Annotated in this window: 50 protein-coding genes and 5 tRNA genes (2 of these 55 running past the window's edge); 23 read left to right on the top strand and 32 right to left on the bottom strand. The window is 39.1% G+C overall.

The features are described from left to right. The 4 genes from ABIS04_RS10505 to ABIS04_RS10490 form a co-directional block, all read left to right on the top strand. A protein-coding gene (locus ABIS04_RS10505; protein WP_350431027.1) for a thiazole synthase crosses the window boundary here: on the top strand, window positions 1-180 show its end. It extends 630 nt beyond the left edge of the window; the window shows 180 of its 810 coding nt (coding positions 631-810); its start codon lies off the left edge, out of view; the stop codon is at window positions 178-180. Between the two features lies 1 nt (window position 181). Then, on the top strand, window positions 182-1,297 hold the full coding sequence (gene thiH / locus ABIS04_RS10500; protein ID WP_350431026.1) for a 2-iminoacetate synthase ThiH: 1,116 nt from the start codon (window positions 182-184) through the stop codon (window positions 1,295-1,297). Window positions 1,298-1,373: 76 nt separating this feature from the next. Further along, window positions 1,374-1,661 (top strand): chemotaxis protein, encoded by a 288-nt coding sequence (locus tag ABIS04_RS10495; protein WP_140234328.1) that lies wholly within the window; start codon window positions 1,374-1,376, stop codon window positions 1,659-1,661. 2 nt (window positions 1,662-1,663) lie between these two features. After that, the gene (locus ABIS04_RS10490; protein WP_140234327.1) at window positions 1,664-2,905 is read left to right on the top strand and encodes a putative metalloprotease CJM1_0395 family protein; all 1,242 of its coding nucleotides are present in this window, start codon (window positions 1,664-1,666) and stop codon (window positions 2,903-2,905) included. Window positions 2,906-3,135: 230 nt separating this feature from the next. Here the strand turns inward: ABIS04_RS10490 and ABIS04_RS10485 are convergent, their stop codons facing one another. The 8 genes from ABIS04_RS10485 to cmoA all read right to left on the bottom strand — a co-directional run bounded on the left by ABIS04_RS10485 (window position 3,136) and on the right by cmoA (window position 12,010). Further along, entirely contained in the window at window positions 3,136-4,035 is a 900-nt protein-coding gene (locus ABIS04_RS10485) for a LysR family transcriptional regulator (RefSeq protein WP_137226963.1), read from the bottom strand. A 103-nt stretch (window positions 4,036-4,138) separates the two neighbouring features. Next, window positions 4,139-5,269: a DUF3541 domain-containing protein gene (locus ABIS04_RS10480; RefSeq protein ID WP_137226964.1), complete on the bottom strand. Its 1,131-nt coding sequence runs from the start codon at window positions 5,267-5,269 to the stop codon at window positions 4,139-4,141. Continuing rightward, window positions 5,247-7,058, bottom strand: coding sequence for a hypothetical protein (locus ABIS04_RS10475; RefSeq protein WP_350431025.1), 1,812 nt, complete (start codon window positions 7,056-7,058; stop codon window positions 5,247-5,249). The genes ABIS04_RS10480 and ABIS04_RS10475 overlap by 23 nt, the downstream gene beginning before the upstream one ends. Then, window positions 7,021-7,977, bottom strand: a complete 957-nt coding sequence (locus ABIS04_RS10470) for an alpha-L-glutamate ligase-like protein (protein WP_137226966.1) — start codon at window positions 7,975-7,977, stop codon at window positions 7,021-7,023. Before ABIS04_RS10470 ends, ABIS04_RS10475 begins: the two co-directional genes overlap by 38 nt. Continuing rightward, window positions 7,977-9,485, bottom strand: a complete 1,509-nt coding sequence (locus ABIS04_RS10465) for a UUP1 family membrane protein (protein WP_137226967.1) — start codon at window positions 9,483-9,485, stop codon at window positions 7,977-7,979. The genes ABIS04_RS10470 and ABIS04_RS10465 overlap by 1 nt, the downstream gene beginning before the upstream one ends. An 8-nt stretch (window positions 9,486-9,493) precedes the next feature. Continuing rightward, entirely contained in the window at window positions 9,494-10,264 is a 771-nt protein-coding gene (locus ABIS04_RS10460) for an ATP-dependent zinc protease (RefSeq protein ID WP_350431024.1), read from the bottom strand. 25 nt (window positions 10,265-10,289) lie between these two features. Then, window positions 10,290-11,282 (bottom strand): tRNA 5-methoxyuridine(34)/uridine 5-oxyacetic acid(34) synthase CmoB, encoded by a 993-nt coding sequence (cmoB, locus tag ABIS04_RS10455; protein ID WP_140234323.1) that lies wholly within the window; start codon window positions 11,280-11,282, stop codon window positions 10,290-10,292. Further along, window positions 11,279-12,010 (bottom strand): carboxy-S-adenosyl-L-methionine synthase CmoA, encoded by a 732-nt coding sequence (gene cmoA / locus ABIS04_RS10450; RefSeq protein WP_140234322.1) that lies wholly within the window; start codon window positions 12,008-12,010, stop codon window positions 11,279-11,281. Before cmoA ends, cmoB begins: the two co-directional genes overlap by 4 nt. 448 nt (window positions 12,011-12,458) lie before the next feature. Here cmoA and ABIS04_RS10445 point away from each other — a divergent pair, with 448 nt between their 5' ends. The 6 genes from ABIS04_RS10445 (at window position 12,459) to ruvB (ending at window position 20,287) form a co-directional block, all read left to right on the top strand. Further along, entirely contained in the window at window positions 12,459-15,284 is a 2,826-nt protein-coding gene (locus tag ABIS04_RS10445; RefSeq protein WP_140234321.1) for a transporter substrate-binding domain-containing protein, read from the top strand. 170 nt (window positions 15,285-15,454) lie between these two features. Continuing rightward, complete coding sequence (gene aspS, locus ABIS04_RS10440; RefSeq protein ID WP_140234320.1) at window positions 15,455-17,230, top strand: aspartate--tRNA ligase; 1,776 nt, start codon at window positions 15,455-15,457, stop codon at window positions 17,228-17,230. Window positions 17,231-17,354: 124 nt separating this feature from the next. Continuing rightward, window positions 17,355-18,107: a YebC/PmpR family DNA-binding transcriptional regulator gene (locus ABIS04_RS10435; protein WP_350431023.1), complete on the top strand. Its 753-nt coding sequence runs from the start codon at window positions 17,355-17,357 to the stop codon at window positions 18,105-18,107. A gap of 7 nt (window positions 18,108-18,114) precedes the next feature. After that, the gene (gene ruvC, locus ABIS04_RS10430; RefSeq protein ID WP_101087026.1) at window positions 18,115-18,636 is read left to right on the top strand and encodes a crossover junction endodeoxyribonuclease RuvC; all 522 of its coding nucleotides are present in this window, start codon (window positions 18,115-18,117) and stop codon (window positions 18,634-18,636) included. Continuing rightward, window positions 18,633-19,250 carry a Holliday junction branch migration protein RuvA gene (gene ruvA / locus ABIS04_RS10425; protein ID WP_137226974.1) on the top strand — a complete coding sequence of 206 codons (618 nt, stop codon included), beginning with the start codon at window positions 18,633-18,635 and terminating at the stop codon, window positions 19,248-19,250. The genes ruvC and ruvA overlap by 4 nt, the downstream gene beginning before the upstream one ends. 32 nt (window positions 19,251-19,282) lie before the next feature. Beyond that, window positions 19,283-20,287, top strand: coding sequence for a Holliday junction branch migration DNA helicase RuvB (gene ruvB, locus ABIS04_RS10420; RefSeq protein ID WP_140234319.1), 1,005 nt, complete (start codon window positions 19,283-19,285; stop codon window positions 20,285-20,287). A 160-nt stretch (window positions 20,288-20,447) separates the two neighbouring features. Here ruvB and gloA read toward each other — a convergent pair whose 3' ends face one another. The 14 genes from gloA to ABIS04_RS10350 form a co-directional block, all read right to left on the bottom strand. Next, window positions 20,448-20,858 carry a lactoylglutathione lyase gene (gene gloA, locus ABIS04_RS10415; protein WP_140234318.1) on the bottom strand — a complete coding sequence of 137 codons (411 nt, stop codon included), beginning with the start codon at window positions 20,856-20,858 and terminating at the stop codon, window positions 20,448-20,450. Between the two features lie 435 nt (window positions 20,859-21,293). Continuing rightward, complete coding sequence (nth, locus tag ABIS04_RS10410; RefSeq protein ID WP_350431022.1) at window positions 21,294-21,935, bottom strand: endonuclease III; 642 nt, start codon at window positions 21,933-21,935, stop codon at window positions 21,294-21,296. Window positions 21,936-21,986: 51 nt separating this feature from the next. After that, window positions 21,987-22,682, bottom strand: coding sequence for an electron transport complex subunit E (locus ABIS04_RS10405; RefSeq protein WP_137226978.1), 696 nt, complete (start codon window positions 22,680-22,682; stop codon window positions 21,987-21,989). Continuing rightward, entirely contained in the window at window positions 22,675-23,298 is a 624-nt protein-coding gene (rsxG, locus tag ABIS04_RS10400; protein ID WP_167496091.1) for an electron transport complex subunit RsxG, read from the bottom strand. Before rsxG ends, ABIS04_RS10405 begins: the two co-directional genes overlap by 8 nt. A gap of 26 nt (window positions 23,299-23,324) precedes the next feature. Then, window positions 23,325-24,377, bottom strand: coding sequence for an electron transport complex subunit RsxD (gene rsxD / locus ABIS04_RS10395; RefSeq protein ID WP_350431021.1), 1,053 nt, complete (start codon window positions 24,375-24,377; stop codon window positions 23,325-23,327). A gap of 2 nt (window positions 24,378-24,379) precedes the next feature. After that, complete coding sequence (gene rsxC / locus ABIS04_RS10390; RefSeq protein ID WP_350431020.1) at window positions 24,380-26,686, bottom strand: electron transport complex subunit RsxC; 2,307 nt, start codon at window positions 26,684-26,686, stop codon at window positions 24,380-24,382. Then, complete coding sequence (gene rsxB, locus ABIS04_RS10385) at window positions 26,680-27,258, bottom strand: electron transport complex subunit RsxB (protein ID WP_140235572.1); 579 nt, start codon at window positions 27,256-27,258, stop codon at window positions 26,680-26,682. Before rsxB ends, rsxC begins: the two co-directional genes overlap by 7 nt. Before the next feature lie 2 nt (window positions 27,259-27,260). Then, window positions 27,261-27,839 (bottom strand): electron transport complex subunit RsxA, encoded by a 579-nt coding sequence (rsxA, locus tag ABIS04_RS10380; RefSeq protein ID WP_137227484.1) that lies wholly within the window; start codon window positions 27,837-27,839, stop codon window positions 27,261-27,263. 140 nt (window positions 27,840-27,979) lie between these two features. Continuing rightward, complete coding sequence (locus ABIS04_RS10375; RefSeq protein ID WP_350431019.1) at window positions 27,980-29,878, bottom strand: GGDEF domain-containing protein; 1,899 nt, start codon at window positions 29,876-29,878, stop codon at window positions 27,980-27,982. A 288-nt stretch (window positions 29,879-30,166) separates the two neighbouring features. Beyond that, window positions 30,167-30,242: transfer RNA gene (locus ABIS04_RS10370), tRNA-Asn, on the bottom strand. 33 nt (window positions 30,243-30,275) lie between these two features. Beyond that, window positions 30,276-30,351: transfer RNA gene (locus tag ABIS04_RS10365), tRNA-Asn, on the bottom strand. Window positions 30,352-30,379: 28 nt separating this feature from the next. After that, window positions 30,380-30,455 (bottom strand) — tRNA-Asn (locus ABIS04_RS10360). Between the two features lie 23 nt (window positions 30,456-30,478). Continuing rightward, window positions 30,479-30,554, bottom strand: a tRNA-Asn gene (locus ABIS04_RS10355). 32 nt (window positions 30,555-30,586) lie between these two features. Continuing rightward, window positions 30,587-30,662, bottom strand: a tRNA-Asn gene (locus ABIS04_RS10350). 1,335 nt (window positions 30,663-31,997) lie between these two features. Here ABIS04_RS10350 and uvrB point away from each other — a divergent pair. Continuing rightward, a complete protein-coding gene (uvrB, locus tag ABIS04_RS10345; protein WP_137226983.1) occupies window positions 31,998-34,019 on the top strand; it encodes an excinuclease ABC subunit UvrB in 2,022 nt (673 codons plus the stop codon). Window positions 34,020-34,299: 280 nt separating this feature from the next. Then, complete coding sequence (locus ABIS04_RS10340; protein WP_350431018.1) at window positions 34,300-35,259, top strand: Gfo/Idh/MocA family oxidoreductase; 960 nt, start codon at window positions 34,300-34,302, stop codon at window positions 35,257-35,259. 145 nt (window positions 35,260-35,404) lie between these two features. Here the strand turns inward: ABIS04_RS10340 and ABIS04_RS10335 are convergent, their stop codons facing one another. After that, a complete protein-coding gene (locus tag ABIS04_RS10335; protein ID WP_350431017.1) occupies window positions 35,405-36,055 on the bottom strand; it encodes a peroxiredoxin-like family protein in 651 nt (216 codons plus the stop codon). A gap of 291 nt (window positions 36,056-36,346) precedes the next feature. Here ABIS04_RS10335 and ABIS04_RS10330 point away from each other — a divergent pair, with 291 nt between their 5' ends. Further along, complete coding sequence (locus tag ABIS04_RS10330) at window positions 36,347-37,309, top strand: LysR substrate-binding domain-containing protein (RefSeq protein ID WP_350431016.1); 963 nt, start codon at window positions 36,347-36,349, stop codon at window positions 37,307-37,309. 76 nt (window positions 37,310-37,385) lie between these two features. Continuing rightward, window positions 37,386-38,516 (top strand): acyltransferase family protein, encoded by a 1,131-nt coding sequence (locus ABIS04_RS10325; RefSeq protein WP_350431015.1) that lies wholly within the window; start codon window positions 37,386-37,388, stop codon window positions 38,514-38,516. A gap of 88 nt (window positions 38,517-38,604) precedes the next feature. Here ABIS04_RS10325 and ABIS04_RS10320 read toward each other — a convergent pair whose 3' ends face one another. Then, entirely contained in the window at window positions 38,605-39,822 is a 1,218-nt protein-coding gene (locus ABIS04_RS10320; RefSeq protein ID WP_350431014.1) for an HD-GYP domain-containing protein, read from the bottom strand. Between the two features lie 341 nt (window positions 39,823-40,163). Next, window positions 40,164-40,316 (bottom strand): hypothetical protein, encoded by a 153-nt coding sequence (locus ABIS04_RS10315; RefSeq protein ID WP_350431013.1) that lies wholly within the window; start codon window positions 40,314-40,316, stop codon window positions 40,164-40,166. A gap of 217 nt (window positions 40,317-40,533) precedes the next feature. Between ABIS04_RS10315 and ABIS04_RS10310 the strand changes: the two genes are divergently transcribed. Further along, on the top strand, window positions 40,534-41,496 hold the full coding sequence (locus ABIS04_RS10310) for a LysR substrate-binding domain-containing protein (protein WP_350431012.1): 963 nt from the start codon (window positions 40,534-40,536) through the stop codon (window positions 41,494-41,496). Window positions 41,497-41,503: 7 nt separating this feature from the next. Here ABIS04_RS10310 and ABIS04_RS10305 read toward each other — a convergent pair whose 3' ends face one another. The 3 genes from ABIS04_RS10305 to ABIS04_RS10295 all read right to left on the bottom strand — a co-directional run bounded on the left by ABIS04_RS10305 (window position 41,504) and on the right by ABIS04_RS10295 (window position 43,595). After that, window positions 41,504-41,809 carry a DUF1330 domain-containing protein gene (locus tag ABIS04_RS10305; protein ID WP_350431011.1) on the bottom strand — a complete coding sequence of 102 codons (306 nt, stop codon included), beginning with the start codon at window positions 41,807-41,809 and terminating at the stop codon, window positions 41,504-41,506. Window positions 41,810-41,822: 13 nt separating this feature from the next. Continuing rightward, entirely contained in the window at window positions 41,823-42,449 is a 627-nt protein-coding gene (locus tag ABIS04_RS10300) for an antibiotic biosynthesis monooxygenase (RefSeq protein ID WP_350431010.1), read from the bottom strand. Between the two features lie 138 nt (window positions 42,450-42,587). Then, window positions 42,588-43,595 (bottom strand): zinc-binding alcohol dehydrogenase family protein, encoded by a 1,008-nt coding sequence (locus ABIS04_RS10295; RefSeq protein ID WP_350431009.1) that lies wholly within the window; start codon window positions 43,593-43,595, stop codon window positions 42,588-42,590. Window positions 43,596-43,927: 332 nt separating this feature from the next. Between ABIS04_RS10295 and ABIS04_RS10290 the strand changes: the two genes are divergently transcribed. Together ABIS04_RS10290 and ABIS04_RS10285 are read left to right on the top strand one after the other, a co-directional pair. Then, window positions 43,928-44,812 carry a helix-turn-helix transcriptional regulator gene (locus ABIS04_RS10290; protein ID WP_350431008.1) on the top strand — a complete coding sequence of 295 codons (885 nt, stop codon included), beginning with the start codon at window positions 43,928-43,930 and terminating at the stop codon, window positions 44,810-44,812. Between the two features lie 81 nt (window positions 44,813-44,893). Beyond that, on the top strand, window positions 44,894-45,802 hold the full coding sequence (locus tag ABIS04_RS10285; RefSeq protein ID WP_350431007.1) for a hypothetical protein: 909 nt from the start codon (window positions 44,894-44,896) through the stop codon (window positions 45,800-45,802). Window positions 45,803-45,879: 77 nt separating this feature from the next. Here the strand turns inward: ABIS04_RS10285 and ABIS04_RS10280 are convergent, their stop codons facing one another. After that, a complete protein-coding gene (locus ABIS04_RS10280) occupies window positions 45,880-46,761 on the bottom strand; it encodes a LysR family transcriptional regulator (RefSeq protein ID WP_350431006.1) in 882 nt (293 codons plus the stop codon). A gap of 85 nt (window positions 46,762-46,846) precedes the next feature. Here ABIS04_RS10280 and ABIS04_RS10275 point away from each other — a divergent pair, with 85 nt between their 5' ends. From ABIS04_RS10275 to ABIS04_RS10260, 4 genes are all read left to right on the top strand, one after another. After that, window positions 46,847-47,299, top strand: a complete 453-nt coding sequence (locus ABIS04_RS10275) for a PACE efflux transporter (RefSeq protein ID WP_350431005.1) — start codon at window positions 46,847-46,849, stop codon at window positions 47,297-47,299. A gap of 247 nt (window positions 47,300-47,546) precedes the next feature. Then, window positions 47,547-47,945, top strand: coding sequence for a hypothetical protein (locus tag ABIS04_RS10270; protein ID WP_350433421.1), 399 nt, complete (start codon window positions 47,547-47,549; stop codon window positions 47,943-47,945). 286 nt (window positions 47,946-48,231) lie between these two features. Continuing rightward, the gene (locus tag ABIS04_RS10265; RefSeq protein ID WP_350431004.1) at window positions 48,232-48,690 is read left to right on the top strand and encodes a DUF2127 domain-containing protein; all 459 of its coding nucleotides are present in this window, start codon (window positions 48,232-48,234) and stop codon (window positions 48,688-48,690) included. Between the two features lie 444 nt (window positions 48,691-49,134). Continuing rightward, on the top strand, window positions 49,135-49,608 hold the full coding sequence (locus ABIS04_RS10260) for a Dps family protein (protein ID WP_137226992.1): 474 nt from the start codon (window positions 49,135-49,137) through the stop codon (window positions 49,606-49,608). 350 nt (window positions 49,609-49,958) lie between these two features. Here ABIS04_RS10260 and ABIS04_RS10255 read toward each other — a convergent pair whose 3' ends face one another. Both ABIS04_RS10255 and ABIS04_RS10250 read right to left on the bottom strand, forming a co-directional pair. Beyond that, window positions 49,959-50,546, bottom strand: coding sequence for a TetR/AcrR family transcriptional regulator (locus ABIS04_RS10255; protein WP_350431003.1), 588 nt, complete (start codon window positions 50,544-50,546; stop codon window positions 49,959-49,961). Window positions 50,547-50,743: 197 nt separating this feature from the next. Further along, window positions 50,744-52,150 (bottom strand): alanine/glycine:cation symporter family protein, encoded by a 1,407-nt coding sequence (locus tag ABIS04_RS10250; protein ID WP_350431002.1) that lies wholly within the window; start codon window positions 52,148-52,150, stop codon window positions 50,744-50,746. 384 nt (window positions 52,151-52,534) lie between these two features. Between ABIS04_RS10250 and ABIS04_RS10245 the strand changes: the two genes are divergently transcribed. Continuing rightward, entirely contained in the window at window positions 52,535-53,863 is a 1,329-nt protein-coding gene (locus ABIS04_RS10245; protein ID WP_350431001.1) for a HAMP domain-containing sensor histidine kinase, read from the top strand. Between the two features lie 38 nt (window positions 53,864-53,901). Further along, the gene (locus tag ABIS04_RS10240; protein ID WP_350431000.1) at window positions 53,902-54,441 is read left to right on the top strand and encodes a response regulator; all 540 of its coding nucleotides are present in this window, start codon (window positions 53,902-53,904) and stop codon (window positions 54,439-54,441) included. 510 nt (window positions 54,442-54,951) lie between these two features. On the opposite strand, the gene ABIS04_RS10235 is transcribed toward ABIS04_RS10240, so the two are convergent. Then, window positions 54,952-57,671 carry the 3' portion of a hypothetical protein gene (locus ABIS04_RS10235; protein ID WP_350430999.1) on the bottom strand. 1,423 nt of this gene lie beyond the right edge of the window, so only the last 2,720 of its 4,143 coding nucleotides appear in the window; the start codon falls outside the window, past its right edge; the stop codon is at window positions 54,952-54,954.

The following is a 57,671-nucleotide window of genomic DNA, read 5'->3' as shown; positions in this document are numbered from 1 at the left end:
GCCAATCCTCAGCAAATGGCTACATGTTTTGCCGATGCGGTTGCCACAGGAAGACAAGCATATCTTGCTGGATTAGGGGCAGTGAACACCCATGCGAATGCCACCAGTCCTTTGACTGGATTCTTGTTAGAACCATCAATCAATTATCTTGCAAAGTCAGTGAATAGTAAGGGGGGCTAGCATGACGTATTCAAGCTTATTTACGCAATTAGCCCCCGATGCATTATCGATGAAGCTGTATTCGACTACCGCCAAAGAGGTTGAGCGGGCTCTACAAAATCCAAGCGGTAATCTTGATAGCTTGTTGGCTTTATTATCTCCTGCCGCAATGGCATATATTGAACTAATGGCGCAACAAGCCGTTCAGCTGACTCGGCAGCGATTTGGTGCCAATATCGGCCTTTTCTTACCCTTATATTTATCAAACTTGTGCGCCAATGAGTGCGATTATTGTGGATTTAGTATGAGCAATAAGGTCAAGCGCAAAACACTTACTCGTGATGAACTAGCAGCGGAAATGGCTATCATTAAACAACGTGGTTTTGATTCGATATTATTGGTGTCTGGCGAACACGAAACTAAAGTTGGAATGGAGTATTTTGAGTCGGTGTTACCGTTAGTTAGTAAGGCTTTTAATTACGTGGCAATGGAAGTTCAACCATTGGAGACTAAGCAGTATCAGCGTCTTGGCAAATTAGGCGTTGATGCGGTTATGGTATACCAAGAAACCTATCGTGCTCATACTTATGCTCAGCATCATACTCGCGGTAAAAAACAAGATTTTATCTATCGTTTAGATACCCCTGACCGAGTGGCAAAAGCGGGTATCGATAAAATTGGCCTTGGGGTATTACTTGGATTAGATGATTGGCGCTTAGATGCATTACTTATGGGCTTTCATCTAGATTACTTGGAAAATACCTACTGGCGCAGTCGCTACAGTATTTCACTACCTCGTTTACGTCCATGTACTGGCGGCATTACACCGAAAGTTGAATTAACCGATGCAGGATTAGTACAAATGATCTGTGCATTTAGGTTGTTTAATCCTCAACTTGAAATTAGTTTATCAACTCGTGAGCTGCCGTCGTTGAGGGATAATTTACTCCCTTTAGGCATTACTCATATGAGTGCTGGAAGCTCTACTCAACCAGGTGGTTATATGGCGCCAGACAGCCAACTTGATCAATTTGAAATCAGTGATAACCGTCCAGTAGAGCAAGTTGTTGAACAAATGAAGCGACGAGGAATTAATCCAGTATGGAAAGATTGGGAGATGGGTTGGGTTAACAGCTAACTTTTGTTTGAAAACTGTACATATTAGTTGATTTAGGCCATAATAAATCGACTTTTTTAAAATCAGGAGCAGTATTATGCAAGTTCAATCAGCCTATGCGTCAGGTATGCAGGGATTGCAGAGTGCTCAACAAGGTTTAGCGCAAGCAACAACATCAGTTGCCACTCCAGAGCAACAAAAACCTGCGGTGCCAAATGCCTCGGTACAAGATACTGTAACCTTAAGTTCTCGTGCCGTTGGGCAAACTGACACCACATCTGCTTTAGTGTCCGCGACTGAATCATCCAACCAAGCTCAAGCATCTGCTAAAGTGATTGAAGTAGCATCTGAGACTGTTGGTAGTTTGATTGATATTGAAGTGTAATCATGAGTGCGGCAATGGTTTCTTCCAATACAGGGTTAGTTAACAGTGCTGCCCAAATAAACCACCGCAATTCATTATCAGCACCACAAGCTCAACCTCATACACAAGCAAAAAATAGTGCTCAAACAACAAATAGTACTCAAGCAAGTAAACCCCAATCTGCTCCGATTATTGCTGTAGACATTCAATCTAATGCAGTTGAAATCAGTTCGCTTAAATCCAGTACAACTCAAACATCGGCCTTCAAAACGCCGATAGATCTAAGCCATGGTTTATCCAGCACTGATTCTCATCACGGATTGCAAACGAATTCGGCATCTACAAATGACATCAAGCCACAACACATTGTTGATTCTAGTTCGGTTAATAGCTACGGCCTAAAAAGTGGTCCACTCAATCTCTCTGGTGTATTGAACCGTACACCTATTCAATTACAGACAACTAACACACCGACTGAAGCGTCAGCCAGTACAGATATAGTAATCAGCTCGGCAATCAGTGATGTTGAAAATACTCAACCGCCAATAGTTAATCAGCCAACCAGCCCTGTAGTAGAAACAAAGACGTCAGCGCAAAACTCATCAGTGGACGATTCAACAGTAACTGCAGACGCTGAAGTTTCAAATCGTCAGGATGACACTGCAGAACAGCAAGTAGAGCAACAAGTAAAAGACAAACAACAGCAAATAATACAAGCTGAAAAAAAGCAGATTGATCAACTAGCACAACGAGATACCGAGGTCAAAACACACGAACAAGCACATGCTGCCGTAGGTGGAAGTTTAGCGCAAAGTCCAAGTTATCAATATGAAAAAGGGCCCGATGGACGTCGTTATGCAGTGGATGGAGAGGTTAATATTGATGTGTCTACTGTTGATGGTGACGCCCAAGCAACATTAAGTAAAATGCAGAAAGTGTATGCAGCAGCCATGGCTCCTATACAACCGTCAATGGCCGATATTCGTGTGGCGGCGCAAGCATTACAGAACATGAATGAAGCAAAGAAAGAGTTAACGACAAATAATTCAGATTCTTTGTCGTCTACAACAACGAACAATGCCATTTCTCCAAATAGCCAGGTATTAACTAATGACGTACTTCATGCTGATGATGTAAACCAGAATGAAGAATTGCATTCATCTAACTATTTATTATCGGAACACCAAAGTAGTGAAAAAAATGTCAACGACATTACAGCGGCACAATCAAATCAACAGCATCAATCTTTGGAAATATACGTATAATATCGACTATAAAATGCTATTAAGACAAATTCATATCTAGGATATAAGATTGTTCTGCAATACCTATCAATACCCGTGATTATTTCTTTACAAATCAAACTGTATATTCCAAATTTACGATAATCATTGCTGAATTAAATTAACTATTAGTTTAATAACAGTAATGAAGCTTAGGATTATCAATTAGTACTAATCAGCGTCATACCGACAAAGCCAACAGCGAATGTGAGCTAAACGTTAAGCGTCACATTATGTCGCGCTAAAATTAAGTTTTCGAGTAACTTACACGCAGGTCCTTGTTGATTACGATTGGGTACCACTAAATTAAGCATTATTTTACGCTGATAGCTGCCCCGTAAATGTATACGAATAAGCTGTTTATTGGCAATTTCTTGTTCGACTAGAAAACTTGGAATCCAGCAAAAACCAATATTGCGCGATAAAATTATTTTAGCCTCGTGAAAGTTTGACACTGTCCAGCGTTGTTCCGCTTTTAACCAACCAATATCATTACTGGCATTTACCCCTGTATCTTTAATCACTATTTGCAGATATTGTGCTAATTGTTTGTCATCTTCAATCAATTCAAGTTGAGCTAATGGGTGTTCAGGATGGCAGACAAGTTCAAAACTCGATTCACATAATGTTTCTGAAATATGGCCTTTAGGTGGTGTTGCACAAATGGCGATATCGACAAGGTTATTTCTAATAAGATCGTGAGTACCTGATATCACTGAATCTATTATGGTTACTCTGGTTCCACGACTTTCGGGTAAAAAGGCCGTTAGCGCTTCAACAAGTTTATCCATCGGATATACTATTTCTCTAGCAATTGTCAGGTTTGGTTCCCAACCTTGGCCTAAATTACTGGCTAATTGTTCGAGCTCTTCAACCGATTGAGTTAGATGGCGGGAGCGACGCAGTAACACTTCACCTTGTTCAGTTAAATAAGCTTTTCGACCTTTTACTTCGAGTAGATTGATACCAAGCTGTTGTTGTAACTTAGATACAGCATGATTGAGTGACGACTGACTTCTATTGAGTTTTTCTGCAGCCTGCGCATAACCTCCAAAATCGACTACAGCTTGGACAATTCGCCATTGTTCTAGAGTTGATTTAGCTCGGCTCATTAAGTGCTCTCTTTATGCGTGACAGACGTTGAGGAAACAAACCTATCTTGAAACAAAAAAGGCAAATGCAGTGCATTTGCCTCAGTTTGTACATCTTTATATTTTAGTGCAATTTTACATTACTCATAGAAGTCTTAGGGTTAACTGATTTAGGTAAATTTCTTTTAGTTGACGCTATATCATTTAAATATGGGCCTTTATGTAATGTTTCTGGCCAATCTAATAACATCATCGCTAAGACGTTTCTGTGCTCACCGCTAGATAACTCTGCTTTACCATGAGGCGATGGGATCATCATAGTGTTGGGATCGTAAGCCGCAATCACGTATTTCTTCACTTTATCAACGACAGGATTATCACCATTACCCGTGATCAAGAAACTAATGCCGACTTCAGTAATAATATCTTCAGTAGTATCAGTTAAAATGCGATCAATGTTTTTTTCAAAATAATCTAGAATCCATTGGTATTCTTTTGGGTCCACTGGGTGTTGATAATACTCACTGGCTGAAAAAATAAAGTGAGTCATGCCATAAATTTTATTTTTATATTGACCTTTTTTGAGCTTATCATCCTTGCTATTAGGGTAGGTTTTAATAAAGGCTTTTTTATAAGCTTCATAATAGTCCCCAACACCAATTTGTTTAGCCCAGTAAACATAGTTAATTAACTGTGCAGCCCAAGCTTTGATCATTTTTTTATCGGTTAAAGCAGGTTCTAGATTGGCATTTTTTAAGGTTTTTATCATTAAATCATGACAAGGTCCTGTAAAGCCAAATTCATCGACACGACTGGAATAACGTAATAAAACATCAGTGTACAGCATAAAATTAGGGTAGGGTGCGATGGCTATTTTACGAGCTTTACCACGAGGACCATTCCCTATCTTATCAGCTTCAATTTTTGATTCACTTTTAATAAAACCAGGCTTGTCCAGATTACAGGAATAATAAAGTTGACGTTCCGCAATGGTAATGAGATCGATTAATGAACCGTTAGCATATTTGTTTTCACCTGTCATACGGAACTGGCGAATAGCATAATGTGCTTGTACACGTGGTGGTAATGAATAAAGGTTGGTTTCTAAATTAGTTTTAATACCTTGATAAACTTGTTCTGCTGTTAAGTTATGAGGTACTTTTTCGACGGTCTCTTTTGCGAAAGCCACACTACTAAACAACGTAGCTGACAATAGTAAGTACGAGAGTGTTTTACTCTTGCGTAGTTCCAGCATGTTTAAATCTCCTGATGAGTGAATGTGTGTCAATCGGTGGGCCAATAAGCCGTTCAAGTCGATCGTTTAAGGGTAAATATGTTTCGTTTATAACCAGTAAATCAAATATGTCTCTCGGTGATATTTTGGCTGGTACCTCAGCTATGATTAATTGTGTCAATGCTGTTTGCCATAAAGGAAGATAATGATTAATGCCTTCATTAGCAATAGCTTGATAACTATAAATTGCATCTGTAGCGTTTGGCCATTGTTGGCCAAAGCTCTGTTCAAATGCGGCTGACAATGGTTGATTGTTATTTAGCCAATCATCTTTATCAGTACCTTTAAAGTTACCTTTATATTGATAAAACGTCAGTGCAACTTTTGCTCTGAATACCCATAATTGTTGCTGATATTGTGCAACTAATTGATGGCGTGCAGACAACAAAGGCAAGTCAAGTTGTTGGTTAATGTAGTGCACTAACCACTTCGTTGATATCGCATGGGTATCTAGGTTTTGTACTCTATTGCTGAGAAAATAAAACTGGCCGCTTTGCGCTAAGGATACTATTGCTTGGCTCAAAGCGTAAATTAATTTTTGTTGTTGTTGCAGCCGGGTTAATTGTCGAGGAAAACTTAGCGCATATTGTCCAAATTGATGACCAATGACAGCTTGTTTTATGAGTTGACCATCTACATTTAATCTTGATTTTAGCTTATCTTGTGGATAGGTAAAAATGTCACCAAGTAATCGTTGCTGATGCCACACGCGAATAGCTTGCATGTCAGTTAATGGATTATGTTGTTCAGCATCGGACGATGATTGTTTGTTTGTAGTCGAACTTGCCAGTGTAATTAATTCAAACTTGAGTCCTAATGGCTTAAGACTTGCGAATATTTGCTGTAAAAATTCGTTCGAAGTAATCATTTTCATCTTCGATGATTTACTTATACCACTTAATACATGGGCAATATTCCATGGCGCAATATCTAAATTAGTTGTTTGGTTGGTTAAAAATTGTTGTAATAATTGGGGATTTAATCTATAACGAGACAACTCCGATTGTGCAGTATTGTCGTATGCTTGCTGTGTTGCATATTGTTGATGTAATTGATGAACCAACTCAAGAGCGGGTGCCTGTTGGTCTCTTGAGCGAGTTTGATAAGCAAGCCACGCTTGTTTTCTGCAGTGTTCATTGGGTTGTTTAATTAAATATTTGGCAATGCTTATATCAATATTTGCATTGTTGTTAATGTCGTTATCATTTGTTTTAGATTCGCTTTTTGGGCCATTATTGAGCACACAATCCTGCTGATTAAATTGCATTGTGAAATCTTGTTGCGACAATGCTAAATGAATACTTGCTTGAGCACTGTGAAGTTTTGTTTTTTCGATTAACGACCATTGCATCTGTTTTATCGATGCCAAATGCTCCCCTAACTGGTTATAAGGAAGGGCGGCATGTTGTAATTTATTGATAAGGGATTGAGTGGATGGTGCTGCAGTTAATGCATACAGTTCATCAGCAAGATGAAGTTGGCACCACAATAAACCTTGTTTACTTTGGTTGTCGATGACGAAAGGACGATAATATTGAATTCTGTCGTTAAGATTATTTAACGCAAGTGTTTGCTTTTCAAATTCAACAGCTTGCTGTTCAACTGACTGAAAAGTAACAAGGTCATCTTGCACTAGGTTTGGTTGATATTGTAAGCACTGTTCGATGAACAGTGCTAAAGGATTTGCCACAGCATTTGCTGTGACAACAAGATTAAAAAATAGGGTTGCTACAAAAATGCTTTTTAGCATAAGCCACGCGTTCCTCAACTGACATTGCTGAGCTTTTCATCGCTTCAACATGCTTAAGTCGAGGTAGAAGCCCTCTACCATTCGCAATTTGAATTGTTAAGCCTGGACGGGCATTCAATTCTAGCAACAATGGACCTTTATTTTTATCTAACACCATATCGGTACCTAAATACCCTAATTCACACATTTCATAAGCACTAGATGCTGTGTGAAGTAATGTCTCCCAATGAGGCACTTTAATGTCCGATAATGGGAAGTGAGTATCTGGATGCTTATGCGAGGGTAAGTCAAATTGCACTGCATGCAAACTGTTTCCGGTCGCGATATCTAAACCAACACCGACAGCGCCTTGGTGCAAGTTAGCTTTACCGTCAGATGCCGCCGTCGATAAACGTAACATACCCATTACAGGGAAGCCTTTAAACACGATTAAGCGGATATCAGGGACGCCTTCATAACTTAAGCCTTCAAAGACAGGATCAAATTCAATTAATCCTTCAACGATTGCGACATCTGGCTTACCACCTAGAGAAAATAAACCACTTAAAATATTGGATACATGGCGATAAATTTCATTATGAGACACTTCATGACCATTGGCTTTGTAATAACAACCATTGCTCACTTTGGTGATCACCATAATCCCTTTACCACCAGAACCCTTTGCTGGTTTAATCACAAAACCACTACGGTCCAAGACCATTGCTGGAATGTCTTGGATTTTATGTTGTTCATGAACAACACCAATTAAATCGGGAACCGCAATGCCATTAGCAAGCGCAAGTTGCTTAGTGATTAGCTTGTCATCAACGCGTTTATAAAATTTACGCTGATTATAACGACCAATATAGCTAATATTGCGCCTATTCATGTTGAGTACACCACTACGGCTCAATTCCCAGGGCCAGGCGTACTTCATTATTGTTCTCCAACTAATGGTTTGAAGCGTTTTAGTTCGGTTAAACGGTAACCGGTATATTGTCCCATTACTAATACCAAAGCTAAAATCACTAAATGGATACCTAAAAAGTTGAATACCCAATATTGAACCAATTCATTGTCCATTGCTAAATACGCTAATGTTGCGACAAATAAACTACCACCACCGGATACAAATACTTTTTTAGGGCCTTCTTCTTCCCATAAAATTGACATACGTTCAATAGTCCACGCCAAGATGATCATTGGGAAGAACGTAATAGTCAGGCCTTCGCTTAAGCCTAATTTGAATGAAATTAAGGTAAATAAACCAATAATGAAGATCACCACTATTATCACCGCCGATATTCGGGATATTAAGAGTAAGTTGAGTGTCGACAGATATGAGCGGATCATTAATCCAAAAGCAACGATTAACAAGAAGCCGATTAAGCCAGTCAATAGCGTGGTTTGAATGAAGGCGAGGGCAATCAATACAGGCATAAAAGTACCCGATGTTTTGATCCCGACGATGACACGTAAAAACACGACAACCAATACTCCGATAGGAATTAACAGAATACCTTTAAATGTGCTTTGTTCTTCAAGCGGTAATTGATACAAGGAAAAATCGAACGCATCATCATTCATCATCATATCAATAGATGTTGCCAATGCAGAGCGAGTGTCTTGTAACATAGAGAAATTAACTAATGAATTAGTTCCCCCCATCACATCAAGTACAGAGTGACCAGAATATTCCCATAACACTAAGGTGTTATCACGGCCTTGTTTATTGTTAGCAACATCGAAAAGTACCCATTCGCCATCGTTATAAACTTGAACGTAGGTTGTGAGTTGTTGGCGACGACGTTGATCTTCAAGTTGTAAGCCATTAACCACACGTGCAGGTACACCTTTTGAATGCAGCATATGCAAAAAAAGATTGGTTGAGGTATTGGCCGATAACAACAATGCCATGTTTTGACTTTGATTATTATCATTAATCAAATTCATTAGTTGTTGAGCAAAGGATAAGTTAGTTGCACTGCGAGTCCATACTTCTTCAATAACTTGCTCCGCAGCTGATTTTTCTGTCGCGGGCCATAAATAAGGTTCTGGTGTAACGGGTTCTATATCCGTTTCAATATTGAGTTTGCCTGTCGGCACCAATGTGACTCGATAATATAATGCTTGAGGGCCTGAAGCGTCACGAATTGACCAAACTGCACGACGATCCTTAGCATCAGCCGATATACTTAAGCCATAACCTGGAGAGGATGCATTTTCGACGAGTATGTCAAATGCAGGGTCGCTAGGTAATGAAAAATTGACCTCAGCAGGTTGGTTTGTGCCAGTAAAACTGACTTTGGCATCGATTGCCCAACTTTGTACCTGTTCACCGGGTAAAAAAGGCACATTGTGGACTAATCCACGATAGATACTGGTACTGATCCCAACTATAAATAGCAGTGCAACGAATATATAAAACGGTTTACGAGAATGCATTACGGATCCTACTTAACTAAAGTGGTAATTTGGTTTTTGGCTTTACCATAAATGTAGCTTTGGCCTACATCAACAATGGCAATATCTTTCATAAACTTGCGACCTAGTAATAAAGGATACTCTAGGTGACTTCGATCCGTTAAGTTTAAATCGGTTTCGGCGGCATATTTACCTATTTTTAAATGGGCATGAATGACTGGACGACGGTCATCTCCCGTATCTGCATCCTGTTTAATACGTACAAAACGTTCAACTTTAGATTCAAAGGTATTGCCTGGTTGATCAATACCATTAGTCATTACGTCAAAGCGAACCCATTGTATGCCTTCTCGTTCAAATAATACGATATTACGAGCATCCAAAGAGGATGATTCAGCACCGGTATCGATACGTGTTGCAAACTTGGCTTTTACTTCATCAATATAGACACTTTCGACTTCACCTAGGAGAAATTTTTCTCCAATAATGGCTTCAGCACACTGTTCCGGAACCGCAATAGTTTTAGGCATAGGTGGTTGAACAATAAATGTTTTAGGTTTCTCATTAATTGCTGCGCTGACTTGTGTTTTCAGTTTGCGGATTTCATCAGAAAGAGCACCAATATCACTTAGTTGTTGAGCGTTTTGTGAACTCATAGCGTCAATGATCACCGTTTGCGACATTTGCAAACCGCTATTCAGATCAGCATTAGTTAGCGGAGGTGTTGTGGGTTTTTGAGTTGTTGTACAACCCGAAATAAGGGCTGCTACAATGGATAGAGCAATTACCTGCTTTAACATATCAATTCCTGTTGAATAGTATTATTTACACTAAGTCGTGATTCGGTTGGTTCTTGGTTGCAATGATAATGGCTCTTTTGGGTGCAGGATAACCTTCAATGGTTAAACTTACATCATTTGGGTCGAGGTAATCGACTAGAGATTCATTTTTCATCCAAGCAGTGCTGCGTTGTTCTGCTAACGAGGTGATATCGATGTCAACGCAACGAACATTAATAAACTCACATTTCTTTAACCATAACATTAAGGCTGCTACAGAGGGTATAAACCAAACGTTGTTCATTTTGCCATATCTATCTTGTGGCACAAGTACTGCATTCTCATCGCCATCAATCACCAATGTTTCTAATACCAATTCTCCACCAACGCGGAGTTGATCTCGTAATTGTAGTAAATGATCAATAGGAGACCGACGGTGGTATAGGACCCCCATTGAGAATACCGTATCAAAGGCATCTAAAGCGGGTAACTCTTCAATCCCTAGAGGCAGTAAATGTATTGGATGTTGATTTCCAGCGACTCGTTTAATGGCTTCAAACTGACATAAGAATAAAGGCGACGGATCTATTCCGACAACTCGAGTCGCTCCTGCACCCAGCATTCGCCACATATGATAGCCACTACCACAACCGACATCCAATACGGTACGATTTGTTAACGGTGTGATGTAATCTTTAACTCGATCCCATTTCCAATCACTTCGCCATTCAGTATCAATTTGAATGCCATGAACTATAAATGGTCCTTTACGCCATGGTTGGAAAACAGCAAGCAAATTAGAAAGTTTTTCTACTTGTCCAGGGCTGAGTTGTTCACCGGTTCCAATGGTGACAGTACTACTAAAATCAACTTTATCAGGTTGCGGATAATGCAATTTATTGAGGACTTTTTCCCATTTAGGTAAACTCCCGTGATTATTATCTCGTTGCCATTTCCCTAAAATCGCTGGTAGCGTTTCAAGCCAATGCTGCAGATTTGAATCGGCAATGTCTTTATAAAAAGAACTGAAATTGATCATTTAATGGCTACCATAGATGCAAAGTTAAAACATTGAAACCAAATTGAAAAGTGACTAAAGCCGCTTTCGGTTATACGCTGTTGATGAACATTCAAGCTGTCTGGACGCATAACGTTCTCTAACGCGCTGCGTTTTTGACTTATTTCGAGCTCACTATACCCATTTGCACGCTTAAAATCTAAATGCTGTTCATCTAATAACTGCTGAATTTGATTATCTTCAAAAAACAACTTTTCAGAAATGATTAAAATGCCGCCGGGTAGCATACCGTCATATACACGTTTAATCAGCGCATTTCGATCCTGGATAGGCAAAAATTGTAATGTAAAATTTAGCACAACCATCGACGCATTTTGAATTTCGACTTCTCTTATATCGGCACACAGTAAATTCACTTTGATGTCGCTGACATAAGCAGCAAGATTTTCAGTACAACGGTCAATCATTGACTGGCTATTATCAATCGCATAAATATGGCACTCTCGACCTTCAATTTGTCGACGGATACTCAAGGTGGCAGAGCCTAACGAACTGCCAAGGTCATAAATATTACTTTGAGGTGTGACAAAGCGATTAGCAAAATCACCAATGGTATTGATAATTTGTGCGTAACCAGGAACTGAGCGACGGATCATGTCATTAAATACACCAGCAACACGTTGATCAAATTGAAAATCCGTTATGTTATTGGCTACATTAGCGTATATCGTATCTTGTTGAGATTTCATCAGCTGTAATATGGAAAAATTAGGATTGTATTTTAGCTAATCAAGGTGAACCGCAGCAAGCATACTATTGCAGATTTGTGAGTTTTTTTTCAAATAGTGGCTACTGTTGTTAATAAGAGCGGTTTTGAATGAGGTTGAATACTGGTATTATCAATAAAAATTCAAAAATTACGCTGTATTTATCCACTCGACACGAAACAATATAGAAAAATGATATTATTTATTTTTGTTACTACGATGTAATGTGGATGTTGGTTAATCGATTAGTAACTAATTTGTAGTGATATCAACAGACCCTAGTGTCAACCCAATTTAATATCAACATAAGTTAATGCCAACATAAAGGTGAGGTTGCTCAACATTTTATCAATGAATTATCTGCACATTTAATATAAATCAGCTTATTTAGATGAGTAAGTATAAAAAAACAAAGTATTAGGGAAAAAACTTGAAATTTATACCTTGGATATTAGCAATTTTATTTACATGGACATCATTACCAGTACAAGCAACTGATTTTGATAAAAATGACTTAGTAGATCAACAATCTCCATTAATTATTGTAATGGGAGAAGATACTTATCCGTTTCAATATTTAGATGACAAAGGTACTCCTGCTGGTATCTTGGTTGATTTGTGGCGTGAATGGTCAGTTTTTTCAGGTACTAAAGTGCAATTTGTATCTCGACATTGGCAGCAGTCACTTGAACAACTTGAACAGAATAAAGCCGATGTTCATATTGGGATGTCGCAAAATGAGGCCCGGCTTGAAAAATTTGATTTTGCCAATTCATTTACCTCAGTAAATACCTATCTTTATGTGCATAAGTCGCTCAACAGTAAAAAACAAATAAGTGATTTAGTTCCTTATCAAATAGGTATCGTGACAGGCTCATCACATGAAGCAACATTATCTGCATTAGAACCCAAGCTTAGCTTTAAACGCTATCAAAATCGTGAACAATTATTACAAGCGGCTGTTAATGAAGATTTGTTTGTTTTTGCCAGTACAGAAGGATACCAACGCAATTTAGCACTAGAACAAGATATTGCGGCAAACTTCTACAGTTCCTCACGTATTCTCATCAAAAAAATAAATCTTTCACCGGCTGTTTCGAAAGGGAACACGGAGCTTATCAACAAAATTAACCGTGGTTTTGAATTGATACCCGCTAAAATAACCAAGCAAATCGAGCGACGTTGGTTAGGTTATCATCGACAAACCTCAGGCGTTGTTATTGCGATGCAAAATAATGTAGAACCTTATATTGATATTGGAACTGATGGTTTGCCACACGGTATGTTGGTTGACTTATGGACATTATGGTCAGAAAAAACCGGTATTAATATTGATTTTGTTGCTGGCGATATGAATAGCACTATTGAAGACGTTAAACGTGGTGTTGCTGATGTTCATATTGGTTACCCAGAAAGCCAAGAAATGCGCACAGGATTAAAGCAAACATGGCATATCATTTCTGTTAAAAGTCGTTTTTTTAGTACTAACCTTAACTTAAAAAATATTAAAAATAGTGATATGCGAATAGGTGTATTCCCTACAGCTCCTTATATTAGTGATATTAAAAAAGCGTTTCCTAAGGCACAGATTCGTTTCTATGATTCATTAGACAGTATGGTAAAAGCATCCCGTAATGACGAGATTACTGGTTTTGTGTCTTCAGCTGCAATGACATCGCATTATTTATTGGCTAATAAATTATGGGCAGAGTTTCGTCAATATGATGATATAGAATTTTCGACAGATATGTATGTGTTAACTCGGATTGATGACAATGGATTAGCGGACCGTATTCAAGCTGGTTTTAATTTGATCTCTGTTGAAGAATTGATACAAATTGAACGTAAATGGTTAATTAATCCAGATGACCGTTTTTTCGCTGGTTCAGCAAATAAAATTAAACTGACTATTCAACAAAAACAATATATTAGTAGTTTAGGCGCAATTAAAATGGGTTACCTAAAGAATTGGGCCCCTATGGAGTTTCAGGGGGAAAATGGTGAGTTTTTAGGGATTAATGCAGATATTAAAAATTTATTAGTCAAGCAACTAAATTTACCCATTATTCCTGTGGCTTATGATGATTTTGGTAATATGATGAATGATCTGATTAAAGGAGAGATTCATCTTGTCGGGAGTATGGCAAAAACGACAGAACGTGAAAATTCTATTGCGTTTTCATTAGCATATTGGCCGTCGTCTTGGGCAATAGTATCTTCTTTAACACAACCTCCAATTTTTAATATTTCACAAGTTGGCGGTAAACGATTGGCAGTGGTTGAAGGCTACCACATCATGGATCAACTCCGTCAACAATACCCGAGTTTACATTTGGTGATAGTGTCAGATACCAAAGAGGGGATGAACTCGGTAATTAATGGCAGAGCAGATATGTTTGTTGAACAAGTTGCCACATTGGCTACCACCTTAAAAGGTGGTCAATACCCGAGTTTAAAGATGTCGTTATTAGCCGAACTTACTGAACATAATAGTCATATTGGTTTATTTCCAGGGGTAAAGACCTTAGTCCCATTAATCGATCGAGTGATAGCAACCATCGATGAAACCGAACAACAAAACATGTACCAAAAATGGGTATCTTTAGATCTCAATAGTGACACCTCACAATATCAACGTTGGTTGAAATTATCGGTTATTGGTTTTTTAGTTATTTTCTTCATTTCCATTATCATTTTGATGTCAAATCGACGTTTGAATGTTGAAATTCAAAAACGTCTCATAGTAGAAGATAACCTTAGATTTATTGCCAATCATGACAATGTTACCTCACTGCCTAATCGCAGTTTACTTGATGATAGATTAGTACAAGCCACACTCATTCATCAAAGGGACGATTTAAAATTTGCGTTATTATTTATTGATTTGGATGGATTTAAAGCTGTAAATGATCAACATGGTCACCATGTAGGGGATAAATTATTGCAACATATAGCCTTGTTATTAACCCAACTAGTGAGGGAGTCTGATACTGTTTCTCGCTTTGGTGGCGATGAATTTGTGGTGTTATTAAATAATATTGAAGCCAAAGAAAGTGCCCGTCAAGTGGCTGATAATATATTAGCGACATTACAAAAACCATTACTCATTGATGATCTTAACATTACTATTTCGGCCAGTATCGGTATTGCTATTTTTCCTGATGATGCCGATAACGCGACATCGTTATTGAATATATCAGATCAATTAATGTATCAGGCAAAAAAAGTAGGTGGACATCAATATAAAATGAGCTAGTTTGGTTGCTGGTTTTTCAGTCAATCAACCGGGTTTATTCGCTATAGGTCTGGTTAATTGCTGCGATCTGACTGATACTTCAATGCATAAGTTTGAGTCACGGTATATAATGCCGTTTTTATGGTTTTCGATTTCTAAAATACCGTTTTGTGAATAAAGGATAGAGTTCAATGCGCAGTCATTATTGTGGAGACATCAATAAGTCTCATCTAGGTCAAGAAGTTACTTTAGTCGGTTGGGTTAATCGTAGTCGAGATTTAGGCGGAGTGGTTTTTTTAGACTTACGCGATAGAGAAGGGCTAGTACAAGTTGTTTATGATCCAGATCTAAAAGATGTTTTTGATATAGCATGCACATTGCGCAGTGAGTTTTGTGTTCAAGTTAAAGGCATTGTTCACGCGCGTCCAGATAGCCAAGTTAATTCACAAATGAAAACCGGCGAAATTGAAATCTTAGGTAAGCAACTGACGGTTATTAATGCTTCAGCACCTTTGCCATTAAGCATGGATAATTATCAGAATAATAGTGAAGAACAACGCTTAAAATACCGCTATTTAGATTTACGTCGTCCTGAAATGGCTGAGCGTATTATGTTTCGTGCAAAAGTGACCAGTTCAGTTCGTCGCTTTTTAGACAGCAATGGCTTTTTAGACATCGAAACACCTATTTTGACTAAAGCGACCCCAGAAGGTGCGCGTGATTATTTAGTTCCAAGCCGTACTTATAAAGGTCAGTTCTTTGCGTTGCCACAATCGCCACAGTTATTTAAGCAATTATTGATGATGTCGGGTTTTGACCGTTATTACCAAATTGTTAAGTGTTTCCGTGACGAAGACTTACGTGCTGATCGCCAACCTGAATTTACTCAAATTGATATTGAAACCTCTTTTATGTCTTCTGAACAAGTTATGGAAAAAACTGAGCAGATGATGCGCGGTTTGTTTCAAGACTTATTGAATGTTGATTTAGGTGAGTTTCCTCGCATGTCATACGCCGAAGCAATGAAGCGTTATGGTTCCGATAAACCGGACTTACGTAATCCGCTTGAATTAGTTGATATTGCCGATTTAGTTAAAGATGTTGAGTTTGCGGTATTTAATGGCCCAGCAAATGATGTCGAAGGCCGAGTCGCGGCATTACGCATTCCAACGGGTGCATCTTTGTCTCGTAAGCAAATAGATGATTACACTAAGTATGCTGGTATTTATGGCGCTAAAGGCCTAGCGTGGATGAAGATAAATGATTTAGCAGCAGGTATGGACGGTATTCAATCGCCAGTGCTTAAATTTTTAAATGAACCTATTGTTAACGATATCATCAGTCGTACTGGTGCTCAGACAGGCGATATCATTCTATTTGGTGCTGATAAGGCTAACGTTGTGGCTGAAGCCATGGGTGCATTGCGCTTAAAAGCAGGTGAAGACTTCAAACTTCTTGAAGGGCAGTGGCGTCCAATGTGGGTTGTCGACTTCCCGATGTTTGAGAAAATTAATGGTGGTTTCCACGCCGTTCATCATCCATTTACCGCGCCTCGTGGCATTAGTGCGGAACAATTAGCTGCCGATCCTGGTGTCGCGATTTCTGATGCTTACGATATGGTCTTAAACGGTTGTGAGTTAGGTGGTGGTTCAGTCCGTATCCATAACGCAGAAATGCAAAGCACAGTATTTGATATTTTAGGTATTGAAGCTGAAGAAGCGAATGAAAAATTCGGCTTCTTACTCGAAGCATTACGTTATGGCACACCACCACATGCTGGTTTAGCATTCGGTTTAGACCGTATTATTATGCTAATGACGGGTGCTAGCTCAATTCGTGACGTGATGGCTTTCCCTAAAACCACCACAGCAGCATGTCCGTTGACCAATGCGCCAGGATTTGCAAACCCAGTTCAACTTGCTGAGTTAGGCATTGCAGTGGTTGAAAAAGTTAAAACAGAAGAGTAAATCGCTAACGTTAGCCATTTGCTCGCTCTTAACAGGGCACTAGATACCGAGGCTTTTGCCTCGGTATGTTTTTACAAGTAGACCGTTTTACTTGGAATATCCTAGTGGATAATAAGGAGCCATAATGGCAGGACACAGCAAATGGGACAATATTAAGCATCGTAAAGCAGCACAAGATGCTAAACGCGGTAAATTGTTCACTAAATTTATTCGAGAACTGACAGTAGCTGCTCGCGAAGGCGGTTCTGATGCTGATTCCAATCCCCGATTACGCGCTGCAATTGATAAATCCTTATCAAATAATATGACCCGCGACACCATAGAACGAGCCATTAAACGTGGGGTTGGTGAAATGGATGGGCAGCAATTAGAAACCATTATTTATGAAGGCTATGGCCCAGGTGGTACAGCTGTCATGGTTGAAACCATGACTGATAATCGTAATCGTACTGTTTCTGGTGTTCGCAATGCCTTTAATAAGTCGGGTGGCAATTTAGGCACCGATGGTTCGGTGGCATATTTGTTTACTAAATCTGGCATTATTTCCTACGACACCGGCACTGATGAAGATAGCTTAATCGACAGTGCGTTAGAAGCTGGTGCAGAAGATGTTATCACCCACGAAGATGGTTCAACTGATGTTTTTACCACTCCAGATGCATTTGGCAAAGTGAAAGATGCACTTGATAGCGCTTGTTTTGAATCTGTTAATGCTGAAGTGACTATGATTGCCTCATTAAAAGCTGAGCTCGACGCTAAAACTGCTGAGAAATTTTTACGTTTAATCGATACCTTAGAAGACCATGATGATGTACAAGAGGTATATCATAATGCTGAGATTTCTGATGATGTTATGCAAGCGTTAGATAACGAATGAGGCATCAATGGCGATCATTTTAGGGGTTGATCCTGGTTCCCGTATTACTGGCTATGGTGTTATTCAATGCCAAGGCCGTCAACAGATTTACCTTGGTAGTGGTTGCATCCGAACATCAGCCGATGAGTTACCACAACGTTTACAACAAATTTATGCAGGCTTATGCGAAATTATTACACAATATCAGCCAGATGAGTTTGCCATTGAACGGGTATTTATGGCAAAAAATGCCGACTCAGCCCTTAAATTGGGCCAAGCTCGCGGCGCAGCCATTGTCGCGGCAACATGTGCGGGGTTGCCTGTTGCTGAATATAGCGCAACCCAGATAAAAAGTGCTGTAGTTGGCACAGGTCGAGCTCAAAAAACGCAAGTGCAACACATGATTAAGCAATTGTTAAAGCTACCTGCATCACCACAAGCGGATGCCGCAGATGCATTAGGGGTAGCAATTTGCCATTTTCATACTTATCAAAGTCTTATTGCCATGGGCGGTAAAGCTAGCAGCAGAACATATGGAAGATACAAATGATAGGTCGTCTAAGCGGAATATTAGTTGAAAAACAAGCGCCTGAAGTTGTCATTGATGTCAATGGTGTCGGTTATGAGTTGCAAGTACCTATGACTAGCTTCTATGAATTACCTGGGTTAAATCAAACTACGATGTTATTTACCCATTTTGTGGTACGTGAAGACGCTCAGTTGCTTTATGGTTTTATCACTAAACAAGAGCGTGCATTATTTCGCTTATTAATTAAAACGAATGGTGTTGGGCCCAAGTTAGCATTAACGATTCTATCTGGTATGACAGCATCAGAATTTATGTCATGTGTCGAACGCGATGACATTGCCACCTTAGTTAAGCTACCTGGTGTGGGTAAGAAAACCGCTGAACGTTTAGTGATAGAAATGCGTGATAAACTTAAAAGCTTGCTTGAAGCCTCTGCTGGTACAGAACGCGAATTTATGCTGCAGAGTAATTATACTCCGGCTATTGTTGAAGACAGTGCTGAAGAAGATGCTATTTCAGCTTTATTATCATTAGGTTATAAACCTGCGCAAGCCAGTAAATCAGTGGCAGCAGCTTTCAAAGAAGGTATGAGTTCTGAAACCTTAATTAAAGCTGCCTTAAAATCAATGTTATAAATAAATGATATTCATAAACAGGGTCCATAATAATGATTGAAGCTGATCGTTTAATTCAGCCGCAGGAACAAGGTCAAGATGAACTTATAGATCGTGCTATGCGTCCTAAAATGTTGGATGAATATACCGGTCAAGATGATACTCGAGCTCAGCTTAAGATTTTTATTCAAGCTGCGATAAATCGTCGTGAAGCCCTTGACCATATGTTGATTTTTGGCCCTCCAGGTTTAGGTAAAACCACCTTAGCGATGATTGTAGCCAATGAAATGGGCGTCAATATTAAATCTACTTCTGGACCCGTGCTTGAAAAGGCCGGCGATTTAGCTGCCTTGTTGACTAACCTTGAAGAGGGCGATGTACTCTTTATCGATGAAATTCATCGTTTAAGCCCTGTAGTAGAAGAGATCCTTTATCCGGCGATGGAAGATTACCAACTTGATATTATGATTGGTGAAGGTCCAGCTGCACGTTCGATTAAATTAGATTTACCGCCATTTACACTTATTGGTGCCACAACTCGTGCTGGGGCGCTAACGTCGCCATTGCGTGCGCGTTTTGGTATCCCATTACGGTTAGAATTTTACAATGTGAAAGATCTCACTACAATTGTGACACGTTCAGCTAAGGTGATGGAGCTTGAGGTTGATGAACAAGGGGCTATTGAGATCGCTAAACGCTCACGGGGAACCCCTCGTATTGCTAATCGTTTATTACGTCGGGTACGTGACTACGCGGAAGTAAAACATGATGGTAAAGTGACCCAAAAAGTCGCTGAATATGCGCTTGATTTGCTCGATGTTGATGAACAAGGTTTTGATTACTTAGATAGAAAATTGTTATTGGCTATTATAGATAAATTTATGGGTGGCCCAGTAGGATTAGACAACCTCGCTGCAGCTATTGGTGAAGATAGAGATACGATTGAGGATGTATTGGAACCTTTTTTAATTCAACAAGGGTTTATCCAACGCACGCCAAGAGGTCGTATTGCCTCCCAAAGGGCATATGAGCATTTTAGTTTGGTTAAGCCTGAATAGGCATATTGCCTTGTTTTACTCATTTTAGTTTGATGACAATGTCTTATTGATTTGAACTAGGGACTAATGTCGAGCTACCCAGTAAAATAAAACCAGCTTTCGCTGGTTTTATTGTTTATTGCTAGTTTAAAAATAGGCTTAAGCTTACCGCTTAAATGAATTAACCTAACGCTTCAGTTGCTGAACTCTTTTGAATTAACTCAATTTTGTATCCATCTGGATCTTCAACGAAGGCAATTTCAGTTTTACCACCCGCCACAGGGCCTGGAGCGCGAGTAATTTTGCCGCCAGCGGCTGCAATGGCATCGCAACGAGCATAAATGTCTTCTTCGCCAATGGCTAAATGTCCAAAGCCATTGCCTAAATCATAGGTATCGACACCCCAATTATAAGTTAACTCGATAACGGCTTGGCCAGTTGTTTCCTCACCAAAACCAACAAAGGCAAGGGTGTACTTGTATTCAGCGTTTTCAGATTGACGAAGTAGCTTCATTCCCATCACTTGAGTATAAAATTGAATGCTACGTTCTAGGTTGCCTACACGGATCATCGTATGAAGTAATTGCGACATGATTTGCTCTCTTATAAAAATTTATCTGACTTTAACAAGCTCAGATGACAATGAAAAGTTTTGCTGTACTGATTGGTAAAAACTTAAGCCCTCAAAGATCAACTGCCATCGATTAATCTTGAATAGATATTGATTATATTTTGCTATGGCTCACATTTATTAGGTTAATTTTTGGGTAAATTAGCTTAAAGCGTTATTATTACGTTATACCCATTTGGAGGCAAGAAAATGAATACAGAATTAAAAATGGCATTAGGTACTACTGTTGTTATTGCGATTTGTTTTAGTGCATTTTTTGTGTCGATGTTTTAAGCACCAGCAAAAAATAGATAGTTTAATGAGATTTACGATATGATAAATGTATTGGATATTAATTGATGAGTTATCATCCAATACATTGATATAAAACCCCAAAGTGCCTTCGGTGCTTTGGGGTTAATCTTCTGGGTATACTTTATCTTTAAATTCACATAAATCTTCAATTATACAGCTACCACATCGTGGCTTTCTGGCTAAACAAGTATATCGTCCTTGTAAAATAAACCAGTGATGTACATCTACTTTAAATTCACTCGGCACCACTTTTAACATCTTCTGCTCGACTTGATCGACATTCTTTCCTGGGGCAAACTTAGTCCGATTAGCAACTCTAAATATATGAGTATCAATTGCAATGGTAGGCCAGCCAAATGCTGTGTTGAGTACTACGTTTGCTGTTTTGCGACCTACGCCTGGTAAAGCCTCTAATGCTTCACGATTTTCTGGTACTTCACCTGCATGTAAATCAATCAACATTTTACAAGCGTTAATGACATTAACGGCTTTGTTATTGTATAAACCAATGGTTTTTATGTATTGTTTCAGACCGTCAACCCCTAAGTCGAATATGGCTTGAGGTGTATTAGCGACTGGAAATAGTTTGGCGGTCGCCTTATTGACACTGACATCAGTCGCTTGTGCTGATAACGTGACAGCTACGAGTAACTCAAACGGACTTGAAAAGTTCAATTCGGTTTCAGGCTTTGGATTATTGTCTCTTAATCTTTTAAGGATTTGAATTCGTTTATCTTTATTCATAATAATCGGTCAATGTAGGGTTAATTAACAATGAGTAACAACGGATTATCGTTAGCTTACTTTGGTGATCCGTGCGCGCGTAACACCAACACTTTCAGCTTTAGGCTGTCTGGCTTTTACGCGACTATCGATGACATTTTTAAGGGCAATGAGTAATCCCATGCCAATAAATGCCCCAGGCGGTAACATCGCTAATAAGAAGGGCGTATCTACATGCCATACATGTATGGTTAGCACGCTGGCCCAATCACCTAATAATAAATCCGCCCCACCAAATAGAGTACCTTGACCGAGCAATTCACGACTGGCGCCTAACACCACCAAAACCGCGGTAAAGCCTAATCCCATCATTAATCCATCGAATGCCGAATGAGCTAAAGAATTACGAGAAGCAAATGCTTCAGCACGGCCGATGATGACGCAGTTAGTCACAATCAGAGGTAAGAAAATACCCAATGATAAGTACAAGTTATAGGCATAAGCGTTGATCAGTAATTGCACACAAGTAACGAGTGCCGCAATGATCATCACAAAAACGGGGATCCGAATTTCTTTAGGAACAAAATCACGTACCAATGACACTAAAATATTAGAGCCTATCAATACCAACAGTGTTGCAACCCCCAAACCTAATGCATTGGTGATGGTTGCGGTAACAGCAAGCAAGGGACATAAGCCAAGCAGTTGAACTAATCCTGGGTTATTTTTCCACAAGCCTTGTGCAGCGATTTCACGATAGTTACTCATGGTTGGCCTCACAGGTATAATGACTTTGGTAAAGTGTTAGACGATGTTGCTCAACATATGTCAGCGCATTAGCAACCGCTTTTACATAGGCTCGCGGTGTAATAGTTGCTCCGGTAAATTGATCAAACTGGCCACCATCTTTTTTCACTTTCCAGATGTTGAGATTGTCTTTAAATAATTTACCCGTGAAATGGGTTACCCAATCAGATTTTCGTAGATCAATTTTATCACCTAACCCCGGGGTTTCTTGATGCGAAAGCGTACGTACACCCAAAACGACTCCTTGATTATCTACACCGATAATCAGTTTTATCGCGCCGTTATACCCATCAGGAGCTATGGCTTCAATAGCGATTGCAACAGGAGATTTGTCTTTATAGGCTATATAGGCGGGTAGGTCGCTTTTAGTGCCTAATAATTCAGGTGAATTAACGAAAATACACTGTTCACTGAGCACATTATCGTGTAATTCAGTTGGAATAATTTGATTTAAAATTAAGGTTAGTTGTTTTTGTTGTTGTAATAATATGGTGTCACTGGTTAACGCATTCACCCATGCAACAAGCCCAGTACAGCATAAGGCAAATAGCCCGAGTAACAGACCATTTTTAACCATAGGGTTAGTTGTTAAAATAGACATAGTTAATTTCCTGCTCGATGGCCATAACTGCGTGGACGAACATAATAATCAATAAATGGCGCGCACATATTGGCGAGTAATACTGCAAATGCAACGGCATCAGGATAACCACCAAAGGTACGGATTAGGTATATGAGTAAACCAATCATTGCACCAAAAATAAGCCTGCCGCGAGTACTAGTAGCAGCTGTAACCGGATCGGTAGCAATGAAAAAAGCGGCAAGCATTGTCCCACCTGAAAATAAATGCATCATTGGGCTAACGAAGGTGTCCGGACTCATTAAAAAGCCAATACTGGCGCAAATAAACAAACTAACCAAAATTGATCCACTGATTTGCCAGCGGATAACCTTAAGCTTTAGCATTATTAGTCCACCTATCAGGTAGGCTAAATTAACCCAAAACCAACCTTCGCCAACACTGCCAGAGAAGATTGTCTTAGTCATACTTTCTGTTGTGGTTAGCCCCATAGATAGGTCTGTTTTTAATGTGTCTAGCGGCGTTGCCATGGTGGTGCCATCAGTCGCCAAATGGAAAAAATCTGCAGCATAGCCACTATTTAGTTGAAAGATGCTGTTGAACGTATGCAATATATCCGCACTATGTAAGCTTAATGTTTGTGGTGCAACCCATGAGGTCATTTGCACCGGAAATGAAATCAACAACAAAACGTATGCGGCCATTGCTGGATTAAAGACATTATTTCCCAATCCACCATATAGTTGTTTAACGATAACGATGGCGAATAATGTTCCGATGACAATCATCCACCAAGGTGCTAAAGGTGGAATCGCTATCGCGAGTAAGCTTGCGGTAACTAATGCACTATTATCGGATAACGTGGCAATAATATTTTTATTGCGTAATTTCATCACTGTCGCTTCTGCTAAATAAGCCACAGTAATGGCAAGTAATAACTGTACTAAGGTCCCATAACCAAAATAATAGCTTTGTATAGCAATACCAGGAAGAAGGCATAGCGCAACGCGCTTCATCACCGTATTGGTGTGCAATGTTGTGCCGACATGTGGAGATGAGGCAATTTTAAATGCCATAGTTATTGTTCCTCTTGCTTAGCACTGTTCGCCAGTTTTTTAGCTTTTGCTTTGGCAATTGCGGCGGCAATCTTGGCCTTTTTGTCATCGATAGGGTTGCTTGTATCGATCACTTCAACTTCAACTTCAGTTGATGTCTGGATAGTAGCATCGTTGTTTAGAACTGGTGATACCGAGGCAGACTCATTAGCTAAAACTGCTTTTTTGGCTTTTGCTTTGGCTACTGCGGCAGCAATCCTCGCTTTTTTGTCATCGATAGGGTTGTTTGTATCGAACACTTCAACTTCAGTTGATGTCTGAATAGTCGCATCGTTGTTTAGAACTGTTGATACCGAGGCAGACTCATTAGCCAAAGCCGCTTTTTTGGCTTTCGCTTTAGCTACCGCAGCCGCAATTTTTGCTTTTTTGTCATCGACAGGTGCTACTGACTCAGTGGTATAAGTGTCATTTAACGGTGTATTCACATCAACCGCGACCGTGTCAGCTGGTTGAATATGCTCATTAGCTAAGGTAGCTTTCTTCGCTTTAGCTCGTGCAACAGCCGACGCAATTTGCGCTTTCTTGTCATTAATGGGTTCAATATGTTTATCTGCATCATTTGTAACAGTATCTTGGTCAATCTGTTGAGATTGTGCAGCCAATGCCGCTTTTTTTGCTTTAGCGCGCTCAATTGCGGCGCTAACAGCAGCTTTCTTCTTGGTTGAACTGTCGATTGCTACTTTTTCTGTGTCTGGTGTTGCTACCGAGTCTGATCCTGTTGTTGCGTCTTGCGTTTGTGCTTTCTTAGCAGCGATCCGTGCCATCGCTGCTGCGACAGCATCTTTATCACCCGAATTCATATTCGCTTGGCGTTTAGCTGCAGCTTGCTTAGATTTTTCTTCACGAGCATTTTTTTCATCTTCAAGCCTTTGTAAGCGAGTTTCAAAACGAAGTTTGGCTTGTTCAGCTTGAAGCTTTTCTTCAGCGGCATTTTTAAGCGCTGATTTTGCGACTCGATAGTATTCAACCAATGGAATGTCACTAGGGCATACGTAGCTACAACAACCACATTCAATGCAGTCTTTTAAGTTAAAGCTTGCGGCTTTATCGTATTCCTCAGCTTTTGCATGCCAGAATAATTGTTGTGGTAACAACAATGCAGGGCAGGCAATAGCGCACTCTCCACAACGAATACAGGCCTTTTCATCTTGATCAGGGGCTATTTCAGCTTTGCTTGGTGCCAGTAAACAATTGGTGCCTTTTAATATAGGCACATCAAGATCGGCTAATGCGTATCCCATCATAGGGCCGCCCACGATGACTTTTTGTGAGCGTTCTGGCTTGAAGCTGACTTGACCGAGGGCGTCAGCTACCGTTGTGCCTATTCTAAGCCAGTAGTTCCCTGGTTTATCGACGCGCTCACCCGTTAACGTTACTACGCGCTCAATCAGTGGTTTACCGTGTAATACCGCATCCTGGATGGCATAGGCGGTCCCAACGTTATGCATAACAATACCAAGTTGGGAAGGAATGGCACTACTTGGGACTTCTTTGCCGGTAATAATTTGAATCAGTTGCTTCTCGCCACCAGATGGGTATTTGGTCGGAATAACCGTGACCCGAACCATGTCATTAGGCAATGAACTACGCGTGATAGCTGATTGCATTGCCTGTGCGGCTTCTGGTTTATTGTCTTCAATGGCAATGACGATGCGCTGTGGATTAAGCAAATGCTCAATAATACTCACACCCGCTAAAATTTCATCGCTGTGCTCACGCATTAATCTGTCGTCAGCGCTGATGTAGGGTTCGCACTCAACACCATTAATAATAACTAAGTCGATTTCACTGGCAGGGTTTAGTTTTACATGGCTAGGAAACGCTGCGCCGCCCATACCTGCAATACCGGCTTGTTTTATTTTCTCTAAAATAGCCGTCTTTGACAGTTGCTCTAATTGATTTGCTTCGAGTTCACACCAAGTATCTTGACCATCAGCTTCAATAATACAGCTCAACACGGGCAATGAAGACGGATGATTACTGGTATGTTGTTCAATTGCAACCACGGTTCCTGAGCTAGGGGAATGGACGGGCAAATAAGTAAATCCAACTCCATCAGTGAGTCTTTGGCCTTTTAATACTTTGTCCCCCACCTTGACACTGAGTGTTGCTTGTTGGCCCACAAGCGGAACCGGCACAATAAACCGAGACAATAAGGGAAGAGATGAAATTGCTGTTTGATTAGATAATGTTTTAAGCTCAGGCGGGTGGATCCCACCTGGAGAATGCCACAATGTGCCTTTATCTAATTGCTCTAAAAATGTTAGCACCGTTTATCCTCCTGTTCAGGATGGATCACGTTTACAGGGATCGCGCGTAACTTCCAGTCCCAATTTTGTATTGTTGTTTCTACCGGGATCATATCAATACAATCGACGGGGCATGGTTCAACGCATAAATCACAACCAGTACAATCTTTGGCTATGACGGTATGCATTAATTTACCTGCACCTAAAATGGCATCGACTGGGCAGGCTTGAATGCATTTGGTGCAACCAATACATTCATCCTCGCGTATGTAGGCTACTTTTTTTATGCTACTTTGGGCGGCTTCCCCCAAAGGCTCAGGCTCTACACCCATGAGCTCAGCGATTTTTTCCATAGTGGCAGTTCCACCTGGAGGGCATTTATTAATCTTATCGCCATTAGCAATTGCTTCGGCATAAGGCCGACAACCAGGATAACCACATTGACCGCATTGGGTTTGTGGCAGCAAGGCTTCAACTTGATCGATGATTGGGTTTCCTTCGACTTTAAATTTTTTCGAAGCAAAACCTAAAATGACGCCGAATACCAGCGCCAAAATACTCAGCACGGCTACGGCAATTAATATACTCGTTATCATTAGTTAACTAGCCCCGCAAACCCCATAAAGGCTAATGACATTAAACCGGCAGTGATCATAGCAATTGCGCCACCTTGGAAAGGTAATGGCACATCTGCAGCGGCTAATCGCTCACGCATCGCTGAAAATAAAATCAACACTAATGAAAATCCCACCGCAGCGCCAAAACCGTATATTGCAGATTGAATAAAGTTATGATCTTCATTGACGTTAAGCAATGCAACGCCTAATACCGCGCAGTTAGTGGTAATTAGCGGTAAATAAATGCCTAAGGCTCGGTGTAAGGAAGCACTGGTTTTTTGGACAACCATTTCAGTAAATTGAACTACGACTGCAATCACTAAGATAAAGCTCATGGTACGTAAATAACTGAGATCGAATGGCTGTAACAGAAATTCATTCGTTAGATAACTTAGGATGGACGCTAAAGTGAGTACAAATGTGGTTGCCATGGACATGCCAATGGCCGAGGCAAGTTTGCTCGACACACCCATAAAAGGGCATAAGCCCAAGAATTTTACCAGAACGAAATTATTTACCAGCACTGTGCCGATCAAGAGGAGAAGGTACTCTGTCATTGCTACAATTTTTTTGACCAATAGATCCTATTATTATCTTAGGTTTGGCGCAGATAAACAACGGATAAAAAATAAGGTTAAACAATTAATGTTCAACCTTAGAAGAAAATCGCATTTTTTAAGCTTTATTAATACTTTTTTTACTGTTTATTTAACAATAACTCAGGTTTAGCAATATAATATCCTTGCAAACCATCTACTAAGAGTTTTTCTAAGATAAGTTTTTCATCTTGTTTTTCGACACCAGTAGCAATAACACGAATGCTAACGCGTTTAGCGATGTCGACGATCATCCGAATGAAAAACTTATTGTTGTTATCTTGTTCAATATTTTGGCTATAACTGCTGTCTAATTTTATAAAATCAGGTTTAACTTCACGGAAAAACTTAAATGATGTAAACCCTAAACCGAAGCGTTCAATGGCAATTTTTGCGCCCACTTTATGCATTGCGGTGACAAATTGGTGGCTAGCATCTAAATTAGTCTGCATTCCAGATTCATTCAGTTCAAACACTAATCGAGCCGCTATGTTTCTATGTTTAGACAATATGTCTTTTAACCACATGGTAAAATTTTCTTGAAGCGCCGAAGAAGCACTAATATTGACTCCCAATGCCCCTGAGATACTTGGGTTATCACGCAGAAGTTTAATGCTCTGAATAACAATCATTTTATCTAAATCAACACTCATCTCATAACGTTCAGCCATTGCGATAACAGTGGTGGTGGGCAAATTTTTACCTTCGGCATTGTAAAATCGTGCTAATAATTCGCGGTAAACGGCAGTAGCATTATTACAGGGCTGAATAGGTTGTTGATAGAATTTGATACTTCGACGATTAATTAAATCGTCAATAGTGACTTTCCAATGATCATTACCGAATTGTTCATTACCCGTTAACTTTTCTAATTGATAGTAATGATTTGGTCCAAGAGTCTGTGCCACGCTAACAGCACTATCAGCCAAAGCCATTAATGCTAATGGTTTATTTCCTTGTTCATAAGGCACCATTCCGGCATGAGCGATAGTGTCACTTTTGGTATTTTGAGCATATTCATCGAGATAACATTTAAGTTGCTCTAAAAATCGTTCACCTTCATTAAGCGTCATGCGGTCAATAAAAATTGCAAAATCACCACTTGATACTCGAAAACAAAAACTTAGTCCAAGAATAGATACAGCTTTACGGATACAGGTAGCAAGTTTTGCTAAATAATCATCTCCCGCAGCATGGCCATATAATTGATTAATGGTTGCTAATTCTGTCGCCCTAACAAGCACCAGAACACCATATTGTTGTTTATTGGATTTGCTTATCGCATCAATATGTTGTGTAAAACGCTGCCGAGTTGAAAACCCAGTGACCGGATCTTGATAAGCTGCTTTAGTTAATTCGTCGTTCTCTTTACGTACACGTTCTAAACTGAGTTTTAATTGGCTGCGGCATATTTCTAATGCACTTCCTATGGGACTAAGTACCCCAGGGAAGCGAGATTTTTCAAGTGCGAGAAATGATAAGTCTGGGATGTGAGTAATGTATTCTGTTGCATAGTTAATTCTTCGACGATGCAATTGCATTAATAGTGCGAATAACAACATCAAAGACGCGTAAGCGACAATGAGTAACGTTGTGGTTTGTTCAAAATCATTAACACTAGGCGACAAAATGTTTGTGGTATCTAGTCTAATTTGTAAACGTCCGTCAGGGAAGTTGTGCACTTGGCCGAGTTCAATATTAAAGATTTGACTCGTAATATCGTCAGAAGAGCTTATTAAACTGCCATGGGTAAAATTGTTATTATTATCGATATCATGAATATATTGAAAAAATTGCAAAGGAAAGTCTTTCGATATCTGTTGGTATAATACATCTCCACTACCATTCCAATTATCAATGGTTTGTACATATTGTTGATAATTAGCGAGTGCTATTTCACCTTGAGCTTGTATTTCACGATTTTCTACCGTGTAGATTCGGAAAATTAATAAACCGAAAACGATAAAAAGCACAAGTTGAAAGGATCTCGATAAGCCCATAAAACATTTATTCCCATGAGTCCGTTTGGCTTAATCCGCTCGATTTGGCACGACTCTAGTGCAATCAGTATTCGAACAACATCTTTAACCAAAAAGTTAATAGTCAACAATAGTGCATATAATAACCAAGATTATAGCAGATTAATTATTAATCTAAGGCATTATTTATAATAGAGAATGGGGATTAAAAAAGGATATATTATGTGATCAATAAATTGCTGGTTATTCAATGTGAAAGGGGGGGCTTTAGAAGCAGAAGTCTGTATCGATAGGTGTAATAATTATTAATGGCTCCCCAAACTGGACTCGAACCAGTGACATACGGATTAACAGTCCGCCGTTCTACCAACTGAACTATTGGGGAAGCGTGTTATTACTAATAATGTAGATTTTGAAATGGCTCCCCAAACTGGACTCGAACCAGTGACATACGGATTAACAGTCCGCCGTTCTACCAACTGAACTATTGGGGAAGCGTAATATTTCAAATTTTTGTATCGATGGCTCCCCAAACTGGACTTGAACCAGTGACATACGGATTAACAGTCCGCCGTTCTACCAACTGAACTATTGGGGAATTATTTTCGATACAGTAAACGTTGGCTCCCCAAACTGGACTCGAACCAGTGACATACGGATTAACAGTCCGCCGTTCTACCAACTGAACTATTGGGGAATTACGCTTACATCTCAACTTATATTACTAATTGGCTCCCCAGACTGGACTCGAACCAGTGACATACGGATTAACAGTCCGCCGTTCTACCAACTGAACTACTGGGGAAACGTTTTTAGCAATGTATTGCTGAGAACGGAGCGCATAGTAAAACGCTCTGGTAACTGAGTCAACTCGAGTTATAAAAAAAAACGTATTTATGTGACTAATTGGTTATCAAATACACATCGTGCACGACTTTTGGGCATTTATGTCAATATTTAACAATGAATTTAAAATTAATCACTTATCTTAAATTTCACACGCTATGCCGTTACGAGGATATTTTTGTGAATGTTCAAATATGGGATAAAGATAAATAGCTGTCTATTACAACTTTTTTGAGCCCTAAATTTGAAGCATAAGGAGCATCTTAAACGATATAAATTAATTACAGTATTGAGACATTCTGTCATCATAATCTTGATGGGTAGACTGAATGGCAATACCTTAGTGAAAACTACATTAGTTGTTATATCTTAATGGAGTGTTTCAATGAAATAGAATCGATAAATGAAATAATTAGAAACCTCAATAATGAACATAGGGCGTGAGTTTTGCTAGGTTAAGCAATCCTCTGATGGATATTCTTTGAATATTGACTACCTAAACTTAATGAATTACGCGTTAAGTTGTGACGCTTCTCGTTAAAAAAGCTGGTAGTTGCTGATCAGAAACTTCAACTTTATAGCGGTGATCGTAATGAGGATCGTCCATGAAGTATTTTTAAGGTAATGCTTAATAACTTAATTCGCATTATTCATAACCAATTGTCGTGATCATTCGTATTAATAGTCAAATGTAATTAAATTTCATCATAACTTTCTTACACTTTTTTGAATTAGACTAGGGCGCTACCCCGCAGCAGTATTGAGCTTTAGTGAGTTATCCACTAAATCTGTGGATAAACTTGTGGACTTCTACTGTAAATAAGCTGCAATCCCTTATGGCGCTTGGGTCGGACTTAAAATGGTACAATTAATTGGCGGTTAATTAAGTTGATTTTAATCAATGACATATAGAAATCAATAAGTTTTTTTGTTCACTGTTCTGTCAGTTGCAAAATTGTAATATCTTTAAATTAAAGATTGTGTATTAAATTATGCTTTAGTCATGTTTATCTGTGGATTATAGGTGTTTTTAGGCGATCTAAAGGTGTTGTTTGTAACTTTCATATAATGATCATTATTTTGTCATATTGATGGGTTAGGTAATCAATAATGAGCTTAATTAAACATCTTAAAGTAAATCTCAAATATCTCAAAGTGAATCACTATGATGAGTTTTTATCATCAAAATAACGACTGTTTTAGAGTTAGTAGTAACAGTGCAATACTATTACCTATCGCCATTTACCCGTGTTTTGGTATATGATTATGAGTCAATAAAATAGGAAATCGTGTAGTGTCAGAGTCAGTATTTTCTCTAGAGTCCAAATTCGAACCCGCCGGTGATCAACCTACAGCGATAAAAAAATTAGTCGATGGCTTAGAAGCGGGTGTTGCCAGTCAAACACTATTAGGCGTAACGGGTTCAGGTAAAACTTACACTATAGCTAATGTGATTAAGCAAATGGGTAGGCCAACCATTATTATGGCCCCCAACAAAACCCTCGCTGCGCAGCTTTATGGTGAAATGAAAGAGTTTTTCCCACATAACGCGGTTGAATATTTTGTTTCTTACTATGATTACTATCAACCAGAAGCTTATGTACCTGCTTCTAACACCTTTATAGAAAAAGATGCATCTGTGAATGCTCACATTGAGCAAATGCGTCTATCGGCTACTAAAGCACTATTAGAGCGCAAAGACGTGGTACTTATTGCCTCAGTTTCAGCCATATATGGTTTAGGCGATCCTGATTCATACATGAAGATGTTATTGCATTTGCGCCAAGGTGATTTTATGGGCCAACGAGACATCCTCATTCGGCTCAGTGAATTACAATACAAACGCAATGATATTGAATTACAACGCGGGACTTATCGAGTCCGCGGTGAAGTGATTGACATTTTTCCGGCAGAATCTGAACGCGAAGCCATTCGAATTGAATTATTTGACGATGAAATTGAGCGCTTAAGTGAATTTGACCCATTGACAGGACAGATTAACAAGCGGATAGCGCGCACTACTATTTATCCTAAAACCCATTATGTGACACCTCGAGAAAAAATCATTGCAGCGACAGAAGATATTAAACAAGAACTTCGGGAACGTCGTCAATATCTACTCGACAACAATAAATTGATTGAAGCTCAACGCATTACCGAGCGTGTACAATACGATATTGAAATGATGGTTGAGTTAGGTTATTGCTCTGGGATTGAAAACTATTCGCGGTATTTATCTGGCCGTGCACCTGGTGATGGTCCACCAACTTTATTAGATTATTTGCCGGCAGACGGTTTATTAATTATTGATGAATCCCATGTAACAGTGCCGCAAATTGGCGCTATGTACAAAGGAGATAGAAGTCGAAAAATGAACTTAGTGGAATATGGATTCCGATTACCGTCAGCTTTGGACAATCGCCCGTTGATGTTTGAAGAATTTGAGCGGTTAATGCCGCAAACCATTTTTGTTTCAGCGACCCCTAGTTTATATGAACTTGAAAAAAGTACTGGCGAGATTGCAGAACAAGTTGTCAGACCAACAGGATTACTTGATCCTGTGCTTGAAGTTCGCCCAGTTGGCATTCAAGTTGATGATCTCTTGTCTGAAATCCACAAACGCGTAGCGGTAAATGAAAGGGTGCTGGTCACCACATTAACCAAACGGATGTCAGAAGATCTTAGTGAATATCTTGACGAACATGGCGTGAAGGTTCGTTATTTGCATTCGGACATTGATACTGTTGAACGAGTTGAAATTATTCGAGATCTTCGTCTAGGTCGTTTTGACGTACTGATAGGTATTAACTTGTTGCGTGAAGGTTTGGATTTACCAGAAGTGTCATTGGTGTGCATTTTAGATGCAGACAAAGAAGGTTTTTTACGTTCGGAACGTTCATTGATCCAAACCATAGGTCGTGCCGCCCGTAACGTTAACGGTAAGGTCATTTTATATGCCGATAGAATTACCAACTCTATGGCTAAGGCCATGGGAGAAACTGAACGCCGTCGTGAAAAGCAACACCAGCATAACCTTAAACTCGGTATTGTGCCTCGTGGCGTAGTGAAGAGTATTACCGATGTGATGGATGTAGGTGATACTAACTTCAGTAAAGGGACCCGTAAAAACCATTCTAAATATGCTGAAGTGGCTGAAGAACGGGCAAAATACAGCAGCATTGCCGATTTAAGTCATCAAATAGATAAACTTGAAAAACAAATGCACGAACATGCTAAGAACTTAGAGTTTGAGCAAGCTGCAGCCGTACGTGATGATGTTAAACATTTACGCGAGTTAATCATTGTAAATAGTTAATAGCCACTAAAAATAAACCTAATCATGTGTATCATTATCGTCCCCTTGCCAGAAATGGCTGGGGATTTTTTTAACAAAAAATCTAATGACTTAATTAAAATACCAGCGGTTGTCACCGGAGGTAATGATTATCGGCCTAGATATTATTATAGCGTTAATGTCATTTTGTATTACTTTGTATCAATCGACTTGTGGTTTTTGTTAACTTAAACAGCCAATAGCGTTTGTTCGATTACTTATCTGATGATGGATTTATAGCACACTTAAATAAGGATCATTTATGGCAAAATTAAATTGGGGTATTGTCAGTGCCGGTCGAATAGCAGCGTTATTTTGTCAGGATTTAACCTTTTCGGCTAACAGTCATTTATATGCTGTTGCAGCGCGGCAACAAACGGATGCCAATGCATTTGCGAAGCAATACGGCATCGAAAAGGCCTATCAAGGATATCAAGCATTATTTGGTGATCCAGAAGTTGATATCGTGTATATCGCCACACCACATAATTTTCATTTTCAGCAAGCTTTTGATGCCTTAATGGCTGGTAAGCATGTGTTGTGCGAAAAGCCGATGACGGTGTCGATTGAAGAATGTCATATTTTGGTTAAGCTCGCTAAAGACAAAGGCTTGCTGTTGATGGAAGCATTATGGACTTATTTTTTACCGGCAATGCAACAAGCCAAAAAATGGCTAGATGAAGGCCGAATTGGTCAGCTTAAACACGTTAAAGTCGATTTTGGTTATCCGATCCCATTTACGCCAGATGGACGTGAATACAACCCGCATTTAGCCGGTGGTTGTTTATTGGATATGGGAATTTACCCATTGGCGATTGCCGATTATTTTGTTAAAGCAGATATCGATATTCTGTATGTTCAAGCACATGTATGTGAAACAGGTGTTGAAGATGATGTGATTATTATTGGTAAAAGTGGTGATGTCACAGTGAGTTTAGCCGCGACGTTTCTGTGCCGATTAAGTAATAACGCTTATCTTATTGGTGACAAGGGGTACATTGTTATTCCGGACGCATTTAGGGCATATGAATGCAGTTTGTATCATCTAGATGAGTTGGTTGACTCATTTACTGATAACAGACAATCATTGGGATATCATTTTGAAGCCGATGAAGCATGTCGACTTATCGAACAAGGTGAGCAAGAAAGTATGGTGGTAACACATCAACATAGCTTATTGTTTCAGTCGCAAATAGCCAGAGTTAGCGCATTAATAAAATGATGGTTCATCTCTTAGTACTTGTACTAAGAGATGACTACAAATTGTGACGCTATGGTGGTGTTAGCATAGTAAACACCATTAGCCAGCACATTGGTTAGCTAAACTATTTTTTACAGATAAGGGCAATTGATTAGGCCAGAAGTCATTACGTTAACTTTTTTAATGCCTCGATAATATCATCAGGTTCTGAACGTGTTCTGTAGTCAACGTCGACATAGCGCCAGGTGACAACTCCGTCACGGTCGATGACAAATGTAGCGGGAATCGGTAATACACTGCCATTGCCATTATTGATTGCCTCAAGATCAAGTTTGCGATCTACTCGCATATGCTGAGAGAGAAACGCCGGTACTTCCCAAGCAACACCATATTGTGAGGCCACTTTTGCGTCTTGATCAGACAATACAAAAAAGTCTAAATTATTCATTTCATCTTTTGTCATAGAGCCATCTGGTACTTGCGGACTGATGGCAACTAATTGAGATCCAAGGGCTTGAATATCTGCTAAACGTGCTTGTAATGCTCTAAGCTGTAGGTTGCAGTACGGACACCAACTGCCTCGATAAAATGTCACTACAACAGGGCCTTGTTGCAGTAAATCAATTAAGGATATTGATTGTCCATTTGAATTAGGTAATGAAAAATCAGGCGCTTTTTGGCCAAGGTCAATCGCACTATTACCTTGTTGAAATACTTTTGCTTGCTCAATAATATCGTCGACGATTTTCATGAAATCAGGGTTCTTTTGTCGTCCCTCGTTAATTTTTGCTTCTGTTTGCTGTTGTAAACTTTTCATATATTCCCTCGATGGCAACTAATTTATCTGCCTTTGGCTGACTAAACAGTGATTGGGGCTTTGTAAATAACCTCAGTTCGGGATAATAAACGGTTATCAAAAAGTCCTTTGTCTCGCTAACTGTGTGCATTGACTAGCTATTGACGCACCGATGCGCCTTGTTAGCAAAACAAACGACAAGTTTGATATGAAATAGGCCGAATATTGTCATTTTGCCTTACATATCCCACCTCTTAACCCGAGTTGAGGTTAAATATAATTTGGCTATAGAGTAAAGTGTTAGCATCTATAATGAAAATGTTATTATTTTATGGAATCTATAGCGAAAACGTATTTGAGGTGATTGTGGATATAAAAACACTGAAAAGTTTTATCAGCGTAGCGTCACATCAAAGTTTTTCTGGTGCGGCTCGTGAGCTCAACACCGTGCAACCGGCTATTAGCCGTCATATTGCCATGCTGGAACAAGAGTTAGGAGTACTGTTGTTTACTCGCAACTCTCGTGAAGTGATGATCACTACAGCAGGTGAGCAATTACTTAGTGATGCTAAGCAAATACTAGCACTGACCAGTAAAGCTAAAAGCCAAGTAAAACGCGCCCATGATGGTCAAGTCGGCGAGCTTAATATTGCTTATTTAAGTTCAGCATGTTTGACCTTTATGGCGGATTTAGTTCGCAGCTATTCGCAGCAGTATCCTGATGTGCATATCACTTTATTTGAAATGACTGCTACAGAACAAATTGAAGCATTTAACGCTAACCTTATAGATGTTGGTTTTTCGCGGCCACTACCTAGCGGGATCATGGATGAATTTAATAGCAGTGATATTTACATCGATAAGTTGGTGGCCGTTGTGGGTCAACACCATCCACTGGCTGAATATAGTCAAATAGAACTGGGTCAATTGCAGCAACAAAAATTGATCATCTTTAATCGTGATGAAGCAGTCGGCTTGTTTGACGATACCATTTTGCTGTGTAAACAAGCGGGATTTTCGGCTAATATTATTAGCCAACCTACACATATGCAGACCTTGTTAACTGAAGTGGCTGCCGGTTTAGGTGTTGCTATTGCGCCGCATTGTATTCGTAAATTATACAGTCAAGGTTGTCGATTTTTACAGTTAACGGATGCACATAAAGCCATCCCCACTCAGCTGCATGTAAAGCGTACTAATCATCGTGCTACTGTAGATTCTTTTGTCGCTTTGGCATTACATAACAAAGCGAAAATTGCCAAAAGTATGGCTTAAGAATTACCGCTGAGAATTGTCAAGTTAACGACGATATTTAATATTTTAAATAAATAACCAGTGGAAGGAATTTATTATGAGTGAGATTTTGCTGCAAAATAAGCGTTATTCAGAACTTGATTGGTTGCGAGTAGTACTGATTTTTGCTGTGTTCTTACACCATGTGTTTATGCCGTTTAATGGTGATGACTGGCATGTGATGAACAATGAGTCGAGCAAAGTGCTTGACGATATCATGGTGTATTTTGAACAACTCAGGTTGCAAACATTGTTCTTTATTGCAGGTGCGGCCAGTTTTTTGTTACTGCAAAAAATGCCCACTCGCAAATTTCTATCGAGTAAGTTTCATCGGCTTTTTATCCCTTTGCTGGTGGGAATGATATTGATTGTGCCGCCACAACATTATTATGAGAACATCACTGAATATGACTCTTTAGCATCTGCCTATGGCCAGTTGATGTTGTCGTTTGATAGTAATCATTTATGGTTTATTGAGTTTTTAGTCATTTTCATGTTACTTGCTGTGCCATTTAGGTATTTGTTAACATCTCAAACCGGCAATAAGTTACAACAATGGCTAGAACGAATAAGTCATCATCGTTTTGGCTTGCTCTTTTTAGTTTTGCTGTTAATCGTATTACGTGGTGCGCTTAAATATGTCGCGCCATCAGATAGTCACCATATCGAAAACTTATCATTGAGTGTGTTCTATTTGTTTTTCTTTTTCGCAGGCATGTGTTTTGTCAAAAGTGAGCTTATTTGGCGCGCGTTAGCAAAACATCGATACATCTATTTAGCCAGTTTGCTTGTGAGTTCAATACTGTTTTATGGCTACTATTACTCACCTGATTTAAGCCCTTATTTATCGTTAACTGCCCGTTGGCAATTATGGTGGTTAGTTTGTACGCTAGTGTCTTGGTCTGGATTATTAACCATGGCAGGTTTTGCGATTGCCCATATTAATAAAACACCAACATGGCTTTATCAAACCAATGAGTTGATCTATCCGTTTTATATTTTGCATCAAACGGTAATAGTGATGTTGGCATTTTATATAGTGCAGTGGCAGGCTTCAATCGCACTTAAATCAGTGAGTTTGTTATTGAGTGCTTTTGTGGTGTGTGCCTTGCTATGTAATTACTTGATTAGGCCGTTCAAGGTGACACGATACTTATTTGGACTAAAAGTATTGCATGTATCTGAATAGCGAATGAATCAGTTTGTACTGTAATGTTTAGATAAATAGTCAATAATAAAAGATTTTCATGCCATTAAACTTGTTTAATGGCATTTCTCTATCCTTCGTGAGCTAAATACTCAAAAATTTGTTCCATGTTCAGATTAAAGTCATCAGCTCGCACACACTTAACAATTAAGTCATCGGTCACTGTTGCTAAGTCAATTTTGTTTCCTGCTTCAAAATGATCCGGTTTTAAATGATAGAAGGGTCTGACTAGCGGGCGGATAGGGTCTTTCCGATTATGGTCTTCGACAATAGCGAGTCTATTTGATTCAAGTTGAACCACCGAACCAACAGGATAAACTCCCATACAGCGAATAAATTGATCGACTAAGTCTTTATCCAATTCATTTTTTTCAGCTAACGCACGTAAAATACTGAATGCTTTAACTTGGGCATAACCTTGTTTGTAACAGCGATGCGAAGTCAGAGCATCAAAAATATCGCATATGCTGATCATGCGCCCATAAAGGGTGATTTTTTCAGCGGGTACACCAAATGGATAACCTAATCCATTGAGTTTTTCATGGTGTAAGCTGGTTACTTCCAAGCTCAGTGGACTGATACCTGGAGTGTTTTTCATGATATCAATCGAATAACTGGCATGAGTTTTCATTATATGAAACTCTTCATCAGTCAGCTTTCCGGGCTTGTTTAAAATTCGATCTGGGATCATGATTTTGCCAACATCATGTAGAAATGCACCAATAGCCAGTTGATTAACAATGTCCTTGTCGATTTTTTTGTAAACGGCAAACATGGTCATTAATACCGATACCGACACAGAGTGCTCTAATAAGTATTCATCTTTATTACGGATATTGATCACGCACGACAAGGCATTTGGATTATTAAAAATCAAATCTGTTGATTCAGCGGTTATTTTTTGCACCGGATCCATGTCCAGTGGCAAACCATGCTGTGCATTATGAAACAGTTTCTTCTGAATGTCTTTTGACTCATTAAACACTTGACGTGCTCTGACGATTTCTTGATTAAAAAAGTTTGCTTTGACATCGAAGCGGGCAGGTGTGACTTTACGAGGCGGTTGAGTCATAGACCTACTGACTTTTTGCTCAACTTTTTCTATATTAACTTCAGTTTTACTGGTATCAATGAGTAGCTTAGTAACCGATTTACGTTTTAATGCTTCAATAACTCGCTCGCTTTTAAGCACCCCTGGTTTAGTAAGTGAAAAGGTATCTTTGGGTTCGGTTATTTCGACCACATACATTCCAACACAAACGTCAGCAATGTTATGTTCAATCAGCATAAATCGGCTCCTTGCGGCTATTGATCAACGTCTAGTTATTTTACGCTTGATACTGTTGTTATAGTATATCGTCCTGAATAATATAACTTATTTGATGCTGTAATATAAGCAAATAACATAATGAAGAACAATAAGTTATAAAAAATTACTCAGCGTATATTTATGATATTTTCGAAAATAAAATAAAAACATAATCGCACTTTATGACGAATTACCAATTACGTCCAATGGTTTTGAATAATACACTTGAGAGAGTGTTTTTTTATAGTATCTAGAATTTATAGCACTAAAACATAAGCTTAATGATTAATCATCTATCCTAATCACCGAACTCGCTGTGTTTAACTAAACGAATAAGCATCTAGCGTCAATAATTCAAATTCTACACCTTGATGGATCTTTTTAGCCGCACTGGTTTCACTTGCACCTAAAACAGCAATAAGCGGTAAAAAGTGTTCTTGATTCGGATGATTAAATTGAGCAAATGGTGCCAAATCGACAGTTTTTGGCGGCGAAAGTTAGGTGTTTTGTTGATTTTGTGAGTCAATATTACGGTAAAATACCTTATTGGGATGAGGCGTTATAAAATGTAAAATAATTTTGATTGCGATACATTTTATTTATATACCGCTCTTTTATGCTCAACATTACTTATGTTTATTGTTTCATATTCATCACTACTCGTTTTATAACTTAATCGTTGGGAATTCTATGTCTGTCACCACTCAATTGGGATTATTTTTAGATGTTGTTCAGCAAGGTTCTTTTGCTAAAGCTGCAGCACTACACGACATGGATAATTCATCATTGTCGAAACAAATTAAAAAGTTAGAGTTGACGTTGGGCGTGCAATTACTTAACCGTTCAACCCGTTCATTTGCGTTAACGTCAGCGGGTGAAGAGATCCTTGAACAAGCGCATATTTTAATGAACACATTAGACGATATTCAAAATATTGCCGACTCTTACCAGTCTGAACCTAAAGGGATAATTCGTATAACTTCATCAATTTTTTTTGGCCAACAATATTTACAACCAGTCATTAATCAATTTATGAAGCGTTATCCTAATGTCAAAGTCACCGTGTCTTTAGATGATCGTAAAGCGGATATTATTTCAGATCATTTTGATGTAGCGTTTAGAGTGGGACGTTTAGCTGAGTCGAATTTGATTGCTAAAAAAATAGCAAAAACTCATTTTGCGTTAGTGGCTTCAGCAGGCTTTATTGAACAATATGGTATGCCAACCACACCCGAAGAATTAATCAGGTTACCCGCGGTAATTTACAGCAATGGAGACACCTCTTTAGATATTATGTGTTTAAGCCAGGAGCCACATGGCGACCAGTACAAAAACTATAAAATGCAGGGTAATCTTAAAGTGAGCGACGTCAGCTCAATGATATCAGCGGTTAAAGATGACATGGGGTACACCATGATAGATTTATTTAATTTAGAAAAACCCATTACAGAACTTAATTTAGTGCCGTTATTAACCAACTATTGTCTGTCGACAATGGATACCGGGATTTATGCCGTGTATCCACATCGTAAACAAACGTTATTGGTCAGTGAGTTTATTAAGGCGGTGCAAAACTATATTGGCACTCCACCTTTTTGGTTATCGCACATACCTGATTATCAGAAGCTTTACAAAGGTTCAAGTAATGGATAAATTACTATTACTGCGCTAAACCGTCGACAATATATTGATTAATATTATCCGTAGCGGCTAAACGAATAGCCTTAGCGGGGGCGTATTCAGGGTCGTCTAACCATGCCTTTGCAGCTTGAGAATTTGGAAATTGGATGATCACTTTTATTTGGCCTTGTTGACCGATAATATCAATTCCAGAGTCGCTTGCAGCAAGAATAGTACCACCATGTTTAGCAACAGTACCTGCTGTAATTGCATTAGAACCTGGATTGTATGTTGCGTACAAGTTCTGATCTACAACATCATAATTAATGATAAAAAATGCACTCATTAAAAATCTCCTATTATTCGGTTATTTCACTGACAAAATTCATATATTGTTGCATATCACCTACAACGGCTTGTTCCATTATTGCCCCAGTAATTTTGGCGTAAGGTTGATTGAAATGAATATCCCATACGTCAGATTCTTTACGCCAATGCTCATAAACCACTAAGGTGTTGTCATCATCTTGAACGGTGTAAAGGTCAAATAATAAATTACCATTTTCTTGACGAGTGTGTTGAATATGGTCTTCAAACTGTGTCATAAGAGGTTGGCGAAATTCAGAATGAATTGGGAAAATAAAGAAAATTGAAAATATATCATCTTCAGGATTAGCTGGTGTCATCGCAACCGGGTAAGGCTTGGTGTCGTTTACTTTATACACTTGTGGGGCAGTGGCTAATGTGTCACCTAATAACGTAATAAAATCTTGGGTATAAGGTTGGTTTTTATGAAACTCAAAAGCAGTCGCATCTTGCCAACGTTCATAAGCAAAGAAAATATTCGGGTTGGTGTTATCAACAAAAATAGCCATATCTGTATTACCCTGTTCTTTACGGGTGCCATTCTTGTTGGTGATTAATGCATCTTTAAAGCTCTGTTGATATTGTGGCTTTACGGTAAATTTAATTATTTGCGTGAACATGCCATGCTCCAAATTTATTATATAGTTGCTGAATCAAGTGTTGATATTGAGAAGCACTTTATAGATCGTAACGATGATAAAGAGTGCTTCAAAGGAGTCTGGCTCCAATTATTTTTCAGATAAACTCGTTCGTCATCATTAAAAACCCGCTAAGACAATTTTTCCTTTAGCTTGTTGAGTTTCTAAGCGCTCATGAGCTCTGCGTAAGTTAGTCGCATTAATCACCCCATAATGTTCACCCACAGTGGTTTTAATCTGGCCGTTATCTATTAGTTTAGCGACATCGTTAAGCAGTTGATGTTGGGCTTGCATGTCGTCGGTTTTAAATAAAGAGCGAGTGAACATCAGCTCCCAGTGAATTGAAATGCTCTTCATTTTAAACGGCATAATGTCTAAGGTTTGTGGATCGTCAATCAACGCAAATTGACCTTGTGGTTTAATCACCTTTTCTATTTCAATTAAGTGTTCGGAGGTATTATTTAAACTCACAACATAGTCAACTAATGGCAGCTGTTTTTCGGCAAACTGCTCACTCAATTTATAACGATGATTAATAATGTGGTCTGCACCTAAATCTTCTAACCACGACACGGTTTCAGGTCGTGATGCAGTGGCAATGATTTCAAGCTTGGTGAGCTGTTTTAGTAATTGCACCATAATTGAACCTACACCACCGGCAGCGCCGATAACCAAAATACGTTTGTTGGCATTGTCTTTATCAACTTTCAAACGATCGAACAGTAATTCCCATGCCGTAATGGCGGTCAATGGCAAAGCTGCTGCTTCGTCAAAAGATAAATTTTTTGGCATATTACCAACAATATGTTCGTCAACCAGTTGTAACTCTGCATTACTACCTGAACGGCTCACATCACCGGCATACCAAACTTTGTCGCCAGGCTTAAATAAGCTGACGTTTTCACCCACAGATTTAACGATGCCAGTAGCATCAAAGCCTAATATTTTCCATTCGCCTTGAGGTGCTGGCATGTCTTGACGAATTTTAAAATCGGCAGGATTAACTGATATGGCTTTAACCTCAACCAGAATATCGTGGCCAGTTGCTATTGGGGTATCTAAATGAATATCTTGCAATGATAATGGATCATGAACCGGCAAGTTTTGTTGGTATGCGATGGCTTTCAAAATGATGTTCCCTAAATAATAAGACAATGAATGGCTTGCTTTAGAGGCATTTTGCGGGTTTTATTGTGTTAGAAAAAGAGTTAAAACATCCAATTATTATGGAACTAAATATCCATAATGGTAGCGATGAGTAACAAGTTAATCATCGAATGATGTTGCTATTACTCTATATTCATTTTATTTGTCTTAATTATTATGAGATAAACAGCCGTTAACAGTACAATGAATCGATACCAGTTAGTGCATGCGATAGGAGTCAGTTTAAAGCAAGCACATTTGAGTCAGTACATGCGACTAAGCACATTTCATTTTATCTATAAATAGAGCCGTAAATGACTATCCCTAATATTGCTTTCAACCACGATAAAACCAATCAAGCAGAATTTGAAATTATCGAATTGTCTGATCTATATATGCGACCGGTGATGGAGCACGATCCACAAGCGCCGCACAGAGTGTCGTTTTTTATGTTGATTTATTTTGAACAAGGCGAGGGTAAGCACACTGTCGACTTTAATCAATTCAACTTTGAACCAGGCTCATTGATTTTTGTGCAACGAGAACAAGTGCATAGTTTTGATTTTTCATCTCAGCCACAAGGTAAACTGTTATTATTTACCCAAGCCTTTCTCGATAAGGTGCATGCCAACATGCGCTTACCTAATTACACGCCAACCCATTTAAATCAGCAACATAATCCTTTATTAAAACTCGATAGTATTAACCACACGCGTACTCATTCCTTAATTGAACAACTGCAGCTCGAATTGCAAACTCCAACGTCTGAGCCTCTGATTGTGATGTACCTATTTTCTGCGTTAGCTTTGTTATTACACCGGTTGCGCCCGGTATCAAGCCATAACAACTTATCGGCAGAGCACAGTATCAAACTCGCACGTTTTTTCAGCTTAATGCAGCAATATGCGCAACAGATCCGCGATGCCAATTGGTATGCAAGCAAAATGCACACAACCTATAAAACTTTAAACCAAATTTGTAAGCTCGCGACAGGCTTAACCGCCAAGCAGATGATTGACGCTTACACTATTATCGAAATTAAACGCCGTTTAGTGGTCAGTAATATAACAACACAACAACTGGCTAATGATTTTAGTTTTGACGATACCAGCAACTTTGTAAAATACTTTAAAAAACAAACTGAACTAACACCAAGTCAATTTGTGAAACACAATGCTCTGCAAGCGGTTCGACTTTAACCATTTATAGGCTTATTTACACTCTACTGGCTAATGGTTTAGCTTTATATACTGTCCTCATTGAAACTAGAGGACTTAATCATGAACACATTTATTCAGCAAACCGTTACTAATAAAAGCATAGCTAAAAAATCAATCGTCAGTGCTTTTGTAAGCAGTGCCCTTATAAGCAGCGTATTGCTTTCAGGCTGCAGCGTGGCAACAACAGAACCCGCTAAGGCAAATTACAAGCAACAGGTTGTTGAGTTAGTGAGTAGTATCGAAACGGGCGACTCAGCGCCGATTGGTTACATCAATCCTCACAAATACATTCAACATAACTTAGCAGTTGCCGATGGTTTAGCAGGTTTCGGAGCGGTAATGCAGCTGTTACCGAAAGGCAGTGCAAAAGCGCAAGTGAAACGTGCATTTCAAGACGGCAACTATGTTGTTACCCACACTGAATATAACTTCTTTGGCCCCAAAGCTGGCTTTGATGTATTTCGTTTTGAAGATGGTAAAATTGTTGAACATTGGGATAATTTTCAGCAGATTTCAGCTGTTAACTTAAGTGGGCATACACAGTTTGATGGTACAACCATAGTGACCGACTTAGATAAAACTAAGAAAAATAAAGCCTTGGTGGCCAACTTTGTAAACACGATTTTGATCAAAGGTGACATGGCTAACATTGGCCAATTCATTGGCAGTGAAGACAAAGATTACATACAACATAACCCCAATATTGGTGATGGTTTAAGTGGTTTAGGTAAAGCCTTGGGTGAGTTAGCTAAAATGGACATGCCAATGGTGGTTAAAACCAACCATAAAATACTGGGCCAAGGTAATTTTGTGTTATCAATCAGTGAAGGGACATTTATGCAGCAGCATGTGGCATTTTATGACTTATTCCGCGTTGAAAACAACATGATTGTTGAGCACTGGGACACTGTTGAAACCATTCCTGCCAAAGCAGATTGGAAAAACAGTAATGGTAAATTTGGTTTTTAATGCCTAATGTGTAGCGTATTCAAATTTTATAAAATCTAGGCCGCTTTTAGCGGCCTTGATTTTTTGTCCACACGGCTTTATGGCGTCAGCAATTGCCTTAACGAATGCCTAAATTGCTTAAACATCGGCTCCAGGCTATAGCGATGATGTTGAATGACATCAACATTAGCATGCCAACCCATATCTTTAAATTCACTGGGTAACAACACCAATTTGCCACTGCTAACGTACTCATTGGCGATATGATTGGGCAATAAACACCAGCCATTCCCCTGTAATGTCAGTTCAAGCAACACATAATAGTTATCCGCGTACCAAATATCAGGGCTTAGGGCGAGTTGGAAATTACTCGATTTGTTATTACGCGAACGCATCAACAATTGTCTATGTAGCTTTAAGCTGGCCAAGTTGTTCGATTCTTTCTGGGCTAATGGATGAGTGCTTGCAACGTAGATATCAAACTTAATTGCACCAATGGATTCACAGTCAATGTGAGAGGGGATCGACAGTTCACTAAAAATAATTCCTGTAACGGCTCTATCAGTGTCAATCAAGTCGACAATATCGATGCTCGATGCGGTAAAAAATTCTAAGGAGGTATTGGGGAAGTCAATTTCTAACTGATTAACCATACTAGACAGTTTTTGAAATGGTATGCCTTCATCTAAGCCGATGGTGAGCTCTGAAATAAAAGGCTTATCGAGATGTTGGGCGCAATAGCGTAACCGTTGATGTTGCTCTAATAACACTTGCGCGTGAGATAAAAGCTTTTCACCTGCCTGTGTTAATTGAGGATAACGCCCGCTACGGTCAAACAATATTGCATTGCAGTCTATCTCAAGGTTTATCACATGCTGGCTTATCACGGATTGTGCTTTGTTGAGTGAACGGGCCGCCGCGGAAAACGAGCCAGTTTTTGCTGTCGCTTCAAATGCCTCAAGTTGATCAATACTGTACATATCGCTTTTCCAGATACTACCTAACTGTTAAGTATCCTTATAATGGATGAGAATAACGCAAACGTCACTAATAATTGAGTTCATTATGCAAACAAAAGAAAGAATATTTCATGCTGTGTCTTTTGAAATATTGGCGGCAGCAATCATTGTACCTGTGAGCGCAATGCTCATGGATAAGAGCGCCACCGATATGCTGGTGGTGAGTATCGGCATATCGTTATGTGCTGTTACATGGAACTATATTTATAATATTTGGTTCGACAAGTTATTGGGTAGTGACAGAGTGACGCGTAAATTACCTACTCGTATTGTCCATGCTATGTGTTTTGAAGGGGGCTTGTTAGTGGTAACCCTCCCAATGGTATCGTGGTATTTAAGTTTAAATCTTATCGATACCTTAATGTTAGAAGGGGGGGTATTAGTGTTTTTCTTGATTTACACTGGCGTATTCAATTGGCTATACGACGTATATCAACCTTACCAGCGCTGGTTTGGTAAAACAGTTTTGAGTCATAACTTGCCCCGGACTGACCGTTAATAAAGTCATTATTCACTTAATATTTCAACATCATTATTTAACTTAAATCATCAGATTTATTTTACTAAAATGGCCGGTTTATTTTATATTACTGTCATGGTTACTGTGGCATCATAGTTTTGAAGCCTTAGTTTCAAAATCTTAGTTTCAAAACCTTAGTTTCAAAACCTTAGTTTCAAAACCTTAGTTTCAAACGATTATCAGCTGGATACACAGAGTGAAATATTATTGTCTTAATTGTGTCACTATTGTCATAGCCAGTATACTGCTCATTAACCCTGTATTGGCCGATACACTTACCCCTTTTACTAGTGATGGTTGCAGTGCCTTTCCTGATGGTACTTTTGAGCAAGGTGAATTATGGTTGGCGTGCTGCCAAAAGCATGATTACGCTTATTGGAAAGGGGGGACGTTCGAAGAGCGTCTCGCATCAGATAAGGCTTTACGTACTTGTGTCACAAAAGTTGGACAGCCGGAGATTGCATTACTGATGTTGGCTGGGGTCAGAGTGGGTGGCACACCGTATCTACCGACGACATTTCGTTGGGGTTATGGCTGGCCGTATCCAAGAGATTATGGTCCATTGACTAAAGAAGAGCAAAAACAAGTTGAACAATTATCTGAACCATTTTTAGCAAAGCCTTAGCATAAATTTAATACGTTCAAAGTGCATCATTACCATAACCCTAGAACGACAACATCTTTTACAACCTAACATTCTATTTTTGTTGCCAATTAGTCGTACTACAGTCTTTGTTAGCCAATCTATTTTTAACCTTTATAATTTAGATTAATGACTAAAAAATCACTGATGATTTATGTGTGAGAGTGCTATATAGGCTGTCTTTCAAAGTGATTCTTTAGATCAATAATAAAAGGCATAATTATTCCGAACCGTTAGAATCAACCCTTTTTTATGGAAACGCGAAATAATGAAGCATTTGGATAAAGGCGTACGTGCGGTTGCATTACTTGAAGCAAGTAAGGGAGTGTTGGCGTTAGTGGTTGCGATAGGACTACACGTATATGCAGGTCAAAATTTGGCTTTGTTGGCAGAGCAGTTAGTGACTCATTTACACCTTAATCCTGCTAACCGTTATCCAAGTATTTTTATTTCTGCTATTGGGTCATTACCGCAATCGAGCTTAACCTTAATGTCATTAGGGGTAGCTGTGTATACTTTAATGCGCTTTGTCGAGGCTTATGGATTATGGCATAACATGCGCTGGACACAGTGGTTTGCTTTGTTAAGTGGCGCAATATATTTGCCTTTTGAACTTTATGAAATGGTGAGTCACTTTAACTTACTCAGTGTGATCGTTCTGACGATTAACCTTGTCATTGTTGTGTATATGTATTTAGTGTTGTTTCCTCGAAGAACATCATTATAAGATCTAGATCAATGTTTTAATGAACAAATAAGATAAAAATATTAACAGAGTTTAATGACAGACGGTTGATCTGTTATGCAGTAATGATAATATAAATATAGATAAGATTTACGAAGGATTAACGAAAGTATTAATTTTTAAGTTACTTATTACGTTAATTTTTTTCTAAATGCCTAATAGTTAAAATATATTGTAAATTTATTTTTTAAGTTGCTGTAATGTATTTAAACTAAGATTATAGATATAAGTGGTGCTATGTTTAATGTTTGTTTTAAAAGAGTAATTATGGTTTGTATAATAAAACCTAAAGTGCTCAATAAATATTAAATGTAAGCGATGTGTTAACAGAAAATGTATGTTTGATAATTGTAGCTCGATTGCATCTACCCTTTATACAAATGCAATAATGTTATGAATTATTAATTCTACTTTGAGAGGAATAAAATGACTGACATCGATATTGGTATAAAAAAAGACGACCGACTAAAAATTGCTGAAGGCTTAAAAAGCTTATTAGCCGATTCCTATACACTTTATTTACAAACCCATAATTTTCATTGGAACGTCACAGGTATCCATTTTCGCGAATTGCACTTAATGTTTGAAGAGCATTACACTGAGCTTGCAACTGCTGTAGATGATATTGCAGAACGAATTCGTACCTTAGATGTAGCAGCACCGGGAACGTATAAAGAATTTGCCCGTTTAAGTTCTATTAAAGAAGTTGAAGGCGTACCAAGCTCAGCTGATATGGTCGAATTACTGACTAAAGGCCATGAGCAAGTGATAAAAACTGCTCGACAAGTTCTCAAAACAGCGCAAGATGCTGATGATGAATCTACCGTCGCTTTAGTATCCGATCGTATGCGTGTTCATGAAAAAACCGCTTGGATGTTAAGAGCAACCAGCAAGAAGTAACCTTAGACATTATATTTAGGTATAAAAATCTAAATCTATTGATGTAAATAAAACCGCTGGCTAGAACCAGCGGTTTTTTTAATATACAGTGACTAAATCTATCGATTCAAATAGTGAACTATAACAAGGTAGTGGTTAGTGAATATCAGAATACTGAATCGGTACAACTGTTTACTGGGGTGTATCCGTGCTTGTTGGCTCAAGATATTGTTTATTAGATGATGAACGCAAGAGTTATCAAGCTCAATGTTGGGCAAGCGATAATTACGGACTCCAATTTAACAATTCAATTTTTATGATTATTCAATAAAAATGATGTAGATATAAAAAAAGCGCCTTAGGCGCTTTTTTTATTGATTTTGTAATTGAGCAAAAAACTCTTCTAGTTGCTGGCTTACTGTTTCAGTATCACCAGTGGCTTTTAAGTAAGATCGTAAGCCAATAATGTGTACTTGGATTTTTTTAGCCACTTGATATTTATCCAATTTAGCCGATAAATCGCCCTGGGTTTGAGCTTGCTCAATGATATTGGCAAAACGATGTTCAACTTTAGTCAGTAAATCACGAGCAATGTTAAGGGTTTCTTGATGTGATTCGTCAAGTTCTGCCAGCGTGCGCATCACCATGCATAATTCACTGGGTACCGTTGCACAACAAGGCACTATTAAGCCGCGTAAATATTGCTTCAGTCCATCCCATACGTGTTCATTCTGCTCTATTTTATCATTTAATTCGTTAGCTGAAGTTTGTGCATAATGAATTAATGTCTGATGAAATAAATCAGCTTTACTACCAAATGCAGCGTAAATACTACCTGGTCGCATGTCCATGGTAGTCTGAATCTCTCGCGTCGAAGTGGCTAGAAACCCTTTTTGCCAAAATAGGTTTTTTGCTTTTTCGAGTACGTCTTCGCGATCAAATTTAGAAATATTAGCCATTTGTCCCTCTTTAGTTAACAACCATTTTACGTTAAGGGAGTAACGTAAGGCCAGTCTATTATATAAATTTTTAATCATAAAAAGTTATAGGCAGTTCTTTTAAGCATTAACTGCGTTATTAACAAAAATGCAGAATTGAATATAGGTTCAATTCCGCATCAACGAGTTTGTACTCATTTAAGCCTAAAGTATTGTGTTTACGACCACACGCCAGTTTCGGTTTTACCTTGAATTTTGACATCGGCCAGTTTGAATTCAGGCTGGTTAGTGGTTTTAAGCTTACCTTGGTAATCGCGGGTTAAATTCACTATGGTCGGGGTTAACAGCATAATTGCACTGATGTTAACCACTGTCATTAATCCCAGCGCCATATCTGCCATGTTCCACACTTCTTTTAATGAGGCGTTAGCTCCCCAATACACCATGCCTAAATACAGTAGGGTGTATATGGTGCGACCATAAATGTTGTCGAGCTTAAATAAATGCAAGTTACTTTCGGCGTAGGCATAGTTGGCCACCACAGACGTAAAAGAAAATAGGGTAATAATGATGGCCACAAACATATCACCGCTCATTCCCATATGGTAAGTCATGGCGTTTTGAGTGATCCGAATGCCTTCCATTTCACTGTCAATATTGCCTTGGGCCAATAAAATCACAATGGCGGTACAGCTACACAACACCATAGTGTCGATAAACACCCCAAGCATTTGTACGTAACCTTGTGCAACAGGGTGGTTTGGCACCGGAGTGGCACCCGCTGCCGCATGGGGTACACTACCTGCACCAGCCTCGTTAGAATATAAACCGCGTTGAATCCCATTTTTAATCGCTGCACCGAGTGCACCAGCTGCCGCTTCGTTTAACCCAAAAGCTGAGTTAATAATATCCATCAATACCCCAGGTACTAGCTGAATGTTAATAATGGTGACGGTGACTGCGGCTAAAATAAAGGCCAGACCCATAAACGGCACCACGAACTCAGCAAAACGCGCAATACTGCGAAGACCTCCCATAACGATGATTCCAGCAATAAAGGTAATAACCGCACCGGAATATACAGGTGATAACTCGAAAGTGTGGTTGAGTGCGTCAGTAATCGTGTTGGCTTGCATGGCACTGAAACTAATGCCGTAACCGAGGAATAAACACAGCGCGAATAATACCGCTAACCAAGGTTTATTCAGCCCAGCGCGGATATAATAAGCGGGTCCACCGCGGTATTCTTTATGGTCGTCGCGCACTTTATACAGCTGACCTAAAATGCTTTCGGCAAATCCGGTCGCCATACCCAATAGCGCGATAACCCACATCCAAAATACTGCACCGCTGCCACCCAGTGAAATCGCCATTGCGACGCCCGCTAAGTTACCTGTTCCCACTCGCGCAGACAGGCCAGTACATAATGCTTGATACGAGCTAATGCCCGATTTGTCACCTTGAGTACTGCCTTTCATCACTTTAAACATGTAACCGAAATGGCGAAGCTGAATAAATCTTAATTTCAATGAAAACCATATGCCGGCAAATACCAATATATAAATGAGTACTTGGTAATCGCCCCACAGTACATTGTTGGTGAGCAATATAATGTCATTAATCATTGAACATCTTCCTTGGTTTTATCATTAGGAATTTAACAGGCTATATTTCGACGAACTGACCTATAAAAGCAAACACTGCAAAAAGTCTTAACCAGTTAATAACCGTCAAAAGGGTAGTTAAATTGAAATTGTTATATTTGGCCGAGTGAATTGCTATGCATTATATCTACATATTTAACGGTAGGCGAGGCGTTTTTGTGGCTGATTAACTATTTTACTGACTCGCAAGTTAGCCCGCCTAGCTGAATTAATATCGTTAAAATAGGCACTGCGAGAGTAAATTTTTGATAAAGTGACCTATAATCGCCGTGTTGTAAGGCCCTCAATATTTCAACGCTGTATCTTTGGCTTAATACATCACAAAAAATTAGGATAAACAATAGTATGGCAAATGTGAATGTTTCGTTTAACGCAAGCCAGCAACAATTAGCCTTACTGCGATTAGTGAATTGGGGCCTTAAAATTGGCCTTATTTTGTTTGCGACAGACTTATTTGGCTTAACAACACCTCCAGTAACCTTGTCTTACGTGTTAATTTTTGAAGCCTGTTATGTCGGCTTTAGCTATCGCTTTCATCGACTCAGCATGAACAACAATGGTTTGTTGTTTTTAACCTTATTATTAGACACTTTGTTTTGGGCTACGTGGTTATATTTTACCGGCGGAGCAACCAATGCCTTTGTATCATTACTACTATTACCGATTGCTATTTCAGCCATTACATTACCCCTATGGGCTCCTTGGTGCTTAACCATAGTGTCGACAGTATTTTATAGCTTGATGATTGTTGATATCACCGAACAAAATAGTGGTTCAGTAATGGACCATGACATGAGCCAGATGAATCATGTTATGCAAGCAAATCAGGCTATGCCAGCAAGCCACAGTATGGACATGGGGTCGCACTATTTAGGCATGTGGTTTAATTTTGTTATTTCGGCATTAGTCTTAACCATCACAGTAGGCTTTATTGCCAAACGTATTAGACAAAAAAATGCCGAGCTGCACTATTTACGAGAAGCGCAGTTACGCCAAGAAAAGATATTGGCGTTAGGCACCGCATCAGCGCAAATGGCACATCAACTGGCAACGCCTTTAGCCACATTACGCTTACTAGTTGATGAACTATCCGATTCGATCAATGATGTTGAACAAACTGAATTGATCAGCGAAATGCAGCAAGCGCTAAATCGCTGTGAAGTCACCTTAGCTGATTTACGTTTAGCGACTGAATCGATTAGAGAACAAAAACTGACAGAGCAGCGCGTCGATAAATTAGTGATAATGTTAACCGAGCAAATAAGTTTATTGATGCCAGAAGCGCAATTGAATATATCCATAGCACCACAGGTTGAGTCACATATAGTGTTGACAGACATGGGGTTATTGCCAGCATTAATGGCTCTTATTCAAAATGGCGTCCAAGCCAGTGAAGATAATCAACATTCGTCTCAGGTCGATGTAAATATTAGTCTTTCTCAACCAAGAGAGTTGAGTATCATCATTCGTGACTACGGTGTCGGTATTGCAACCCATTTACTTCATACATTAGGCAGTAACATGGTAAAAAGCCCCAAAGGGATGGGCATTGCTGTTTTATTAAGCCACACCAGCTTCGAGCGTTTAGGCGGTAAGTTATACCTTAAACCCCATTCTGAATGCGGCACCGAAGCCATTGTGACCTTACCGCTGAGCGAACAAAAAACAAGTTGAAGCGAATTGAAGCCAATATAAGCTGAATAGAGAACAACATGAACAAGCTGTTGATTATTGAAGATGATTTAGCCCTTGCAGCCATTTTAGCCCGCCGACTCGGCAAACACGGTTTTGAGTGCAAAACCTGCCATCACGCCAGCGACAGTTTATTAATGGCAAGGCAATTTGTTCCAACCCATATCTTGTTGGACATGAAACTAGCTGAACATAATGGCTTATCGTTAATTAAACCATTAAGACAACTTATTCCTCATGTGCAAATGGTATTACTCACTGGCTTTGCCAGCATTGCCACCGCAGTAGAAGCCATCCGCCTTGGCGCAGACAATTACCTCGCCAAACCTGTCGACACCCAAACCTTATTAAATGCATTATCAGTCTCGGGTCAAACCACAACGGTTTATGATGATATTGAAGAGCTGCCACTTAATCCTAAACGCGTCGAATGGGAACACATTCAACAAGTCCTCGCCAACAACAATGGCAACGTATCAGAAACCGCCCGCCAGCTGGGCATGCATCGGAGAACCTTGCAGCGCAAATTGCTGAAAAAGCCAACGGCAGATAATCGGTAGAATAGGGGAGTTTGGTGTTTGTCCGGTTTTGGACAAAGGGTGTTTTTAGATATTGCTTCATGGCCTGCGGCCACTAACGTCGTGGCGCTTTACCCACACCAGACTAACATCGCAAGGTTCCACCCTGCACGGGCCAAAAGGGGATCAACAGCAATCCCCTCTTGGATCACCCCTGCCGTTCCGGCAACATTTTCGCTTTTTAACCAAACAACAGTAGCGAAAAAATTGCGACGGAAATTATCGAGCTTCTGACAGCGAATGTAACCATCTTCAGCCTTATTCGAAAATGCTAACGCTTTCGATGGTACATCCTGTACCGCGAAAGCTAGCCTGACGTCCTGTCAGGCTCACGCTATTTTCTTCAACGGCCTCAAGTTCAGAGTTGAATTTAACTATTCCCAATCATGGCTTCTGACTAATTTATGGACAAAAGCAAGTTAGAGCAAAGACTATCGTTAAAGAGTGACTGATTAGAAAAAGTATCTCAGTTAATTCAAAAGCCCTAATACGCTACGACCCCTTTATCTTCATTTTTAATATTTGCAACTTTTCTAATGCTTCAATAAGTAATTCTGCCCACGCTCTACAATCCCCTCCAAAAATATTTACCTGATTACTTTCTGATTCTTCGTAGGGTTGAATTGCATGTTCACACAGTTCTAAAATAGAACATATTTTCAGACTGTCCTTACTAATATCCTCTCTTGCCTTTTCTATTAAGTTACCAGCAGAATGAATATGACATGTCAATGACTCTGTTAAAGGCTTTAAATAGCTTTCTAGTATCTCAATTCCAGTTTCATTTACATTTGAATCAAGAGTTCCGAAACAATGTATATGGTTTATTATTCCGAAAATACTACCTACTTCGTTCTCTAATTTTTCTAAGCTCTCTCTGGTGGCTGTCTCCGTATTTTTGATCTCAAGGTAAGTTAACGCTTCAGGGGCAATTGGATGAGGTAAATAGGTGTAGAGTTTTTCTCCATTGATTACTGGCTCACTCCCGATAAAACAACTAGTCGAAACTACCCAAGCGCTATTAGATACGGCATGTCCTTTGTTAGTTGGTACAATTACGAAATTGTCCCACAAATCCGCCAATACAAAATATTTAAGGTCAGAAAAATTTACAGGTCTAACGGCTTCAGTTAACGCATCTACAGTATTTATTAAAACGTTTTCCATGCAAGCTAAGTCATGAAGCTCTACTTTAATCCAAAGGGCATTTTTTCCTTGGTATTCATAATTTTCACTTAAAATTGATGAGCTCATGCAATAGTCAGACATATTGCTAAGTGATGTCTTGACAGAGCTTATCAAGTCATTGTTTAAATTAGTTATAATTGATGAAGTTCTTATGTCTGGTGAATCTTTCCAGTACTTTTCAGGATGGTGAGCAAATTGATACCAAAGTGCCCAAGCTTTACTAAATTTTTCTGTTTCTGTTTTTTCCAACTGGTGAAGTTTTTGATGAGGAAAAAGGTCACTAAAAAGTGACCTGAACTCATGTTGAAATCGCTTTAAGTTTTTGGAAGCGTCATTAAAATTAACACAAGAAAGGTGAGTATTATGTTCATTAAATATGTGACCTAAAGATTCATTACGTTTGTATAGCTCATCGTGCTGTTCTTTAGGTAATCTGCCTATAAGGCCATTAAAGACAAGGATAACATTAGATTGACTAAAGAAATTGGTTAAAGGAAAGATGTAATCCCCAAGTGATTTTCTGAAATTTGTTGAATCGTTTTGGATTGTTCTAAATATAGCTATATTTTTACTCTGCTCTTTATCGTAGCGCAGTGTTCCTTCACTGGTAATCCCCCAAGGATCAACCGCAAGCTTAGGTAACTTAGTTAACTGCCAATTGATTTTCGCTAGACTTTCCCAATATTCGCTATCGATTTTTCCAGTACCTATAAGCGCTCGGGGTATCCGTTTTCTGAAGTATGCAACTAGCGTTTTATTTAATGTAGTCAATCCTTTTACAATTTGTTCCCTAACTGATAAGACATTGTTTGCGTACTCTAGCCAATCATTTGGTCTAAAGATGTAATCAGCATAATTAGCCCATGTCGAGTTAACACTCACAAATTGTGGTAGAGGGATTGCCGACTTCACAATGTTTTTATGGCTTTCATCTAATGGTAACTCCATCAATATATTTTGGTGTCCGTAACCTTGAGTTCCGTATTTTTCTTTATCCGGAAACAGCTTTCTTAATATAGTTGCCCTAGTTCCTGACATTTTATTTATATAAGTTCCAGTATATTTATCTGAGTCAGTGCCTACAGCGGGTATAATATAGTGAATAGTTGGGTTATTTTGTTGCTCAAGCCAAATAGTCTGAGTAGACGTTTGAAAAATAGAGATGATTTTTTGATTGTTATTGTTTATAAATGATTGATATAAATCATAGGAAAAGGAAAATAGACCTATAGTTAAATCTGCTAGTGGTACAATATCTTCAAATGTAGACTCAATATCTATCTTAAGTAACCAAGACAGATCTAACTCATTAGCAATATCTAACCTATCTATCCATAATAAGACTTCCCCCATACCTGACCAGTCACTGTTGCTATAAGGAGCCAATAGATTATTAGGCATATGTGTTAGCCAAACCTCCAGGTAGCGATACACTGTATTCGGTGCACTGATCTGCTGCCTTAGCACCTTGATACGTTCAGTGGCAGTTGGATTGTTTTTTCCAAAAATATTTATCAAGTCTTCTACAGGATCACTTTCTATTGCTCTTCCAATATCTTGTTGCAAAATCAGTGACCATCCATCACCTCCAGCAAGTAATCGAGAGGAGTTAATAACGTCTCTATTCTCAATTACATGATTACGAATACCAAACCATAATAATGCTCGCCCTATGCCAGCAACGGCCCCCCAAGTTTCAATCTTAAGCTTCATTAGATTGCTGAATAACATTTCAAATTCGTTTGGTTTTTCAACAAACGAATATAGCAGGAAGGTTTCAATATCAGCTTCAGGAATACTTGGTAAAACAGATAGAGCAGATTCGATCCAAGGAGAAAAAGCTGGGTCAATCAATACCTCGACAAGAAGTTTTGAGCGAATAGGATGTAATGCTTCGATATGAATTTTGTCAGCTGTTCGACGAATTAAATATTCATTTTCAAACAGACTAAAGGTACCTTGTGGATCTTTTAAATCGGTAGTTTTTACTAGTGACTTAATGTCTACTCTGGCCTCATGCGAGG

The sequence above is a fragment of the Shewanella sp. H8 genome (assembly GCF_040285065.1).
GTDB lineage: Bacteria > Pseudomonadota > Gammaproteobacteria > Enterobacterales > Shewanellaceae > Shewanella > Shewanella polaris.
Note: the sequence above shows the minus strand (reverse complement) of the source record. Positions and strands in the feature narration are given on the sequence as shown.

Coding starts and splice junctions, on each gene's coding strand:
- nth (WP_350431022.1), bottom strand. CDS start 21,935: ATGAATAAAGATAAACGAATTCAAATCCTTAAAAGATTAAGAGACAAT.
- ABIS04_RS10435 (WP_350431023.1), top strand. CDS start 17,355: ATGGCAGGACACAGCAAATGGGACAATATTAAGCATCGTAAAGCAGCA.
- gloA (WP_140234318.1), bottom strand. CDS start 20,858: ATGTCGCAATTACTTCATACGATGATCCGTGTAGGCAACCTAGAACGT.
- ABIS04_RS10275 (WP_350431005.1), top strand. CDS start 46,847: ATGCAAACAAAAGAAAGAATATTTCATGCTGTGTCTTTTGAAATATTG.
- cmoB (WP_140234323.1), bottom strand. CDS start 11,282: ATGATCAATTTCAGTTCTTTTTATAAAGACATTGCCGATTCAAATCTG.
- aspS (WP_140234320.1), top strand. CDS start 15,455: ATGCGCAGTCATTATTGTGGAGACATCAATAAGTCTCATCTAGGTCAA.
- ABIS04_RS10260 (WP_137226992.1), top strand. CDS start 49,135: ATGACTGACATCGATATTGGTATAAAAAAAGACGACCGACTAAAAATT.
- ruvB (WP_140234319.1), top strand. CDS start 19,283: ATGATTGAAGCTGATCGTTTAATTCAGCCGCAGGAACAAGGTCAAGAT.
- ABIS04_RS10280 (WP_350431006.1), bottom strand. CDS start 46,761: ATGTACAGTATTGATCAACTTGAGGCATTTGAAGCGACAGCAAAAACT.
- ABIS04_RS10490 (WP_140234327.1), top strand. CDS start 1,664: ATGAGTGCGGCAATGGTTTCTTCCAATACAGGGTTAGTTAACAGTGCT.
- ABIS04_RS10300 (WP_350431010.1), bottom strand. CDS start 42,449: ATGTTCACGCAAATAATTAAATTTACCGTAAAGCCACAATATCAACAG.
- ABIS04_RS10465 (WP_137226967.1), bottom strand. CDS start 9,485: ATGCATTCTCGTAAACCGTTTTATATATTCGTTGCACTGCTATTTATA.
- rsxG (WP_167496091.1), bottom strand. CDS start 23,298: ATGGTTAAAAATGGTCTGTTACTCGGGCTATTTGCCTTATGCTGTACT.
- ABIS04_RS10255 (WP_350431003.1), bottom strand. CDS start 50,546: ATGGCTAATATTTCTAAATTTGATCGCGAAGACGTACTCGAAAAAGCA.
- ABIS04_RS10265 (WP_350431004.1), top strand. CDS start 48,232: ATGAAGCATTTGGATAAAGGCGTACGTGCGGTTGCATTACTTGAAGCA.
- ABIS04_RS10335 (WP_350431017.1), bottom strand. CDS start 36,055: ATGAAAAGTTTACAACAGCAAACAGAAGCAAAAATTAACGAGGGACGA.
- ruvA (WP_137226974.1), top strand. CDS start 18,633: ATGATAGGTCGTCTAAGCGGAATATTAGTTGAAAAACAAGCGCCTGAA.
- ABIS04_RS10340 (WP_350431018.1), top strand. CDS start 34,300: ATGGCAAAATTAAATTGGGGTATTGTCAGTGCCGGTCGAATAGCAGCG.
- ABIS04_RS10240 (WP_350431000.1), top strand. CDS start 53,902: ATGAACAAGCTGTTGATTATTGAAGATGATTTAGCCCTTGCAGCCATT.
- ABIS04_RS10250 (WP_350431002.1), bottom strand. CDS start 52,150: ATGATTAATGACATTATATTGCTCACCAACAATGTACTGTGGGGCGAT.
- ABIS04_RS10375 (WP_350431019.1), bottom strand. CDS start 29,878: ATGGGCTTATCGAGATCCTTTCAACTTGTGCTTTTTATCGTTTTCGGT.
- ABIS04_RS10475 (WP_350431025.1), bottom strand. CDS start 7,058: ATGCTAAAAAGCATTTTTGTAGCAACCCTATTTTTTAATCTTGTTGTC.
- ABIS04_RS10290 (WP_350431008.1), top strand. CDS start 43,928: ATGACTATCCCTAATATTGCTTTCAACCACGATAAAACCAATCAAGCA.
- ABIS04_RS10480 (WP_137226964.1), bottom strand. CDS start 5,269: ATGCTGGAACTACGCAAGAGTAAAACACTCTCGTACTTACTATTGTCA.
- ABIS04_RS10470 (WP_137226966.1), bottom strand. CDS start 7,977: ATGAAGTACGCCTGGCCCTGGGAATTGAGCCGTAGTGGTGTACTCAAC.
- ABIS04_RS10495 (WP_140234328.1), top strand. CDS start 1,374: ATGCAAGTTCAATCAGCCTATGCGTCAGGTATGCAGGGATTGCAGAGT.
- ABIS04_RS10325 (WP_350431015.1), top strand. CDS start 37,386: ATGAGTGAGATTTTGCTGCAAAATAAGCGTTATTCAGAACTTGATTGG.
- cmoA (WP_140234322.1), bottom strand. CDS start 12,010: ATGAAATCTCAACAAGATACGATATACGCTAATGTAGCCAATAACATA.
- rsxA (WP_137227484.1), bottom strand. CDS start 27,839: ATGACAGAGTACCTTCTCCTCTTGATCGGCACAGTGCTGGTAAATAAT.
- ABIS04_RS10305 (WP_350431011.1), bottom strand. CDS start 41,809: ATGAGTGCATTTTTTATCATTAATTATGATGTTGTAGATCAGAACTTG.
- thiH (WP_350431026.1), top strand. CDS start 182: ATGACGTATTCAAGCTTATTTACGCAATTAGCCCCCGATGCATTATCG.
- ruvC (WP_101087026.1), top strand. CDS start 18,115: ATGGCGATCATTTTAGGGGTTGATCCTGGTTCCCGTATTACTGGCTAT.
- ABIS04_RS10285 (WP_350431007.1), top strand. CDS start 44,894: ATGAACACATTTATTCAGCAAACCGTTACTAATAAAAGCATAGCTAAA.
- ABIS04_RS10320 (WP_350431014.1), bottom strand. CDS start 39,822: ATGCTGATTGAACATAACATTGCTGACGTTTGTGTTGGAATGTATGTG.
- ABIS04_RS10330 (WP_350431016.1), top strand. CDS start 36,347: ATGAAAATGTTATTATTTTATGGAATCTATAGCGAAAACGTATTTGAG.
- ABIS04_RS10310 (WP_350431012.1), top strand. CDS start 40,534: ATGTCTGTCACCACTCAATTGGGATTATTTTTAGATGTTGTTCAGCAA.
- ABIS04_RS10245 (WP_350431001.1), top strand. CDS start 52,535: ATGGCAAATGTGAATGTTTCGTTTAACGCAAGCCAGCAACAATTAGCC.
- ABIS04_RS10485 (WP_137226963.1), bottom strand. CDS start 4,035: ATGAGCCGAGCTAAATCAACTCTAGAACAATGGCGAATTGTCCAAGCT.
- ABIS04_RS10460 (WP_350431024.1), bottom strand. CDS start 10,264: ATGTTAAAGCAGGTAATTGCTCTATCCATTGTAGCAGCCCTTATTTCG.
- rsxD (WP_350431021.1), bottom strand. CDS start 24,377: ATGGCATTTAAAATTGCCTCATCTCCACATGTCGGCACAACATTGCAC.
- ABIS04_RS10405 (WP_137226978.1), bottom strand. CDS start 22,682: ATGAGTAACTATCGTGAAATCGCTGCACAAGGCTTGTGGAAAAATAAC.